This is a genomic window from Rhodococcus sp. IEGM 1307, from assembly GCF_030056915.1.
In the GTDB taxonomy this organism is placed as follows: domain Bacteria; phylum Actinomycetota; class Actinomycetes; order Mycobacteriales; family Mycobacteriaceae; genus Rhodococcus_F; species Rhodococcus_F opacus_D.
This window is the reverse complement of record NZ_JASHKW010000036.1, coordinates 1-52,082: the sequence shown is the minus strand read 5'-3', so window position 1 is coordinate 52,082 and position 52,082 is coordinate 1. Positions and strand designations below refer to the sequence as shown.

40 protein-coding genes and 6 pseudogenes are annotated in these 52,082 nt (G+C 63.4%); 29 read left to right on the top strand and 17 right to left on the bottom strand.

The genetic code is table 11. From position 1 onward, the window contains the following. Positions 1–916 precede the first annotated feature (916 nt). The 3 genes from QM841_RS40815 to QM841_RS40805 all read right to left on the bottom strand — a co-directional run bounded on the left by QM841_RS40815 (position 917) and on the right by QM841_RS40805 (position 3,497). Entirely contained in the window at positions 917–1,336 is a 420-nt protein-coding gene (locus QM841_RS40815; protein WP_283336474.1) for a hypothetical protein, read from the bottom strand. A 345-nt stretch (positions 1,337–1,681) separates the two neighbouring features. Further along, the gene (locus tag QM841_RS40810) at positions 1,682–2,311 is read right to left on the bottom strand and encodes a hypothetical protein (protein WP_283336473.1); all 630 of its coding nucleotides are present in this window, start codon (positions 2,309–2,311) and stop codon (positions 1,682–1,684) included. Then, positions 2,292–3,497, bottom strand: coding sequence for a hypothetical protein (locus QM841_RS40805; protein WP_283336472.1), 1,206 nt, complete (start codon positions 3,495–3,497; stop codon positions 2,292–2,294). The genes QM841_RS40810 and QM841_RS40805 overlap by 20 nt, the downstream gene beginning before the upstream one ends. A gap of 327 nt (positions 3,498–3,824) precedes the next feature. Between QM841_RS40805 and QM841_RS40800 the strand changes: the two genes are divergently transcribed. Further along, positions 3,825–4,010, top strand: coding sequence for a hypothetical protein (locus QM841_RS40800; protein WP_283336471.1), 186 nt, complete (start codon positions 3,825–3,827; stop codon positions 4,008–4,010). 203 nt (positions 4,011–4,213) lie between these two features. Here QM841_RS40800 and QM841_RS40795 read toward each other — a convergent pair whose 3' ends face one another. Beyond that, a complete protein-coding gene (locus QM841_RS40795) occupies positions 4,214–5,416 on the bottom strand; it encodes a tyrosine-type recombinase/integrase (protein ID WP_283336469.1) in 1,203 nt (400 codons plus the stop codon). A gap of 349 nt (positions 5,417–5,765) precedes the next feature. Between QM841_RS40795 and QM841_RS40790 the strand changes: the two genes are divergently transcribed. Further along, positions 5,766–7,496 carry a hypothetical protein gene (locus QM841_RS40790; protein ID WP_283336468.1) on the top strand — a complete coding sequence of 577 codons (1,731 nt, stop codon included), beginning with the start codon at positions 5,766–5,768 and terminating at the stop codon, positions 7,494–7,496. Continuing rightward, positions 7,493–7,729, top strand: a complete 237-nt coding sequence (locus tag QM841_RS40785; RefSeq protein ID WP_283336467.1) for a hypothetical protein — start codon at positions 7,493–7,495, stop codon at positions 7,727–7,729. Before QM841_RS40790 ends, QM841_RS40785 begins: the two co-directional genes overlap by 4 nt. A gap of 259 nt (positions 7,730–7,988) precedes the next feature. Here QM841_RS40785 and QM841_RS40780 read toward each other — a convergent pair. The 5 genes and pseudogenes from QM841_RS40780 to QM841_RS40760 form a co-directional block, all read right to left on the bottom strand. Then, positions 7,989–9,238, bottom strand: a pseudogene (locus QM841_RS40780) (IS110 family RNA-guided transposase). Between the two features lie 901 nt (positions 9,239–10,139). After that, positions 10,140–13,745, bottom strand: a complete 3,606-nt coding sequence (locus tag QM841_RS40775; protein WP_283336466.1) for an anti-phage protein Upx-like protein — start codon at positions 13,743–13,745, stop codon at positions 10,140–10,142. 216 nt (positions 13,746–13,961) lie between these two features. Then, positions 13,962–16,457: a hypothetical protein gene (locus tag QM841_RS40770; protein ID WP_283336465.1), complete on the bottom strand. Its 2,496-nt coding sequence runs from the start codon at positions 16,455–16,457 to the stop codon at positions 13,962–13,964. A 271-nt stretch (positions 16,458–16,728) separates the two neighbouring features. Continuing rightward, positions 16,729–18,546, bottom strand: a complete 1,818-nt coding sequence (locus QM841_RS40765) for a hypothetical protein (RefSeq protein WP_283336464.1) — start codon at positions 18,544–18,546, stop codon at positions 16,729–16,731. 487 nt (positions 18,547–19,033) lie between these two features. Continuing rightward, on the bottom strand, positions 19,034–19,579 hold the full coding sequence (locus QM841_RS40760) for a hypothetical protein (RefSeq protein ID WP_283336463.1): 546 nt from the start codon (positions 19,577–19,579) through the stop codon (positions 19,034–19,036). Positions 19,580–19,611: 32 nt separating this feature from the next. Here QM841_RS40760 and QM841_RS40755 point away from each other — a divergent pair, with 32 nt between their 5' ends. The 6 genes from QM841_RS40755 to QM841_RS40730 all read left to right on the top strand — a co-directional run bounded on the left by QM841_RS40755 (position 19,612) and on the right by QM841_RS40730 (position 24,731). Then, entirely contained in the window at positions 19,612–21,024 is a 1,413-nt protein-coding gene (locus QM841_RS40755; protein WP_283336462.1) for a COX15/CtaA family protein, read from the top strand. Positions 21,025–21,459: 435 nt separating this feature from the next. Further along, positions 21,460–21,693 carry a hypothetical protein gene (locus QM841_RS40750; RefSeq protein WP_283336461.1) on the top strand — a complete coding sequence of 78 codons (234 nt, stop codon included), beginning with the start codon at positions 21,460–21,462 and terminating at the stop codon, positions 21,691–21,693. An 879-nt stretch (positions 21,694–22,572) separates the two neighbouring features. After that, on the top strand, positions 22,573–22,830 hold the full coding sequence (locus QM841_RS40745) for a hypothetical protein (RefSeq protein WP_283336460.1): 258 nt from the start codon (positions 22,573–22,575) through the stop codon (positions 22,828–22,830). Between the two features lie 273 nt (positions 22,831–23,103). Next, positions 23,104–23,331, top strand: coding sequence for a DUF2510 domain-containing protein (locus QM841_RS40740; protein ID WP_283336458.1), 228 nt, complete (start codon positions 23,104–23,106; stop codon positions 23,329–23,331). 117 nt (positions 23,332–23,448) lie between these two features. Beyond that, the gene (locus tag QM841_RS40735) at positions 23,449–24,087 is read left to right on the top strand and encodes a hypothetical protein (RefSeq protein WP_283336457.1); all 639 of its coding nucleotides are present in this window, start codon (positions 23,449–23,451) and stop codon (positions 24,085–24,087) included. 254 nt (positions 24,088–24,341) lie between these two features. Next, positions 24,342–24,731 carry a hypothetical protein gene (locus QM841_RS40730; protein ID WP_283336456.1) on the top strand — a complete coding sequence of 130 codons (390 nt, stop codon included), beginning with the start codon at positions 24,342–24,344 and terminating at the stop codon, positions 24,729–24,731. 556 nt (positions 24,732–25,287) lie between these two features. On the opposite strand, the gene QM841_RS40725 is transcribed toward QM841_RS40730, so the two are convergent. After that, positions 25,288–25,866, bottom strand: coding sequence for a DUF2510 domain-containing protein (locus QM841_RS40725; protein ID WP_283336455.1), 579 nt, complete (start codon positions 25,864–25,866; stop codon positions 25,288–25,290). Between the two features lie 249 nt (positions 25,867–26,115). After that, the gene (locus QM841_RS40720) at positions 26,116–26,691 is read right to left on the bottom strand and encodes a TerD family protein (protein WP_283336454.1); all 576 of its coding nucleotides are present in this window, start codon (positions 26,689–26,691) and stop codon (positions 26,116–26,118) included. A gap of 353 nt (positions 26,692–27,044) precedes the next feature. On the opposite strand from QM841_RS40720, the gene QM841_RS40715 reads away from it, so the two are divergent. Together QM841_RS40715 and QM841_RS40710 are read left to right on the top strand one after the other, a co-directional pair. Further along, positions 27,045–28,460: a TerD family protein gene (locus QM841_RS40715; protein ID WP_283336453.1), complete on the top strand. Its 1,416-nt coding sequence runs from the start codon at positions 27,045–27,047 to the stop codon at positions 28,458–28,460. 2 nt (positions 28,461–28,462) lie between these two features. Then, entirely contained in the window at positions 28,463–28,960 is a 498-nt protein-coding gene (locus tag QM841_RS40710) for a hypothetical protein (protein ID WP_283336451.1), read from the top strand. Positions 28,961–28,983: 23 nt separating this feature from the next. Here QM841_RS40710 and QM841_RS40705 read toward each other — a convergent pair whose 3' ends face one another. Then, a complete protein-coding gene (locus QM841_RS40705; RefSeq protein ID WP_283336450.1) occupies positions 28,984–30,048 on the bottom strand; it encodes a hypothetical protein in 1,065 nt (354 codons plus the stop codon). Positions 30,049–30,295: 247 nt separating this feature from the next. Between QM841_RS40705 and QM841_RS40700 the strand changes: the two genes are divergently transcribed. Beyond that, complete coding sequence (locus QM841_RS40700; protein ID WP_283336449.1) at positions 30,296–30,763, top strand: hypothetical protein; 468 nt, start codon at positions 30,296–30,298, stop codon at positions 30,761–30,763. Positions 30,764–30,803: 40 nt separating this feature from the next. On the opposite strand, the gene QM841_RS40695 is transcribed toward QM841_RS40700, so the two are convergent. Both QM841_RS40695 and QM841_RS43290 read right to left on the bottom strand, forming a co-directional pair. Then, a complete protein-coding gene (locus QM841_RS40695) occupies positions 30,804–31,241 on the bottom strand; it encodes a hypothetical protein (protein WP_283336448.1) in 438 nt (145 codons plus the stop codon). A 742-nt stretch (positions 31,242–31,983) separates the two neighbouring features. Beyond that, positions 31,984–32,265 carry a hypothetical protein gene (locus QM841_RS43290; RefSeq protein ID WP_349307463.1) on the bottom strand — a complete coding sequence of 94 codons (282 nt, stop codon included), beginning with the start codon at positions 32,263–32,265 and terminating at the stop codon, positions 31,984–31,986. Positions 32,266–32,490: 225 nt separating this feature from the next. On the opposite strand from QM841_RS43290, the gene QM841_RS40685 reads away from it, so the two are divergent. The 12 genes and pseudogenes from QM841_RS40685 to QM841_RS40625 all read left to right on the top strand — a co-directional run bounded on the left by QM841_RS40685 (position 32,491) and on the right by QM841_RS40625 (position 46,162). Then, on the top strand, positions 32,491–33,210 hold the full coding sequence (locus QM841_RS40685; protein WP_283336447.1) for a helix-turn-helix transcriptional regulator: 720 nt from the start codon (positions 32,491–32,493) through the stop codon (positions 33,208–33,210). 64 nt (positions 33,211–33,274) lie between these two features. Next, entirely contained in the window at positions 33,275–33,658 is a 384-nt protein-coding gene (locus QM841_RS40680; RefSeq protein WP_283336446.1) for a VOC family protein, read from the top strand. 283 nt (positions 33,659–33,941) lie between these two features. Continuing rightward, positions 33,942–34,061, top strand: a pseudogene (locus QM841_RS40675) (acyl-CoA dehydrogenase C-terminal domain-containing protein); the annotation flags it as partial. Positions 34,062–34,079: 18 nt separating this feature from the next. Next, positions 34,080–34,759 (top strand): annotated as a pseudogene (locus QM841_RS40670) (SDR family NAD(P)-dependent oxidoreductase). A 145-nt stretch (positions 34,760–34,904) separates the two neighbouring features. After that, positions 34,905–35,326, top strand: a pseudogene (locus QM841_RS43280) (MaoC family dehydratase). Between the two features lie 424 nt (positions 35,327–35,750). After that, a pseudogene (locus QM841_RS40660) lies at positions 35,751–35,918 on the top strand (ADP-ribosylglycohydrolase family protein); the annotation flags it as partial. Between the two features lie 980 nt (positions 35,919–36,898). Then, positions 36,899–37,441: a TetR/AcrR family transcriptional regulator gene (locus QM841_RS40650; protein ID WP_283336445.1), complete on the top strand. Its 543-nt coding sequence runs from the start codon at positions 36,899–36,901 to the stop codon at positions 37,439–37,441. A gap of 46 nt (positions 37,442–37,487) precedes the next feature. Next, a complete protein-coding gene (gene gap / locus QM841_RS40645) occupies positions 37,488–38,483 on the top strand; it encodes a type I glyceraldehyde-3-phosphate dehydrogenase (RefSeq protein ID WP_283336444.1) in 996 nt (331 codons plus the stop codon). A gap of 1,054 nt (positions 38,484–39,537) precedes the next feature. Continuing rightward, positions 39,538–40,755, top strand: a complete 1,218-nt coding sequence (fdhA, locus tag QM841_RS40640) for a formaldehyde dehydrogenase, glutathione-independent (protein WP_283336443.1) — start codon at positions 39,538–39,540, stop codon at positions 40,753–40,755. 390 nt (positions 40,756–41,145) lie between these two features. Continuing rightward, positions 41,146–44,412, top strand: coding sequence for a protein kinase domain-containing protein (locus QM841_RS40635; RefSeq protein WP_283336442.1), 3,267 nt, complete (start codon positions 41,146–41,148; stop codon positions 44,410–44,412). 174 nt (positions 44,413–44,586) lie between these two features. After that, positions 44,587–45,426: an SDR family NAD(P)-dependent oxidoreductase gene (locus QM841_RS40630; protein ID WP_283336441.1), complete on the top strand. Its 840-nt coding sequence runs from the start codon at positions 44,587–44,589 to the stop codon at positions 45,424–45,426. Positions 45,427–45,511: 85 nt separating this feature from the next. Continuing rightward, positions 45,512–46,162 (top strand): TetR family transcriptional regulator, encoded by a 651-nt coding sequence (locus tag QM841_RS40625; RefSeq protein WP_283336440.1) that lies wholly within the window; start codon positions 45,512–45,514, stop codon positions 46,160–46,162. A 123-nt stretch (positions 46,163–46,285) separates the two neighbouring features. On the opposite strand, the gene QM841_RS40620 is transcribed toward QM841_RS40625, so the two are convergent. The 3 genes from QM841_RS40620 to QM841_RS40610 are packed head-to-tail and all read right to left on the bottom strand — an operon-like array spanning position 46,286 to position 47,570. After that, positions 46,286–46,507 carry a hypothetical protein gene (locus QM841_RS40620; RefSeq protein WP_283336439.1) on the bottom strand — a complete coding sequence of 74 codons (222 nt, stop codon included), beginning with the start codon at positions 46,505–46,507 and terminating at the stop codon, positions 46,286–46,288. A 59-nt stretch (positions 46,508–46,566) separates the two neighbouring features. Next, positions 46,567–46,911 carry a hypothetical protein gene (locus QM841_RS40615; RefSeq protein WP_283336438.1) on the bottom strand — a complete coding sequence of 115 codons (345 nt, stop codon included), beginning with the start codon at positions 46,909–46,911 and terminating at the stop codon, positions 46,567–46,569. A 23-nt stretch (positions 46,912–46,934) separates the two neighbouring features. Beyond that, positions 46,935–47,570, bottom strand: coding sequence for a carboxymuconolactone decarboxylase family protein (locus QM841_RS40610; protein ID WP_283336436.1), 636 nt, complete (start codon positions 47,568–47,570; stop codon positions 46,935–46,937). A 216-nt stretch (positions 47,571–47,786) separates the two neighbouring features. Here QM841_RS40610 and QM841_RS40605 point away from each other — a divergent pair, with 216 nt between their 5' ends. From QM841_RS40605 to QM841_RS40585, 5 genes and pseudogenes are all read left to right on the top strand, one after another. Continuing rightward, positions 47,787–48,266, top strand: a complete 480-nt coding sequence (locus tag QM841_RS40605) for an FAS1-like dehydratase domain-containing protein (protein WP_283336435.1) — start codon at positions 47,787–47,789, stop codon at positions 48,264–48,266. Positions 48,267–48,275: 9 nt separating this feature from the next. Continuing rightward, positions 48,276–48,698 carry a MaoC/PaaZ C-terminal domain-containing protein gene (locus QM841_RS40600; protein ID WP_283336434.1) on the top strand — a complete coding sequence of 141 codons (423 nt, stop codon included), beginning with the start codon at positions 48,276–48,278 and terminating at the stop codon, positions 48,696–48,698. 65 nt (positions 48,699–48,763) lie between these two features. Then, positions 48,764–49,645 carry an LLM class F420-dependent oxidoreductase gene (locus QM841_RS40595; protein ID WP_283336433.1) on the top strand — a complete coding sequence of 294 codons (882 nt, stop codon included), beginning with the start codon at positions 48,764–48,766 and terminating at the stop codon, positions 49,643–49,645. Between the two features lie 90 nt (positions 49,646–49,735). Beyond that, entirely contained in the window at positions 49,736–50,911 is a 1,176-nt protein-coding gene (locus tag QM841_RS40590) for an epoxide hydrolase family protein (RefSeq protein ID WP_283336432.1), read from the top strand. Between the two features lie 840 nt (positions 50,912–51,751). Further along, a pseudogene (locus QM841_RS40585) lies at positions 51,752–52,082 on the top strand (transposase); the annotation flags it as partial.

Here is a 52,082-nt window from a genome sequence, read left to right as displayed (position 1 = left end):
GCGCTGCTCCCGGTGCTCCGCACCGGGAGACGGGGGCGAGTCGCTTCGCTCCCCGCCAGGGAGCCGCTGCGCGGCTCGCAGTGGCCCGATTCCCGTTGCCGCCGATCGAGTCGCTTCGCTCCTCTGAGTTTCCGAGATTAGGTTCTCACCTACATCTTTGATCGAAACGTTCGATCCGGTCCCCCACACCCCAACGAAGCTGGGGACGCGGGCGGGTGCTCCCGACCCGCCGCCCACTCGCTTTCCCGTGCCGCTCCATGCCATACCCACAGCATACCACCCCACTCTCACTCAACCCAAACAGTCGAAACCCTTAAAACATCCAAACATATTGTTCTACAACAGATTACAAACCTGACAATCTCGTATTTGTGCACAATGCGTGTAAAGCGTAATCAACCAATTGATTACTCAATCATATTGCAAATCAACAACTTTCAAAATCGACTCCAAAACGGATGAAACAGACACCCGCGCGCCCTCCACACCCCGGCGCCGGCACTCCCCACACAGGTCGCCGGCGGATCCACATCACAAACCGGGGACATGTCATCACACCAGGTCACAACACCATCACACCCCCACACAGCACACGGCCCGCACCCCGAAAATCGGGTGCGGGCCGCGCCGCCGGGTGAGACGGGCTAGGCCGCGGGGTCCAGCCAGGGCCGATCCTCGCGGCCCTCCACATAGACCCCCCACCGGGCGGACCATCGAGCACCTCGAGCAGCAACTCACGGGCCGCCGGGGAGGCACCGGCGAGCATCTCGTCCCGGTGCTCGCACCAGTCCTCCCACTCCCAACCCGCACCGGCATCGACGCAACTCTCCACCGCCTCCACCGGCGCACCATCCACGAACACCCACGCTCGTCGGCCCATCCGGATCACGGACCACTACGGCCTCCACCAGCGCCGTCACCACTGAGCTGCCCGAGTGAGCGTGTAGCCGAGCGATTCCGCGAGCAGGTGCAGCAGATCATCCGCCGACGGCAACGGCAACCGATCGATGCCGTCCCAGTCCCGCATCAGATACACCCCAAATCGATTCCTCGATGTATGGCAGTTGCGATCTCGGGCACGCTCGCGCTGCGACATGTAAACCTCGGCAGGGGTCGGAATGTTCGCCGTCGTGGTTGTCATCGTGGAGTGTCCTTCCTCGCTCAGTGGTTGACCATCGGGGCGAACACCGCGCCAGTCAGCAGGGCATCCATCGGGCGTCATACAGACCCACCGCCGCACCGTTCCCCGTCGTGAGCCGACGAACACCACTATCCCGCAGAACGGCAGCCAGATCGCCCCACGGGCCAACGCAATCGCCGTCGCCACCAGATTCACCCCCGCGTCCACGCGCTGACGCAGCGACAACGTGCTGCGTCAGCCGCGACAACGACAACCTCGCCCTCGTCGTCGATCCACATATTTCTTGCCGCGATGCCACGATCAGGTGGATCGGTGCTGGTTGGAATGTGGCGAACGTGTTCGCGACATTCCCCTCGTTGTCACCGAGGAGGAAGGCGAAACGTCCGAGGTCGTCGGGGGATCGTCGATGGTACGGGCGGGGTTGCCGACGAAAGTGGTGAGTGATGCGGCGTGTAGGGCGGTGTCGGCGGCGAACCATCATCGAGGAACTTCGGAATTCCGGTGAGTCCGATCGCGTCGGTCAGAGTCGGACGGTCGGCATCAGGGGTCCGTTCGGTCGCTACGGTTGTCGTTGCTCGGGACGCGGTAAGGCGTGGTTATCAGGGTCACGTTGCGTTCTCGTTCGCGTTTGACGTTGGCGCGTGCGCCGTCGAGGGATCGTCGTAGCTGGGCGTTCTCGGCTTCGACGCGACTGAGGTTCCGGTTCAGGGTCTGTACGAGTTGTCGGAGCTCGGCGTTCTGGTCCGCGAGGAAGTTGCCGTCGGGGTCGTACAGCTGCCCGGTGAGGTCGGCGATTCGCTCGTCACGTTGTTTGATGGTTGCACGCAGGGTCTTGGCGAGAGTTTCGGCGTTCAGCGCGCGGTCACGCCAGGACGACGCTTCGGCGTCGCGCGCTTCCTCTGACCGGCCGGGCAGCGCCGCTTGGGACTGATCTCGTGCGGTCAGGACGGCTTTGGTGAGTTCGGGGCGTCTCTTGTCGTAGACGAAAGTCTTGCCGACGCCCGCGAGCGCGCAGATGTCTTCGACGGTGAACGGCGCGTTCGTTTTCGCGAGCTTGGTCAGGGCCTTCCGAACTCGTTGCTCGCACTCGGCGCTCTTGTTCTGCCGGTGCCGGATCGCTTCGTCGGGCCGGCGCCCTGCCGGTGTGGTGCTAGTCGGTCGAGGTGTCATCCGGGGCCTCGTTGTCGTCGTCGGTGCGATACAGATGTGAGACGGGCCAGCCAGTGGCGAATATCGGTTGGAAGTAGTCGTGAACTGGTGCCCTGAGGTCAAGGTTCTGGGCTTCTTCGAGCAGCCCGAGTTCGTCGAGTTCTGCACTGAGTGAGCCGAGCACAGTTTCCCATGGTTGCCATTCGCCGGGCATTCCGTAGTCGATGAGGTCGACTTTGCTGATGTCACGCCAGATATAGGGTTGGGCTGCTCCGATCAGGCCGACGCAGCCGAGTCTCAGCTTGAGGGTCTCACTGATCCGGCCGCCCTGAAATGCCTGGGTGAGCCAGATATCGGCGAGTCCGACATCGTCGTCGTCCATGTCGCTCAGGGTCGCGACGCTTTCTGCACTGACGAGCATCTGGAAGTCGGCATAGGTCAATGGGCGGGGGCGGGGGCTCTCGTGGGGTCGTGGATACTGCGGCAACCCGAGGATGAAGGAGTCCATAGACGGTGGCGTTCGACGGTGTTCACGACTGTGCCGCAGCACTATCCGCATGTTCGCCATATAGACGTGGCGATTGCGATGGTTGAGCGGAGCCCAGTCGTTCTCGGAAGCGTCGACGCGGCGAGGGATCGGTATTTGCTCGCGGAACCACAGGTCCCACATGTCTTTGACCGCACGAGCGTCTGCGTTCGTCAGCTGTCCGGGGTCCTCACCACGATCGGCGCGGATGTGGCGCAGGATGCGCGAGAGCAGCACGATCCCCACGATCCGATTGAAGATCGTATTTGCCGAGCCTTTCCGTCCGACAGGCTGAAGCGCTTCGTCGTGCAGGTAGTCCCAGAGCAGGTCACGCAGCCAGGGCTGGGTCACGGCGGTCAGGTTCCATTCCTTGCGGCGGTTTTCCTGGCCCTGCGACCCTGGGAATGGTCCGGCACCGACGATGGCGGGGTCGAACCAGCCCGCGGCTCGCGACGCTTCCGGAGTTACGGTCGCGGCACGGACCACGGGCGCGAGGTCGAGCCATACGCGTCGTTCGGCGGACCAGCGTCCGCTGCGCTCGGTGAGCATCGCGACAACGGGGTCGTCGAAGGATTGGACGTCGTGCTCGGCGAGCGCATCAACGACCGCCTGTAGCGCCGCCGGCCGCCACTGGGTGCGCGAGGCGGTGTTTGCATATCGGTGCAGCGCGTAGCGGATCACTTGCCGAAGCGATGGTGGTAGATGCGCCGTCGCGAGGTGGCCGCGAGTGTCCGGGGACCTGACCGATTCGAGGACGGACCGTTTCGCGGTCCAGCGCGACCAATCGTCCGGTGTCGGCGCGCCGGTCAGTGCCTGGCGGTGCGACCGCCAGCTCTGGCGGTGACCTCGGCACAGTCGATGACGATCGGCTCCGACTGCGGCAGAGAGCTCTCCGTCGTGGACGCAGCCGGGCAGCGCGCACGGTGGAAAGGGATCTCCCGCGGATTGCGCACTTGCCCAGTCTGATTCGTCAATCGGGCTTCTTCGGGCGCGACGCAGTTTGTTCGCGTGGACCATGCAGTACTGGTGTTGCTGCGCTTCGCGGTTGTCGCCGCAGATCCGGCAGCCCGCACGTCGGACGAGCCCCCAGCCGGTCGTCAGGGCTGCGAGCGGTTCAGCGGCGTCGGCGAACTCTTGGAGACCGGCATCGTCGGTGCGCCTGCTGTAGATCGTGGCGTGGCCGACACACAGTAATCGAGGATCGGTGTCGGGAACGACGGCGTTGCAGCCGTTCACTCGACACGCCCACCCGAACGTGGGATGCAGTCGAGGAAATCTGATCGGTTCGTCGACCAGCCATCCAGGAAACTGCTGGCTGACGGCGGCATAGCGTTCTGCGAACGTGATTCCCGGGCTTTCGGCGGGGACGACGTGTCGGGCCGTTGTCGCGATTCTGGTCATTCCGCGGCCTCGGCAGGGACGAGGTGGGGTTCGGTGGGAGGCCGCGCGGTGGCGTCCCATGCCTGTTGGAGATATCGGACGGCGTCGCGGTTGGCTGACCTGCCATAGAGATTGATCACCATCTCTGGTGCGGCCCAGCCGAATTCCTGCGCGACCATTTCAGCGTTGAAGTCGGAGGCCGCGTATAACGCCGAGGCTGCCTTGTGCCTGAAGGCGTGTGGGGTGATCCTGACGGGCAAGTCCGCCCGGGCGCATGCTCGGCGCAGCATCTTGCGCACTCCGCTGGTGGACAGAGCGGCGCCCGGGGTGGTTCCCCGCACATGGATGAGCACCTGCTGATGATCGACAGCGTGCTGGAGTGGATGGTACTCGTCGAGCAGGTAGGCGTAGAACGTGCTGATCATGTCGGGACTGACCGCGCGGATGCCTCCATCGACGACGTAGCCGTCCTTGCTCATGTTGGCCGCACGGTGGTCGGTATAGGACTTCGCGCGCGCACCGTTGGGGTTGTCGTCTCGCCCGACTATATGAACGTGCGGCTCGGCACGTTGCCCGCACGGGTGATGCCGAATCAGGTGGAGATCGGCGAATCGCAGGCCGCACAGACCGCCAACCCGCAAGCCGCCATCGTGGAGCCAGGTGACGATCATGATGTCGCGGGCCGTGGTCAGATTGCCTGGACGATAAAGCGTTTCAACGACCTCGTCTGGAAGGAAGCGTGGCCGCCGAGTTCCCTTCGTCGGCGCGAGCGGATTCGCTTCACGGACCCGCCTGGACCGACCGGGGCGGGTCAGTGCCTCGACGAGGGCCGGATCGATGCTCTGCGTGACACTGAGGCGCAGGTAGTAGGCCTTGACGATCGTTGCCGTGGTCGCCGCCGCCGACGCGGCCACCGTCGGTTGCTGTTCAGGCCTGCGCCACACAGCACCGTGGATGCCGGCCTCGCCGCCGATCAGACCGTTCATGTAGCGGAGCAGATCCTTGAGCGTGATACTGCCTGGCGATTTCCCATTGGCGTTCGCCCAGTTCAGGTGGTCGGCAAGGGCATATGCGTACGTTCGCTGCGACGAAGTGCCGTAGGCAGCTAGGACGTTCAGCGATGCTCGATCCACCTCGGCATCTGGCGTGAAGATCCAAGAGGAATGGGTGCCGTCGGAGTGAGGCACTTTTCGAACCGTGAACCGCCCATCACCGTCCACGTGCGCACCTCCAACCCGAGGATCAACTGTGCCGGACACAGGTCTATCACGCGTTCGTCACATTGCAGATGAGGCGCACCGCGAACGTCGCGAACGTACTTCCGGGTGGGAGGTAATCCACATATCCAACTCCGCCGTCAGCGGCACAATATCGAACCAACGGCCCCGATCGAACTCGCCGCACAAACTGTTCTCGATCACTCGTACGCCGACTCGGTGATCGTCTCAACCCACTTCACATGATCGCCGTGCGCGCCTTGCAGGCGCTGGCGTCAGCAAACACTCGCGGCGGTAAGACGCACGTCGCAAGGACTGACAGAAAGTATCGGCCCTGCCGTACGGTGCGGATATGAGCATTCCGCAGATCCCCGGCTACATGACTGGAGAAGGTGCCACAAACCTGTCGACCATATGGAGCCGACCCGTCGGCAACTATCCATTGGCGCTGTGGCCCAGTGATCGACTTACCGATATCGACTCCAACCCGTCCGGCTGGGTAGTCGTCGAGGAGCACTTCTTCAATTCGAACGAGCATGGAGGTCGCGGCTGCGTGCTGGTTAAAGCCGGCAACGAGGAGGACGCGCTCAGCGATACAACCTGGATCGGACGAGAACTCGGCGGATTCAGCGTCTGGAGTTCGCCGAGCGGAGATAGCGGACACGACAGCGGCCTCGCCGAAGATCGGGGCGGTGTCACCACCGAGTTTTTCATTCAGGCGCGCAACGCCGCCGGCACTTCCCTACCGCAGATCGACGTATCCCATCCGTTCCTTTGGTTTTGGGATGCCTTTGAGGTCCCCAACGGTTGGCACTACGTCAGCGCTGCCGGTCGCGAGCACGAGCTCATCCGCTACGAGCGAAGTGAAGAAGCATGGAAAGTCGAAGTCCGCGTCCAAGAACTCCGAACGTTCCTCAACACCTCCGAAAAGTCGGCGATTATTCAGGTTGAGTACGTGACGAAGATCGAGGAAGGCAGCTTCGAACGGGCCGACAGCGACTTCCACAACGGCTGGGCCCACGTCGACTTCCATGCCGTCGCGGACTTCCTGACCGGTAGTGACCGACCTTCGATGTCGCGCCTGTTCGGCCAATATGTCCTGTCGGGGCAGCATACGGCTCGACGACCGAGGTGGGAGGAGTTCCACTCCGCAACCGAGCATCCGAGCTTCATTTACGGAATTGACTCGGAGACCGGGAAGCACCTCACACATTCGTGCAACCCTGAGGAACTCGGGACATACTTCGACCAGGACAACTCGCGCCTCCACTACCTCACCCCCATCTACTTCAAACGGGAGGTGCTCCAGGACTACGTCGCAGAACCTGGCAGGTATGAGGTGACTCCCTTCCGGGTGTCCTGCTTCAACCTCTGGGGCGTCGACATCTCCATCAACAGCGCCGGGCTGGTGGAGGTGTACCTCGGCGACATTGGGAGCAAGATCCCGCACGAGGAGTGGGGACACTGGCGCAGTTACAACGTCCCGCCCGAAGGAAAGATGGAAGAGGGACGGTTCCGTCGGGACTTCCTGAACCAGTCGGCATCGTCACCCGATCCGATCGGCGAGATGCGTCGGGCGCGCGAGGAGGCGAACAACGCTGCTCGCCGGAAGCTCGGTGGTGAGTTGTGGCGTCCTTTGCCCTCTGACCTCGAGCTTCAATACCGGTCGCTCATGGGCCCACTCACCGACGATCCCTCCGCGCTGATCGGCCCTCTTCTCATCATCGCGAAGGTGTTCGTAGACGGGCTTGACTCAAAGCTTCTGAAGAAGGTGGTCGGCGGGTCAGAGAAGGACGAGAAATCGCTGTCGTTGCTGAGGAAACTGCTTACCTCGCTCGGCGACACGGCCGACTCTTCCAAGGTCCTGCGAGACCTCTACGCGATGCGTTCGCGCGGAGGGGTGGCGCACCTCAGCAACTCGGGCTCCCGGGCCGCGCTCGCTGATCTGGGTATCGCCGAGGTGGCGTCCATCATCGCGTTCGAGAGGGTCGTTCGGCAGGTCGGAGAATCAGTCTCAAAGATTGCCGACCTTCTAGCCGATTCGGTCGAGGTCGATTTGGACAAATCCAACGTGGAGCGATGACCAAATCGAACCCCCTCGTGCTGCATCGAAGCCCCCCAAAGCGGTTGAGCTCGCGGCTGAATACGTCGACCATGTCACTCACCCAACTGAATCGGGTTGCCCTGCACTCCATCAGCATTGCCCGGAGTTCGCATTCCGCCCGGGTCTACCTTTCAAGGTTCTTCTCAGAGCACAGCCACGCGGCCAAACGCTTCGCCGTTCAGCGCACGATCCTGCTGGCGATTTCTGGCTAGAGTCAGCAACGTACCGAGGTATTGGCGGAAGAGGTTGGATTCGAGCCCTGGGCCATCGGGGCACCACGCTCGTCTTGGGACAAAGGCCAAGCGATGATCCCCGTTACCGTTTAGGCGGCCCCGACGCACGGGGCCGTCGGTCGCCAAGTTCGGTATGACTTCTTGCCCCTGTCTTTCGAATGATCCGGGGGGGGGGGTGGTGTCGCCGGGTGTGGTGGCGTCGACGGACCGCTGATAGACCTCCGATCAACGTAAGTCGTCAAGTAGCTGCCGGTTCCGCCCCATGGACGGAGCCGGGAAAAGCCTTCGATTCGTCGTAGGTTTGGTTGGCTTGAAGACAGTGGTAGAGCTGGCCCAGGAGTCGGTTGAAGACGTTACGGAGTGCGGCGGCGTGCCGGTCGCCGTGTGTTCGGCGCCGGTCATAGTGGTCCTTGATCGGGCCCGGTCGCGGGATGGCGGCGAAGGCCCAGACGAAGCCGACTGCGGCAAGTCGATTGTTCTTCACGTGACGGTGGGTAACGCAGGTGCTGCGCCCGGATGCTCTCGTGACGGGTGCGGAGCCGGCGAATGCCTTGAGCCCGCGAGCGTCGGCAAACCGGCCGCGGTCGTCGCCGATCTCTGCCAAGACCCTGGCGCCGGTGGCCTCGCCCAGGCCGGGAAAGCTGGTGATGATTCGGTGGTCGGGGTGCTGCCGGAATGCCTCGGTGGCTGCCTCATTGAGGTCGTCGGCATTGACGCACTCGATGTTCAGGGTTGCCAGCAACGCGCTTGTCTGACGGCTCAACGCCGTCTCCACCAGCAGCGGTTGTCGCAGTTGGGGGCGGCGAAGTACGTCCTGAATTCGGGCCGCGGTGTCCTCGAGCCGACGTTGGCGACCACCCTTGCGTAATGCGGAGATGATGCGGGCCTTGAACAATCGTGCACCCAGTGCCGGTGTCGGCGCGATCGCGAGTATCGCGCGGGCGTCTGGCATGGCAAGGTTTGTGTGGCCGGCGCCGGCGAATGCGTCGAGGAATCCCGGGTGATACTCGCGCAGCTGTGCCCGCAGCTCCTGGGTGGCCTTGGTGCGCCGCCAGATCGCGTCCTGCGCGGCGCGGGCGAGCACCGTGATTGCCCGTGCGAGGTCGCTGTCGGCAGGCAACGTCCGGTGCGCGTGCGCATCGGTGCGCAGAATGTTCGCCAGCGTCATCGCGTCCACGTGATCGGACTTTTTCCTGGCCATCGAGTGGCGATCGCGGTAGCGGGCCACCGCCATGGGGTTGATGGCATAGACGTTTCTCCCCGATCCGCGCAGTGCAGTGCAGCGACCAGCAGGCCGCGTGAGGTCTCGATCGCCACGGGAATCGGCTCGTCGGGCGTGTCGCCGGACTCCGCGAGTAGTCCGAGTAGCTTGCCGAATCCTTCAGCGCTGTCATCGATCCGGAGTTTGGCGACCAATAGTCCGTCACCGTCAACGACTGCCACATCATGGTGGCTTTCGGCCCAATCAATCCCACAGAATAGTTTCACCAGTCCCTGCCTTCCGACGTCTCATCTCCTTCGCGTGGCTTCACCCAACGAGAACGCGCGGCACTCTAATGACGAGGCTCTGTTGGCCTTCCCTCCGATGAGCCGTTCGCGATCCCAGCGATCCGCGCGGTTCCGGTCTCGTCTGAGAGCTCCTGGCTCGCGATCTACGAGGTGTCGACCGTGCGGACGGGCTTGGACCACAACAGCAACTGTGACGATCAGTACGCAGGTGGTGGCCCCGACACGCCGTCGGCACCGATCTATCAGGAGGGATCGCATGTCCCCTGGGACAGGGCAGGCATCCATCGGTCGGGCGGGACCACCACTCCGAGCAGTCCACACCCCAAGTCCCCACCCGAACGGCCTTAGTCCTGCTGCCTGGGCAGTACGAGAGGCGTGAACCAGTGAACAACCACAGCGGACCGGCATCGTTCCGCAGCGACCGTTCGGATGTCATTAGGGACACGGCCAACCGAAATTGGGTAGGTCTCTTTGCAGGCGTGGGTGCCGGGCGTCGATGCCGGATCGGCGACCGGCCGACCGAGACACACACGATGGCGCCGAAGTTGAATCCGCCGTCGTCGTGCGAGACCTGGTGGAAGACTCACACACGGCGAGCGTCACGCAACTGGACGTGGGAAATCACCTGACAACGACTGGCCGAGTTGCTGGTTGCTGACTGACCAACCATCGGCGCCCTTGCACCTGTTCGGTGACCGCGGCAAATGGCCGGGAAGTGCTTACATGAGGTGTCAGTCGCGAGTTGCGCCCAGTACCATCTGGTCGGCGCGTCCCACCAATACTGCCGCGCGGCTGTCGGGCATTCGCAGGCGACGCCAGGATCAGCCGACCAACTAGTCGATCACAAGAAACGAACCCGGCCCTAGTCGCAACGCCCTACCTAACTTTTGCGGTTCGCATTGCTACCTCTCTTCCGTCGTTTTCGGGACTGAGATCCTCCGCTGCCTTTCAGGGTGGTCACGAATGTATGCAACTGATCGATTGCGACAATCTGGAACGGACTATTCTCGAACTGGCGGGCCATCAGATCTTCGTCGATTACAACGATCGGGAGGACATTGAGACTTCCTCCAGGCAGATCAAACTCGTTGCGGACTGACGGCAAATGGGTCTGCACCCACTCAAACCGTCCCCGTAGCCGTTCCATGGCAGAGTGCTCGCCATCGAGCACATTAGCGATCTCGTTGCGCAGTTCTGCTGGCGTACGTGCCACCACCAACGCCTTGGCTTCAACCAGCAACAGCGTTCGAGAGGCCTCATGGAAAGCGACTATGTCGATATCGCCTAGATCCTTACCGTTGACCTTGCGCAGGTCATGGTCCGCGATCTTCTGAACTCGGCGGCGAACCCCTCGACAGGAGTCGGCTAGGACGGATGCAACTGATACCTCAAACCGGTCCCCTTTGAGTTCACGCGCCCTACTCAAAGCGGCATTCATCTCTGGAGTCTTCGCCTGCAGACGCCCCGAGTCGAACTGGCCGTGCCAATACATCGCTGCAAGGAGAATGTTGCGGTGCCCAAAATAGATCAGTCGGTCGTCTCCGCTCACGCGAAGCACCAGCGGTCTCCGCAGATACGAACGCGCGCGGCCATACCTCCAAGGTCGAACGTCGTTGCCCTGGCCCCAGAAGTTCTTCTGCCTACTGAGCGTCAGTTCAGATATCAGGGATGCAATTCGGTCCTCCTCCCAACTGAACTTCTCACGCATCCGTTGAAGGACTGCAGATTCGCAGAGTTCTCCAACGTCGTGCTGGGCCAACTCCACGGATAGGTTGACCAATTCACTGACGAACTCGGCCAGCTGGGTATAGGTGAATCCGTACTCGACCTGTGCAAGCTGGTCGGCCTGAGCGAAGTCGTTATCATCAACGTCGTCCGTCGAAGCCGATTTCTCCGCCGTTCCGTATTCGGCTGCTTCCGTGAGGGCCTCGGATGCCAGCGAGTTGAGAAACCCTTGCAGCGCGGACATGTACTGATCATCTTCCCGGGCGATCCCCAGTCGGCCGGAAGCCAGCAGGGACAGCTGAGAATTTGATATCCGTGCGTTGAGTGCATCCGACAAGAATCCCTTGTTCACGACTTCGGATGACGCCGCAAGCATCCGGTCGTAGCGCTCGGTCGTGATCAGTTGATTCCCCGGAGCGGGGTGCGCAGAGAGGTACTCGATGAGAAATCGTGATCCAAGTGCTGCAGCGGCTGACTCTCGGATCTTCTCCTCGATTTTCTCGACCTCGTCGGAGCTCGAGCCGAAGCACGCGAGCCTTGCAGGGTACCGTCGTTCCTCGACATGGGCGTCGCGCAGGAGTGCCTCGTTAGCGCGGATCAAGTAGTGAAGCGCCGCATGATCATCGTAGGTTTTGAGATCATGGCGGAGCATCTCTCCGAAGAATGGTACAACTTCGGTGTTCAGTACACGATTTCTCTCGTCTTCATCGAAGGCACCTGCGGTATGGCCACCGACGGTTGATAAGTGCGCTCCCAGTTCATCCAGCAGCAATGCCAGTACCGAGGGAACCACTCGGCGGGCGTCCGGCAGCTCGCCCGGCCAACTGATCGGGTCGTCGTGAGCACCTACTATGTGCAGCATGCGGCGCTCCCCCGGCGGAGCGATCTGCTCAATCAGGGCATCGACGTCCACTACCGACTCAATATGCGTCAAGGTCACGAGTGCGCCGATGAGAACCTCCAGAATGCGCCGATCAAGCCAGTTAACTGGATCGCCCACAGCTCGATCCGGTGGAGTACTCACCGAGATCGCAATGGTGCCGTCATCTACCGACTCCTGCTGTATCCACTCAGATCCGTCCGCTACTGGCGAATCCGTCTTCCAATCAGCAATTTTGAGAGTCACACGGACTTCCCACGAGTCGAGCTCGTTGAAGATTCTCGGGGCCGCTGTATAGATCTCAGATATCCAGAAACAGACTGTCTCTGCTAAGCGATCGAGAGGTGCTTCCGTTACCTGGTTGTCGGGGGTTACCTGAACCCAGGCTACGTAGTCACCGAGTTCGGCAAAGTACAGACATTCATCGACGAACACGCGCCGCACCGGGGACGAATTGCCGTGCACGAGAATGGCCTCGTGAGTGTGTTTTCCGATAGTCACGTACGTAAGACCCAGACGCTCGGCATTGGCCTGCCGAAGGGCGTCACCACGTCCCGGTTCGACAAACACCGCGACTGCAGGCTCATCATCTGAGAAGTAGAAGCTCTCGTGATGCTCGATGTATGTGTCGTAGAGGTCAACGAGCGAGAAGTGCATTACTTGCGACTTGGCGAGCAATCGGTGCTTAGCTTGGGCGAAGTACCACAGTGACAGTTGGTCCGTTCGCGGCGATGAAAGGATCGTCTCGAAGTCGGAGTACGTTCCCGATAGCGTCGGCCCATCGTTCGTGCCAAGTGTCACCCCGACGTCGCGGCCCTGTGACCACAGGACATTGACTACTAGTGTCCGGTTGTCCGGGTGCCCTGTTTCCGCGTATTCGGGTTCCTCGGCCCGCTCCCACGTTTGAAAGACGGAATTCAGGTCATAGTTGTCGAATGTGTCCACGTGCACGCGAAGGTCAAGGCACTTGTCGGCATCGAACACGCCCGTGAAACGGACTACACGTGAGGAAGATTCGTCGGCGAGCTGTGGCTCATGGTCGTACAGAGTGGAGAAGAGGCGGAGAGTCCGCAACGTCGCCAGGTCAGCCATCGCGTCGCCGAGGACGTCCACACACGAGTTACTGACTGCCTCCGATACCACTAGGTGGCGGAGAGTTGCCATCAGTTCGAATGGAGATGCCACAACGACACCGCGGTGGGTCCGGAGCAACGGTTTCGTGATAATTGCCGAGTCGAGTCCGTCGCCAGTCCAGGGCTTGTGATCACCCAGGTCGGCAATCAACGTCGTGCGCAAGTACTCAGTGGCTTCTTGACTGAATCCTCGTAGTAGTTGGTCTTCCTCGTAAGTGACACGGTCTGCTAGTTCTGCCAGGCGCTGCCTGCTCGGAACTGCGATGTCCGCCGTATGAGTCGGGGCCGCGGAGTTTCGGCGAAGACCTGCGCGTTGGCAGAGTTCCGCACTAGTGCGAAGCAACAGCCTGGCAGCCCAAACTACCCGGCGTTGGTATGGGACCGGAAATGAATGAGTGCTGGCGAATACCGCGCCCAGCAGGTCACGGGCCACCACGGCACTATTGGTCGCTTGCCCTTGTAGCACCAGGTAGGTGTTTGCGAAGAACGGGACTTCAGCGGAGACGAACCCTTCGAATGGATCCTCCTGACTCCGAACGGATGGCCCGCCGATTTCGGGGCAATCCAGCAACCCACGGATCGCCGACGATGACAAACGTGAAGAACCAGTGTCGGTGTTACGTGCAGCGTAGGCAACGAGGCGCTCGAGCCGGTAAAGATGATGAATATTGGAAGGCAGCAGTTGCAGGCCGGCAATCGACGCGATCACATCGGCCGGATCCAGAACGTCGAGTCGACTCCTCAGCATTCCGGCAACATTACAGTTATCCCAGCAGGGAGGGCTCCGCGAGGTGCCCCGACGCACCTGATTGGTGGCGCAGAGGGGCGTGAAGTCACTCGTTCCCCATCAGCGAAACCGTGTTCCTCTCGGGACGACACAGGCTTCTGGTCACAAGCCACCACGCCGGGCCTTTCCTCCGGGTCCACAGTGCATGCGGACGATGCCAAGTTGGTTGACGAATCCTCATTCGATGTCGACATACCGATCATTCACCGTTCCCGTGCCCAGACCGAGAACTTCTCGAATGCGTGGACGAGGCATTGCTTTCCAGACATGCTCCTTCACGGCTGTCCGCACAGCAGTGATGCTCGCTTCCTTCCAGCCTTCCTGTGTTGTTGCGAGGATGATCTCCTCCGCACCAAAGGTTTCTGCAAGCAGAACTCGCTTCTTGGCAGCTTTCTTCTGGTTGTTCCCTGTGTCGAGTTCGTCTGTCGACTTTGCCTCCGCCACTACAACCTTGTCATCGACGAGAGCCAGTAAGTCTGCTTCGGCGAGCTTCTTCCCTGCCGGGTCGGACACTTCCAGTTCGGCGCAGTCGGCGTAGCGGCTGCTGTGACTGGCCGTTGTTTGCAGATGTGCAGCGAGAAGTATTGGAACATCGCCATTTTGGTCCATGAGCGCGGTGGCGACGGGGTGCAGGTCGTAGAACCATTGCGGCTCGTCCGCGGGCATCTTCCATCGAGCTTGGGAGAGGTCGTTAGGTTGGCCGCACCGAAGGCACTCATTGTTCTGACGGAGCCGATCGATCACCACGAAGTCGACATTGCCGCAGGCCGAGCAATCGAGGAGAAGGCCTCTCGACAGTATCTTCTCGGCGAGAAGCTGGTCGCATTGCGACCGTGCCGACTCGGTGGACACGCCGGAGATGGACACGATGCCTGGGAAGTTGAGATACACCGTCCCTCGCACGACGCATCCCTCATTGTTTGGGAACTGCCCCTTGGACGTCTTGGACTGCGGGACGAAACTGCGGAATACTGGAAGGAGGTCACCGGAAACAGCTTCTAGGAGGCGCGTCCTCGACCCGAACATGGTCTGGAGGACGTCCCCGTGCCGTCCTGCAGGTGACGTGGTGGCGGCTCGCCCCATCAACGCGGCACGTGCATGGGCCCACGTCCGCATGCCCGGCTTTCTGATCCGCGGTTTCGCCAACCGAAAGTCGGCCGATGCTCCTGCGGGGACGAATCCGTACGCGAGAGCTTCATACGACAAACCGGCCCTGCCGACGCGCACCCATGTGTTGTGCGGCGATTCGTCAGGATGGAGGATCGCTTCTGCGGGGACGTGCCGGGAAGGTGGAATTGGCGTGTCGGGGACATCGATGTCAATCTGCCAAGATAGATCCGGCACCGACTTGAGGAGCTCGTGCTGAACGATTGGCGGTGCGGGCGTGGCGGCTAGCGTGGTAGCGCCGTCCGGATCACGGAGTACGGGCATGGTTGTTGTGGAGCTGAATTGATCGTCAATTCCAAAGTGCGATTTTCCGCGGTCAGGGAACTGGAGTTCGTCATTGAGTCCGATGACCGGTAGGTCATTCGCGGGATCGGCTGTTTTCGGATCGCTGACCATGAAGGTCGACGGGGAGCCGAGGACGTCGTCCCGGAACCTTGCGACTATCTCGGTGTCGTGTGAGACGGAGGTTATGACCCACGCTCGCTCATCACGGGCGTAGAACGGGGTGAGTGTGTCTCGGAGGAGTTGGAGGACGTGTGCGCGGTCCTCGCCGTCGGTCCAAGAATCGGGGATCCACAGCCCGTTCCCGTACAGTCGATCCCAGATCAAGGCGAGTGCGAAGTCGTTTGCTGCGCTGCCGATGACACAGAGCTTCCGATTGTGGCGGCGGGAGACACTGGTCACGGAGCTCAACCCGAGAGTTGTCGCGTCCCAGGCGGATGGCAATCCGTGAGCTGTGCCGTAATCGGGGTCGATAACAACCTGGGGTGTTGCGCTCTGGAACCGTGTGGGGACACCGAGAAGCCAGCGCTGCACCTCGGACCGTTGTGTTTGGTCGAGTGTCGCCCCTTCGGCTGTCGGGGTGCTGAGGAGGCCGAGCCGCATCACAGCGGCTACACCGATATCACCCGTCAGCTCAGGCGAGACGCTGACCGGTGTGGGATCGGATGGGCGCCGGATCTTGTCGATCGGGGTGAGAGCTCCAATGTGACTACCCGGCCCTGCCAGTACCGGGACGGACAGGCTGAGCTCCCGCTCGTGCCAGCTGTAGTCATCTCCTGGTTCGGAGCTGTTGTCCATCCGGTACGAGGAACACGCTGCCACCACCGCATCACGTGTTCGAGCCAGAACGTCATCATCGACATTCGTTGAACGCAGATCGTCTCGTAGCCGGGACCGGCTGTCTTGGTCGTCGATGTTCTGCGCGTCAAGCATCTGCTCGATGGTTCCCGGGGTGACTTTATCGAGGTCCCCAACGGTGTAGCTGTAAGACACAACATAGTCAGGGTCGTAGGCGACAACGGCATCCCGCACCTGTGGGTCGATACTTCCGTCGGTCGCAGGCACAAGCACGAAGCCGGCGCCACCCCAGGTGTTGCTGGCGGCGTACATCACTGCCCGAGCGAAGTAGTCCCAGTTCGCGTGGGCGGGGAAGACCACCGCGACGCGGGGTGCGCGGAGTCCGGTAGTGACGGTGGCGTACTCGATGTGCTGGTTGGCGCTCATGGTCTTCCTCTTGTGATCATCGACCGTCCACTCGGACAGCCAGTAAATTTGCGGGAAAGCCTATGTCCTGGGCGTATCCGACCTAGAATTTTCCTCGCTCCGCTTCCCGGTTGCGCAGTTGATAATTAGGCAAACTCGCGCCAACAGCTCTCTCACCTCACAGCGATCCGACAATCGCGAAAGGCTGCTGCGGTGTGCCTGCGGTGCTGACGCCAGTGCGCGCGCCCGGATCGTGCGCTGTCCTTTCCCTGACATGGAGTATCGACGACCTCTACGCATGAGGGGCAAGCCGCAACCGCAGCTCAGCGCTGAGCCGACGCATCCGACCCACGGCCCGCCGGGGCATCGGACGGGCCGGCAGGCCGAACAGGTCGAGCATGTTCTGCAGCCGAATCGGGATCCCGCGACCGGCGAGGGCTCGCCAGTCGGCGAGAATCTTCACCGGGTCACCGCCCATGTGGTCGGCGAGCCCCTCGAGGATCATCAGATCCGTCACCGTGATCAGTGCGGGTGGAGCCACATACCGGGCTGCCGGGCTCAGGATTGCATGCGCGCGTTCGCTGATCTGGAAGTCGACGAACTCCGAGTACGGCAACCCGGCGTCCGGAGTGACCACCAACGGGACGAAGATCGTGTCGGCGGTGATCCGTGAGCCGTCTCCGGGCCAGCCGTTGTCAGCGAGCAATTTGATGGTCGACGCCAACTGTGTGAACTTGTGCTCGAGGAGGTTGCGCTCGATGTCGCCGTCGAGCAGATTCGGATCTCCCTGCCCCTCGGACAACGGTGCGATCAGGCGACGGTTGCTCGCGTCGACCACGACGCAGTACCGGCCGCGGACCATGACGAAGTCGCACACGGACGGCGGCCCGGAAGCCCCCGGAGTGGTCCACGCCTTCTGCATCACCGGTTCGGTGGCCACCGCGACGTCGTGCAGATGCGGCTGCGCGGCGATGCGGCGGATCCCCTCGCCCACCCGGGCCTCGAAGATATCGTTCATCGCCTGCTCGAACTGCCTACCTGCTCGCGGGCTACTGGTGCGCAGTTCTTCGCGGAGGTCGAAGAAGGGCAGGTCGCCGAAGATCCGCTGGGCGCCCATCTGGGCGCGGAGCAGCAACAACGCGCCGTCGGGCAACCGGACTAGCGGGTAGCGCTGCACGGTGAACCGGGACCATGCCGTGACCAGTCCCTGCTCCTCCTCGTCTCGGAAGCTCTGACGCAGATCCGTCAGGGAGATGACCATGTGTTTCTCGACGTGGGTGAGGACGCGGTCCGGAACACCGGCGGCGCGGAGCTCGTCAGTGGTGAAGCGCACGTGACCGGTCGTTGCACGGTCGATGATCAGACGGCCGAACGCGAGCACGTCGTCGAACGGCACCCCGAACGCGGCCTCGAACACCATCGCGGGTGACTCTCCGGTGAGCCGGTCCACCTTCGTGCCCTGCGGCCACGGACGCCGCCATACATCGTGCAGATGCGGGAGCAATGTTTCGATCGTTTCCGGCTTCTCGTACGCGAGAGTGGCGACCTCGTCAACGGCGAACGTCCGCATGAGCTCGCGCAGACCCTCCTCGCTCAACCCGTCGAGGACGGACTTGATCTGGGCCACGGACTCGGCGTCGAATCCCCTGATCTCGGGCATTTCGAGCTGGCCGGAGACGTGATCGTGCTCTGTATTTGTCCCGAGAAGGCAACGCGTGAGGTCATCCGAACTCACAGGGTCGAGCGTGTCGTCGTCCGGTGCCGACAAGATGACCTCGCGCGCGCACTGCATCAGACCCCTCGGAGAGATCAGGCCCCGGTGGTCGGCGGCGATCAACGGTTCGAGCGCCTCGCGCAGTTCCGGACCGAGGGCACCGACCCAGGCACGCTCCACATCCATCCGGGTGTCGCTGATGATCGCGGAATCCAACCGGGCCAGCAGTTCGGCCACCACCTGCAGCGAACCGTAGACGTTCACCCCGCGCCAGACACCCTCACGGTCATCGCGATCAAACGCGCTCCCCAGAACCTCCCGCGCCGCGATCGCCGCCTTCATGCCGAAGGCACCGCTCGCGACGGCGGGATTCATCAGACTGCGGTTCGACGACATACCGACAAGTCTGCTCTACGACGCCGACAACCTCGAGCACCCGGCACCAGATTTCCCCGGAACATCATTCACGTGAATGACACTGCATATGTGAGCATTTCAGTACCGAAGGATGCGGTGTCGAGGACCGCGAGGCCTGGATCTGAGGGACGAACGGGAGCCTCCGTCCCTTCGGCATGGTGTCGACGTTGCGCGGGATCGACTGAGGGTCGGCAGTCATGATCTCGGGGATCGCATGCCATGGCTCTTTGCATCGATCCACGCCCTGGATGCGGGTAGATACGCCTTCCGTCGCAAGGGATCGTGGGATGGGGATGTCGCGGAGGGCCTTCAGCGACTGCTCCGGCGAGGGACAGCGCCATGTGCACCTATCCACGCCGACTTCACCCAGGCCCCGATCCTGGATGCTTCCGATCAAACCTGGGCCACCAGCGACGCTCCATGACTAGGACCGGCCCGCGTCGTCGGGTACACCGCGACCAGTGGGTCACACCGTACGGCCCATCTCGTCGAGATGCGACCTGATCACGGTCAAGGCCAGCACTTCTCGGTTCAGCGTGCCCAGCGCGCTGGACAACGTCCGACCACTGCTCTGCCCGTACCCGACGTCTGCGGCAGCGAGCAAAAGCGGTGCACTCGCCTCGTTCAGATCGAACCGCACCGCCTCCACCTCCGACTCGAGCACCTTCATCATCTTCTCGACCCGGCGGAGCTGCCGGTGATACATCTCGAGGAACAGCGACTCGATCTGCGACCAGCTCGGCACATGCTCGCGATGCAGATAGGCATGGCCGCTCTTGGTACGCGCCACCCCCTCGACGAGTCGGCGATCCTTCCGGAGCACGCCGACGCTCACCCCGCATTCCTTCCCTGCCGCCGACAATGTCAGGTACTCCGGGTCATCCTTCGGGTCGATTGCACGGTCCCTGGCCTCGTCCATGCGCACGAGCAGACCACACCACCACGACATCCGCGCCGACACCACGGCTGACTCCGTACCCCAACCGGCGGACATGCCATCACCCCAGTTCACACCGCGGATCCCTACGGCCGATACTTCTCGACATGACGCAGCAGAACCCGCAGGGCCCTCCACCTCAGTGGCGTCCTTCCCAGCCGCCGCAAGGGCAGTACCCGCGGCCGCCGCAGCCGCAACCGCATCGGGAACTCCAGACAGCGCTATGGCTCACGCTCCGGATCATCGGCGGCGCCGTCGGAGTGCTCTTCCTGATCATGGCCCTCAGCTTTCTGTTCGCGGAGCCGATCTGGCTGCCCGCGGCGCTGCTGTTCGCCATCTCGTGGACATTGCTCTACTTCTCCGCCGTCGTTCCATTGCTCAAGCGCCGCAAGCGCGCCCCTGCCCCGTCCCAACCTGGTGACCGGGTCGGTTCCGCGATGGCGAAGATCGCGATTGGCATCGCCACCCCCTTCGCGTTCGTCATCCTCGTCGGGGCCCTCGACGTCTCCGTCAACTACGACGAACTCGCGGCCTACGGAACTGATCCCTCTGAGCAGGAAACTCCCGCGTCTTCCACGCCTGGTTCTACGTCGGAGCTGGCCACCGATACGGCAGCGCCACTCGCCTTCTCGGAAGGCATGGTTCGGGCGCACGGGGTGACGAAAGACGACGAGGGCGGCCAATCGAACGTGCGGTTCGTCGCCGGCACCGACGACCCGGCCCGGATCGATGACCTTCAGCGGCAGTGCGTGCAGCACTACCTCCGAGACACGAAGGCCGCGTACTGCTACGGCTACGCCAACGACGCGGACTACGCCCTGACCACGGTGGAGTGGACCCCGGAGTTCGACGAAAGCCCTTACGGCGGCGGCCGTCCCTGCTGGATCATCTACGGCGGCCAGCCAGTCGCCGGGCCACCGGGCACCGAAACAGCGAAGTCGGCGATCGAATACCGAACCCTGGGATGCCCAGGCGGTGTCGGCTTCCCGGACGACACACCGCCCGCGCTCACGCCGGAGGGGGCGCCTCCGCCGGCCACCGTTCCCACTCACGACGCCTGCGCACTCCTCGCCCCAGCCGCCCTCGTGGCCGGCGGATTCAGCGACCGGACCAGCCAGGCCCCCGGCGCCCCGGGATCTACCGCGCACGGCGACATCCTCGCCACCTACGCGTGCGGCAACGCCGACAGCAGCGTCGTCCTCGAGATCGACATGCACAACAGCCCGGAGTCGGCGCGCGAGGCCGCTGACGACAACACCAGCGCCGATCAGACCTTCCTCATCGATGGAGGCACCCGAGTACCCTTCGACGCCAACCGCGGCGGCGCGAAGATCATCAACACCGAGTTCGGGATCTCGCGCGTGAGCTGGTCCAGCGGCCCCTACGCGGTCATGCTCGAAGTCATGTCGGACCCGGCCGTCCCCGGACTCACCGCCGTCCATCCGCACGAGCGCATCGACGCCATGATTACCACCACCGTCGACCACGCCGACGCGCGCCTTGCCGGCGGCGGTTGGTGAACTGTCCAGCACCCGGCGACGCAGAAGGCGCCGTGACCTGCGATGGCGACACGTCCCCTCGACCGTCCGGCCACGCACCACCCACTCCGGGTCGACTCGTCGGGGTAGTTCCCGAAATGTACGCCACCCTTTATTGCCCACACCAATACTTCCGGAATCAGTTTTGGGCGCCATAATGACAGGAAAAGTCTTTGTTCTCGGCGGAGAAACAACCAAAATACATCTCGGCCGGGAGGATGCGTCAGCGCGCACGACGGATCTGTGTCATTGTTTTGCTTGACCTACAGCGACGTATTCAGCTGCTGCACTCCAGGTCCGCCCGCCGATGCGGGCAGCTCGGCCGCTCATCCAATCCTCCGACGGCCCGCAGCCTGCCCAAATCGCGGATTGTTAAGAAAGTGATAGTTAAGCGCTTATATAATAAGGAGATTAATAATGAGCGATATTTCCGATAGTAAAGTTTTTTCTGCAAATAATAGATACGGTCGTTGGTTCAGTCACTTCGGGCGACTGTCACGATGTTGCCTGCGCGCGCTCTGGCTACTGCTGCAGATCCTTCGAGTCATCGACACCATGCGCTGGCTGGTCAGCCAGGCGCAGGGCTGCATCGAGGTCCTCCGTGCACGTAACTGGCCGGATGGGATCAGCTTCGGCGCCATGCCGATCTAGTTCCCCCTGGGTTCCGGCCAGAGTGAAACCGAGCAATAGCTTCACTCCGGCCGGCGCCCGGCCGTGACCAATAATTGAGGAGGTCGACTAATTCAGGTAGGTCGACATCACACGGGTCAGGCGCGCGCCTGCCCTCGCAAGCACCTCAACCGCTATGGGCCAGCCCACCATGGCTATCGGTGAGAGGCCGACGTGGGTACCGCCGCCTTTCCTGCCCGGTGCGCAGAACGTGACGTATCCAGCCTCTTCCTCCTCTAGGCGAACGACGAACAGCCACCCGCCGTGCCCGATCTGCGGGGCGCGGCAGCTCGACACCCGCCGCACGCCGTTCGCGGCCTGCGCACGCGCAACACCATTGACGATCAGACCGGCCCCTACCCACCCGGCCGCCCACCACCACGACCCCGCCAGAACGCACACTATTCCGGCGACCAACGCCGCCACCGCCAGCACTCGCGTTCGGAATGCATAGCAGCAAACCCCAGCAAACACACGATCCCGCCGCATGACTGCCCCGACGGTTTGACACAATCGACGGCACATCGCGCAGAGCAACAAGCGAAACGGGAACGATGAAACCACTGATCACCCCAGCCAACGTCGTCGTCACAGCGACCGGCGCTTACTGCCTCCACCTAGCAGCAACTACCTGGTCACCAGAGATGTCCGTCGTCGGTCTCGGTGCATGGGCGGTCAGTGCCACCGCCCTCGTCCGCCTCGAGCACCGGAGACACGCACCAACCACGGCACGGTGAACACTCCCTCTGCTGCGACTCCAGCGCCAAGTGCAGCGCATGACACTGTGACCGGTTGCGCCGAGGGCTCAATGGTCCGACCCGGGCCGCGCCCGGTGCACGAATGAATGAGAGGAATTTACCCATGGTGGCATTCGACGAGACCGACCTCGGTATCGAGGTGGCGGAGCGCACCAACGTCTGCGCGATTGTGGGACTGTTCTGCGCCCTGATAGGGCTTGTCGTCCCGGCGCTGGTATTCGGAGCGATCGGTTACGTCGAGACGGGCGGACGCGAACACGAAACCGGCTCCGGCCTCGCCGTTGCCGCACTGATCCTCGGGGCCATCGAACTAATCGTCGCCGTGCTGACCGCGGTCATCGTCCTCGTGACGATGCGCTGACCGAGCAGTCCAGGGTCGGCGTTCGTCAGCAGCCGACACCCACCCACCGAGACAATTGCGTACCGTCACGGTCATCGGTCCGCGAGGGTGAACCACGCGATCCCAGCCGCCACTTCCCCTCTACCACCGAATCACCCAAGGCCGGCCCCCTGACCCTTCCGTGCACTGGTGAGGCCACAGGCGACGCCGCAACTGTCGTTCGCATGAATGAACTTCGGCCCACCTCTGTCGTGTCGAGGTCCGCCACCGACTCCGGGGCCCATACTCACGGCTATGGGAGCAATGAGTCCGTGGCACTGGATGATCGTGTGCGCCGCGTTGGCCGTGATGCTGGCGATCATCATCGGCGTCATCCTGCTCATCGTGCGGATAGTCAAGTCCGGTAGCAAGGCGGCGCCCGCTCACCCGGTGCCACCGGGCTGGTATCCCGACACCGTAGATGCACGGTTGATTCGCTGGCACGACGGTCACCACTGGACCGACCACGTGCAAAACCGGTAACCCGCACTGAGCGCCCCGCCGCGGACAGGCCGGTACGGGCGATGTGACCGACTGAAACCGAGAGGCAATCGCATCCGGACGACGAACGAGATGCCGTCGCCATCGGAAGGAACTCCAATGAAACGAAATCTGGCGGTCTGGGTGTTCGCTGTCGCCCTGATATTGACGGGATGTGGAAGCGGCGACCAGACGAGCCAGACGGCGACGTCCTCCATCACGACGCCGCCGGCGACGACCACCGCGGTCCCGGCGTCCACCACACTCAACGCACCACCCCCGCCGGAGACGCCCGTCGCCGTGCGGGCCACCACCGACGCACCCGTCGAACCGGTGAACGAGGAGCCGTACATCGTCGAATGCCTCGAAGGCACACCCGGACCGGCACGATTCAGCGACGGCACCCTCGCCTTCTCACAATGGTGCTTCGACCAGCTCGGCGGCGACGAATACCTCCGCCAAGAACGCGAAGCCAACACCTTCGAATGCGACGGCGTGACCTGCCGCAACCCCTACACCGGCGGCAGCTACCCCGACCCCGACGCCGTCACCCGCACACCCGTGGGCACCACCTCCGATCGCGGATACTCCTGCTACGACAGCGGCTGCTACTGGCCCGACGGAACCCCAGTCATCGGCGCCGACCGATGCGGCACCCGATGCGGCGAAGAACCCACCTCAGAGGAGATACAAACCCGCAACGGCTGCGAAGCCGGCTACATCACCGACCCGAAACTCTGCGCCGGCGTCGGCTACTGAAAGCCTGCGCACCGGATGAGATCTGTGCGTCGCCCCGGTGTGCGGAAGGCCTGCCAAGACGAAGCGTCGAAACAACAGCACCCTCAGCCTATTTGCGATACCTGCGGATACAGTCATTTGATCTATACCGCCGCTCCGGATCGAGTGGTGTAATCCGGGGTGACGACTCTCGATCGCCGACCCAGCCGCACAGAAGAATTCACACCGTGGCCGCTTCGGGCGCTCTGGAAGAACTTCACATCGAGGGGGAAACTGTGACCACTGTTCAACCGCCGTCGGCGATTCGCAAACAAGGGGCCTGGGGGCTGTGGTGGCTCACCGTCATCACCTTCGGCATCTACTACCTGGTCTGGTACGACCGCATCGGCGGGGAACTGGCCGCCACCGCAGGCGTCAGCCGCGAAGCCTGGACCCGGTGGTGGTCCCAGCTGATCCCCATCTACGGGCTCATCGGCCTGTCCCGGACCGCCAAGCGCCTCAACCAGGCCCACACCCAGGTCGGGTCCTCGACGCGGGTGTCCCCGGTCGTCACCTGGCTGTGGGCGCCGTTCTGGTTCGGCTCACACACCCGGTACCTGCAGCGCCGCATCAATATTCTCGTCGATATCTACTCCAGCCGCGCCACCCAGCACGCACCCGCGTAGCCCCGGAAAGCAACCCCGGCCTTCCCCTGCGAGTCGAACCAGGCCTCCGCATCATTCCGCGTGATGCGGAGGCTCCTGGATACGTCTCGGGCTACCTTCGATGGCCTCGCACGATGCCACCTCAAGGCTTCGTTCGCGGTCCAGGCGACGGCCCACCAGCATGACGCAGCGCTCCGCGGATCGGCATTGGGACCACCCGTCATGTATATCGAGTGAATGACACTGCCGCGTGGTGCATTCGCCCTATATATGGCAGACGCAAGCCCGTGGCCGTCGTGCCCAGCCTCGGGCGGGACTACCGGTTGCCTCCGGTGGTGCATCCGGACTCGGACGCCGGTGAAATGCCCACTGGCCCACGCATGGCCCTCGGGTACGTCAACGACGACAACCGACCACCCCCGATTCCTCGGCATCGTCACGGACATCGACCCTCCTGTTGCCCAGTGTTGGCCGCACGTCGCGATTATGGGAAGTCACATGTAGCCACGCGAGACAGCCGATATGCAGCTTTCACGGCCGACCGTGACGCCGACGGCCAACTTTCTGCGCCCGGGAACTACTCGATGTAGCCGACTTCAACGCCCACGATGGTCCCGTCACCAACGATGGCGCTGCAGTTGAACTCACTGCGGACGGTGGCACCGAACGAGTTGCTGGCGTCAACATCGCCGGTGACTACCCAGCGGCTCAGTTTGCCGTAGTTGCTGTACCTGTCCAACTGCGCGTAGTCCTCGTCGATGGTCTTGAGGCTGTCCGTCTCGTGCGCGGACACGTCACTGAACTCGGCAGTGCTCGGCGACTTCATCCGATCGGCCACGGCGCTTGTGCATCGGTCGATGGCTTCATCCTCTGTGCTGTTGCCGAATACGGTGAATCCGACGATGACGGCAACGATGACCAGAGTGCCCGCTGCAATCCACATGCCCTTGCGGCTGCGCTTGGGCGGCGCTGCTGACGCAGGTGTGGCCGTAGATGCAACGTGGGAGGTAGGCGCATCGAGTTGTCGCGTATCCGTCCAAGTCTGGCCGTCCCAGTACCGGACCGAGTTGGGTTCCCCCGATGGGTTGGGATACCAGCCGGGGGATGCGGAGTCAGGCATGCGGGTCCGTTCGTGGTTCGGGAAGTGGTCGGTCAAAGGGGTAGCAAATTCAGATGCCCCGAAGGAACGAATCAATAGTCCCGTTCGATGATTTCGAACGGGACCACCGAAACCCGTGTTGGTGGGGAGATCCAGGTCGAGAACCACCCAACAGTTCAGGACCGCCACTAGCTCGCCGCGGTGAACGAGCGAGCCCAGGAACGCGAAGTGGCTGAGGGCCGCTCTTCGTGTCTACGTGGATGACACTGTGCGCCGCCGAACGCATCACTCACCTGTTGCGATGGGCTAGATGTTGACGCCGTAGTCTCGGGCGATCCCGGCCAGGCCGGAGGCGTAGCCCTGCCCGATCGCGCGGAACTTCCACTCGCCGCCATGCCGATACAGCTCACCGAACACCATTGCCGTCTCGATGGAGGCGTCCTCGGTCAGGTCGTAGCGCACCAGTTCGTTTCCGGTGCTGCGGTCGACGACGCGGATGAACGCGTTGGTGACCTGCCCGAAGCTCTGCCCCCGCTGCTGCGCGTCGTGGATGGAGACGGGGAAGAAGATGTTGGTGACGTTCGGCGGCACCGCTTTCAGGTCGACGTTGATGACCTCGTCGTCGCCATCACCGTCGCCGGTGAGGTTGTCGCCGGTGTGCTCGATGGACCCGTCGGGTGAGCGCAGGTTGTTGTAGAACACGAAGTGCTGATCGGACAGGACCCGCTTGCTCTCACCGGTCACCAATGCACTCGCGTCGAGGTCGAAGTCGTGACCGGTGGTCGAGCGCGCGTCCCATCCCAACCCCACCGCGACCGCGGTCAGGTTCGGTGCCTGCTTGTCGAGGGAAACGTTGCCGCCTTTGGCCAGGGTGACGCCCATGAAGATCCTTCCGCCCACAGCGTGTGGATGCGCACTGTTTGCCCACCCCATTCGACGCTCAGGCTACCCACCTTAGAACGTGATGTTTCGGACACGCCATTGCAGGGTGAATCCGTGTGATGCCCGTACTATCAGCGCGTGATCGGTTGCCAGACAGCACACACCGGAGATCGAAGATGATGCTTGCAGGATCGCTCGGTGCGATGCTGCCCGGCGGGGGTGTCTGGTGGCTGAGCGTTTGCCTTGTCCGTCGACGGTCGCATGAGTCGACCACCTCCCCCTGCGGGCGGTACGCGCGACACCCATTTCTGACCTCACCAGCACCTGGAAAGGACCGGCTCCGGCCGCACCTCATGACCGATCTCGCCCGCGGCCAGAACACCCCCATCGACGACGGCTCGCTCACTGTGGCCGTTTCCGGCGTCGGCCAGGGCGCCATCGACCTGATGGCCTTCCAGCTCGGTAGTGATCACCGGGTGCGCTCCGATGCCGACTTCATCTTCTTCAACCAACCCACCTCCCCCGAGGGTGCGGTCCGACTGGTCGCCGCCGACCGCATCACGGTCGACCTCCGCGCTGTTCCGGCCGGCATCGAGAAACTGTCCATCGCCGTGGCGCTCGACGAGCAGGTCGCCGGGAGCCTCGCGCACACCGGCAATCTCGGTGTCGTCCTCGAACAACCGACCGGGATGCGGGTCACCGCACGGGCGCTCGGCCTGACCACCGAACGGGCCGCGGTCCTGCTCGAGGTTTACCGCCGCCAGGGCACCTGGAAGGTCCGCAATGTCTCGGCGGGCTGGGACACCGGGCTGGCAGCCCTGGTCACCCACCACGGTGTCGACGTCTCCCACCAACCCGCCCCGGCGCCGGCGGCAGCGGCACCGCCCGCACCGGCGGCGGCGCCCCAGTACACGCCCGTGCACCCACCGGTCGTGGCCGCGGCGGCATCCGCCCCTCCCGCTCCCCTTCACACCCCACCACAACCGCCGGCGTCGGTCTCGGTGTCGCCGATCAGCTTCGAGAAGGTCAAGGTCACCCTGTCGAAGGACTCGGCCACCAAGACCGCCCGCATCGACCTCCGCAAGAGCCAGGGCGACCCCAACTGGGTGCTGACCGTCGGACTCGAATGGGACGGCCGCGGCGCCCACTACGACCCCTATGGCCGGGTCACCCGCTACGGGACCGGGGACCTCGACGTGTACTTCTTCTGCCGCGACGAGGTCACCAACAAGTTCGTCGTCATCAGCGGCGAACCCCGCCACCGCGGCACCCTCGACAAGTGGCCGTTCATCCACCACGACGGCGACAGCAAAGGCCCCGGCAACGGCAACCGCCCCGCCGTCGAACAGGTCCGCGTCCTGCCCACCGAGAACGGAGACCTCCTGGTCAACGTCTACCAAAGCGTCGACAACGGAACCGGCGCGATCGACGCCTTCGGCCGCCCCCGCGTCGCCATCCGATACGGTCGCGCCGCACCCGGCGGGCTCCCCGGCGACGACGCCGACGAAATCCTCGTCTACGTCGGCAACGGACAAGACTCCTACTGGGCCACCATCGCCCACATCGACGTGCAAGACGGCATCCTCACCGTCGACGGCGAAACCCGATACAGCCACCCCGGCAGCGAACACATGCCCGGACTCGACACCACCGGCACCTGGGTCCGCGAACCCCAGGGCGGACCCGTCGGCCGCAGCAAGAAAGCAAACCGCGGAATCGGACTCACCAAATACACCGGCCGCTGCCCCACCCCCACAGGAAAGTACTGACAATGCACCCACACACCCCGAAACGCCATGCCCGTGCCGCCGGCGTGCTCACCGCCCTCACCGGGACGCTTCTCCTCGGTGCTGGTCCCTCCAGTGCCGCGGAACCGGTTCTGGCGCCGACCATCACCGTCGACGCGGACGGGCTCGTCGTCCGCGCCACCGTCACCAACCCGAACCCCGGCCCGCTCACCTACCCGGGGGTCGAATGCTTCCCGCAACTGACCGACCACCAGAACACCGGCGGCGACATGCCATGGATGTGGCCGACCCTGCCGCAAGCCCGCGTTCCCGGCTTCGGCGCATCCATCGGTGAGACGAAACAATTCCTCATCACCGTGCCCCACCCCGGGGACTACACCGTCGAGGCGTACTGCTGGCTCCAAGGCGACGTGCAATCCGCCGCCGGCAGCGACAAAGTCACCCTCACCGTCGACGGGAGAACCAAACCGCAACCAGAACCCGAACCCACCCGACCGGGACTGCCCTTCTTCGGTAGCTGACAACCTTGCCCCATGCTCAGGTCTCAGCGCTGACAGACGCGGCTCAGCCATCGACGGGTCTGATGGATGCGGCGGACCGGTATCTCCTCGCCGCTAGCGTGCGAAGCCGTGGCATCGGCGGTCTCACGGTGCTCGGCTGCGTTTCTCGCCGCGTCGCGGGCGCGCTGGCGCTGTTCGTTGTATGCGGTGAGTTCGGCACGCAGGCCGGCGCGGAGTTCCGGGATCGTCTCGGTGGCGCCGAGCAGTTCGAAGAAACTGGTTAGCGGGAACGTGCGCTTGATTCCGTGGCGTGTCCAGTAGATCCCGACGTGATCGATGTGGTGTTCGTCGTCGAAGTCCAGGAGTGCGTAACCGGCAAGTTGATAGACATCGGACTTGGTGATCGTCGTCGCGGCGTGCGTGGATTTGAAGTCGAGAAGCAACCCGTCGACCAGCAGGTCCGCGTCGGCACCGTCGACGGCGTCAGACCCGGAAAAGCTTATCCCCGAGCGCGCCGCGCTCGCACGGGCACGTAGCTCGCCCAGTCCGGTGTTCGCGAGGCAGACCTGGTCGTGGAGTTGGTCGATGACGAACCACGGCACCTGGGCGCGTGCCTGATCGAACGTGACCGCCCTCCCGCCGTCCAGTAGTGGAGTCTTGTCGATGACGTGCAGGTACGAGCGGTAGAGCTGATCCAGCTGGCCGGCGACCACGCAGAGGCGGAGCAGGTCGTTCTCAATGGATTCGGGCAGGTCGATACGGTCGGCGGGCTGTGGGGGCGCTTCGGCGAGCGTGGCGGCGATCGCGGCCGTCAACTCACCCAGCAAGGCGGCGGCTTCCGGATGGTTTCTGGCCAGCGCTGCATGGCCCCTCCGCGCCGATACCGGGACGAGGTCGTCCGTGGTGAACGCCAGTCTCAGGCGAAAATCGATGGCTGTTCCGATCAACCCCCAGTCCGGCCGCTTCCCGGTATGACTGGATTTCGTCCGGAGAGCCGGCTTGCGAATACCGTCGTGGACCGCAGTCACCGCACCAGGGTTGGGAATAGATTTCTGCGCGAACCGCATGAACGGCGATCCGGCCCACTCGATCTGAGATGTCAAGGACACCGGCAGAACAATACTGCGCCACCCCTGGGCACCCTGCGCAGGTACGACAAGCGATCCCATGTGCCCGGCGACTACCTTCAGCGACCCCCAGTTATCTTCCACCTGCGGCACGTCTGGTAGTTACTCCCATGGAGCCGCTCCCCACCAATCCACAGCTCCCACTATTCACAATGCTCCCCCTGGACAACACTTCAGACAGGCGACACACAATATGCGAATCCGCCGCATCTTCTCGATCGCTACATGCATGAGCGCGGTCACGCTGATTTTCACCGCCTGCAGCGACGACTCAGCCACCACGGCGAGCAACGCCGCTTCGGCGTCAGCGACCACCTCGACGCAGGACGCCGACTCCACCATCAAACGGATCACCGCCCCACCCACGACCACCGCGGCGGCGGAGACCACGAGTGAGAAGGACCTGCACGGAGCTGCGCTCTACCTTCAGACGTGCCACGACACGCTGGAGTACTTCGACGCGGTCCGCGAACTCGCCGACCTGGTCGGCGAACCCTTCGACTCGAAGGAGGCCGCCGACGGCCTGCTCGAACTCGCACGCACCGGCGGCGAAGAGCTTCTTCAAGACCTCGAAGCGTCCGGTGACCTCGACGTCCCGGCCCCTGATCCGAACGAACCGACGTGGGAAGAAATCCCGAAGGCCGACCGCACCGAAATCGAGCGCGCCATCTACGCCGCCGCCGACGGCCACTGCTGACCCCACCGAAGAGGAACCAGCAAGACGGACATCATCTGGATCAGCCGAACAGCTCCCTCAAGATCGGCCCGATGACGGGAATGCCGTCGGCGCTGCCCGTACCTGTCGGCGCTGCCGTTACGTCGACACTCAGCGACGCGGTCGGCGGTCGATAATCCGGCCATCCCACACCACTGGCGCAGCCATACGCATACAGGGTGTGCGTTCCGATGCTCGTGGGCGTCCACTGCACGGTCGCCAGCAAGTCCTCATTCGGCGCAACCGGAATACCCCCGAGCAGGTCGCTCTGCTCAGCACCGTACGGATCGACATCCACCGCAACGCCGACGGTGCTGTGCTCCTGGCAATGCACCGTGACCGTGTAGGTTTCGCCTACATAGAGGTTGTCGCTGGAGACGGTGATCGTAGTCGGTGCAGGTTCGGCCCACGCGGGACCGGCGGTCAAACCCATCACCCCCGCGATGGCCGCCGCGAACATGATTCCCCGGCCGGTCCGCCGGTGCTGCGTTGCTGTCCTCATATGTCTCCTGCCTCAGGCACGCCGTCCTTGTTAGCGCACGGCGTGGTACGGCGGGGTCCGCGATGGCGCGTCTACGTGCCGGCGGCGCTCGCACCCCCTTGTGCGTATCAAAGCAGACCGCGCCGACATGGTTCACACGGCGTTCCCGATTCTGAATATGGGTGTGTAGATCGCGTGAATGACACCCCGCTAGGTTTCTCGTGATGTCGCGTGCCGTCGCATTTTTCGAGGATTCAGGTAACCGTGCGATCGGATGGCGCCGCCGACGACAACCGTGGTGCGGGTACCGCGGTGTGCCGAATTTCCTGACTCACACCCACACCCACCCGACGCGTGACCTGGCGAGGACTTCGCCCTCGAGCGTCGGCCGGGAAGTCCGCGACTACTCGCCGACGTAAGGAGCCCTCAGCTTGTTATTTAACCTGGTTGGGTTTCACTTTCTGGCTCCGTGAGTCGATTTTGGTGCGTTTCCCGACGTGATGGTGATGGGCGGGGCGGCGGTTCCTCGCGCCGGGTGGGCGTCCGGGACCGGGACGACTGGGTTTCGGTGCGCCGGCCGGATTGGGCATGGTCGCGCGGATGCGCGGAAACCCTCGACGGACCCGGGCCGGCGTCAACCGTCGCGGTGGCGCGGGTCGTTCCCACGGTCGGCGTAGGTCTTCGGCGAGCGGCCGGGCGTGTCGGAGTTGGGTGTGCGCAATCAGGACGATCCAGGTCCATGGTCGGCCGCCTCGGGGTTGCGGATCTTCGGGGCGGTCCAACCTAACGTCTGCTTGAAGAGCCGGAACGTGTGCTCGATGTCGAAGCGCCTCAGAAACATCTGCCACAATCGGTCGATATCGGTGGTGCCCGCACCCGGACTTGAGTACCAGAGCCACACCGGTTTGGGATGCCGGTCGCCGGGCAGGTGATCGACCGTCAGCCGGATCACCGTGCCTTCGCACGATCGGCGGGGGTCCCGGGTGGTCCGCCCACGATCCACGGTGAGTGATTCTCGGGTGCAGCCGATTCCACGCCGCAGTGATGGCTGTTCCGTAGCGGTCGGTGTCGGCCTCGCCCGGGCGCACCACTCCCTCACCGCCGAGCACCCCGCCGGCCCCAAATTCGCCGACGCCCCACACACCGACAACAACCACCCAGGGACGTGTCATCACGGGATCAGCTGTGCATCTCGCACCACCTTTTCGTCCACGAGTAGGGTCGACGCATGAACCGCACCGACCGGCTGTACGCGCTGGTCGAGGAGCTTCGCGCCGTTGCCCCACGGCCGCGCAGCACCCGACGACTCGCGGAACAGTTCGAAGTCAGCACCCGCACGATCGAACGGGACCTGTCGGCGTTGCAACAAGCCGGCGTGCCCATCTGGGCGGAACCCGGGCGGACAGGCGGCTACTGCATCGACACCTCGCACACACTCGCCCCGCTCGGGTTCACCGTCGACGAAGCGCTCGCCGTCACCATCGCACTAGGCATGCTCTCTACGAGCCCCTTCCGCACCGCAGCAACCTCCGCACTGCGCAAAGTCGTCGCAGTGATGGATCAGGGCACGCTCCACGAAACGGCGGACCTCGCATCACGCATCCACCTGCTCGACGACGGTCCCGCCTTGAATGCCCCGACTGAACTCGCAGACGCCCTCCGCTTGGGGAACGTGCTGCGATTCGCGTATCGAGATCGGGACGGCGCCGACACGCTTCGCACCGTCGAACCCCTCGGCTATGTCGGGAAAGGACAGGACTGGTACCTGATCGGCTGGTGCCGACTTCGCGACGGCATTCGCGCGTTCCGCGGCGATCGCGTGACGTCGGCGGAAGCCACCGGCGAGCGGGCGCCTCGCCGATCACTGCGAGCAGAAGACCTCGACATCACCTACGGCACCCTCCGCTCCGTCAGGACCGGTCAGAGAGTTTCTCAAACACCGACATAACGTTGTCGCTGAGGCGGCGCACCATGGCGGCATCGGGTCGAACGCCCCGTACGAAAGGATCATCATGGACTTCGCATCTATCCGCATCATCACCGACGACGTCGAACGCCTCGCCGGATTCTACGAGCTCGTGACAGGAACGCCCGCGATCCGTCCTGCTCCCGTGTTCGCCGAGTTCCGCACCGCCGCAGTATCGCTCGCGATCGGCAGCACGGCAACCGTCGCAATGCTCGGCGAACACGCCCCGCAGCCCGGCCGCAACGACTCGGTCATCATCGAGTTCCTCGTCGCGGACGTCGACGCGGAGTTCGCTCGCCTGCAAGCGGCGCTGGACGTCATCGTCCTCGAGCCGACCACGATGCCCTGGGGCAACCGGTCCGCGATGTTCCACGACCCTGACGGAAACCTGGTCAACCTGTTCACCCGCCCCACCGTCGAACACCGCTAACGAGGCTCGCGCTCCGCCTCGGCGAGCAAAAAACGACCGTGACTACGAAACCGTGCCGTGAGTGTAAAACAGAGTGGCGGTTGATCCACTGAGTTCGATCGAGCACAGGATCTTTGAAATGCGTGATGGGGGGTTGCGGCGACATCGGTTAACAGATTCCCCACAAATTCGCGCTCTGCATCGTCAGGACGGAGATTCTCTCGTAACCACCGCATTACTCCTAGTCTCCGTACCAGCGGGACACTGGCCACGCCGGCGCGACGCCCGGGTCAGGGCAGCGAGCGGCAAGCGCCACGCCGCCCGCTACTTCTACCGCCATGAGCTGCCCAAAGTCACACCGCAACTCGATCTGCTGGCAAGCCTGGACCGAACCACCCTCGACATGAACCCCAGCTGGTTCTGACCCAGGAGGCCTTTGCGCATGAGTGTGCTCGACAAATTCCGTCTCGACGACCGCGTCGCCATCGTCACCGGCACGTCGTCCGGCCTCGGCGTCGCGTTCGCCAAGGCCTTCGCCGAGGCCGGCGCGGACGTCGTGCTCGCGGCGCGACGCGTCGACAAGCTGCATGACACGGCCGCGATGGTTCGGGCCAGCGGACGCCGCGCTCTCGCTGTGGCAACAACGCCGGAATCGCGACCGCCTTCCCGGCCACCCGCGAGACCCCCGATCAGTTTCGTTCGGTCATCGACATCAACCTGGCCGGCTCGTACTGGGCCGCCCAGGCCTGTGGAAGGGTGATGCAACCGGGCAGCTCCATCATCAACATATCCAGCATCCTCGGACTCACGACCGCCGGCCTGCCCCAGGCCGCATACAGTGCCAGCAAAGCCGGCATCGTCGGTCTGACCCGGGACCTCGCCCAACAGTGGGGTTCGCGCAAGGGAATTCGCGTCAACGCGATCGCACCGGGCTTCTTCGCCACCGAGATGACCGACCAGTATCACGACGGCTACCTCGACGGCCTGGCCTCACGAATCGTTCTCGGCCGGACCGGTGACCCAGAGGAACTCGCCGCAACACTGGTGTGGCTGGCCTCCGATGCCGCCGGGTACGTCACCGGACAGACTCTCGCGGTCGACGGCGGCGTCACCATCACCTGACCGAAGGCGTCCGCCCGACACCCCAAACCACCCGCCGACCGCTTCACTCCTCCATGAGCAGGTAACCATGCCCACCACGATCGACGACGTCGACGACCTCCACCGACTTCTCGGACATCAACTCGAATGCAGCAACTAGTTCGACATCACCCAAGACCGGGTGAACACCTTCGCCGACGCCACCGACGACCACCAATGGATCCACGTGGACGTCGAGCGCGCCAATACCGAAAGCCCCTACGGCGGGCCCATCGCCCACGGTTGCCTCACGCTTCATTGCTTTCCGCCATGGTTCTTCAAGTTCTGACCGTCCGGCAGGCCTCGATGGCCGTGAACTACGGCCTGAACAAGGTCCGATTCCCCGCACCGGTTCCCGTCGGATCCAAGGTCCGACTTGCCGCCGAAGTGGCGTCCGTCGAAGACATCGCCGGCGGTGTCCAGATAGCGCTTCGAGCAATGGTGCACTGCACAGAGGTGGACAAGCCGATCTGCGTCGCCGAACCGGTCTCCGCTTCTACCGATGACAGCTCGAACCGGCCGTTGGCCAATCGGCGGACTGACCAGTAATCGGTGAAGCAGCAAAGCCAGATGCTGTCAGCTAGGAAGAGTCGGCGCAGCATCCCGTTTGCCGCGTGCGCCTGCATTCTCTGGAACGACAGCGCTGGCCACGCCAGAACGATCCCAATTCCGAGTCGTTCGGGTTTCACTGCACCACGCCGATCTGCATCATCACCAGAGGAATTCTGGGGGAAGCCCGCAGACATCACCGACTGGCAGAGAAAGCCGAAATCGTATCCACTCTCTCGCGGAGCCGCTTCATTACCGAAGCCTCCAATGGGCGCATGATCGGGCCCTGAACAGCGGACAACCCCAGGGCTTGGCGGCATCGGGGGTTGTCCGTCTATGCAATTTCAAGGAGCTTCCGGCTACCTGACCACCACTACTTGAAGCAAGGAGGCGCGACAAGTGCGTGTCGGCGAGGATGAGATCGACCGGTCCAGCGGCGCTTTCCTGGGCCTCGACCAGCAATAGGCACTCCGACTCCATCGCCTGCATCGCCGGCGGACTCATCGGCTCCGCCCACCCCGAGATTAGTTACTGGGCCAGCGCGGGCCTGACACCCACCTTCGAGCCCTTCTACGCCGCGGAGATCGCAGCCACGGGGCGATCCAGATTTCGACCTACGCAACAACCGACTGACGAGCATCCGCAGCGCCCGGCTCCGTTCCGCGGAGCGATCGCAACACGCCGCCCCATGGAACGCCAGTCGATCGCGCTACGGCCGGCGTTGTCGACGACGACGCTGTAGTTGGTGTGGGCACCGGAGGTGAAAAGCACACGGCCTTCAGCCCCTCGCTGACCAGAGCGGTCAGGTCTCGGCGCTCTGCGACTGGGCCATGGTCGTCAGCGAGCCGGTCAGCGACGGCAGACCAAGGTACGGCTCCCGGGCGCTGACGCTGGTCGTCGGGTCGCTCACGCGGTTGTTCGCTCGAGAGCGAACTTACGTCCTTCCACGGCCGGGCGGCCCGTCAGGGGTGGTGTCTCAGTAGATCTGGAGGGTGAACTCTCGGCGGGCCAATTCGCGGTCGGCGCACTCGTCGGAGCAGTAGTGGTCGGCGGCTATCGGGATGGTGAACAGGTCACGTCCACAGTAGTTGCAGAATAGACTTCGCGCGGCGCGCCTGGCCTGTAGCACTGCTATCGCGCGAGTGAAATGGCGACGAAGTAGAGGACCCGCTGTGGTGCGCATTTCAGTCGTTTCTTCGTCTGGGGTTGGTAGCCACCTCACCGGCCCTCCTCCACTTTGTCTCAGCGCAGGAGTCCAACGGTGTCCGGAAAACTGTGTCGTCAACTTGTGATTTGCACGGACTAGGACGCGTATGTGGCGAGAACTTGCATTTCACTGTAGCGGATCCTGTTCACCGGATATGGTGCGTATCCCATTCGACTGCAACGTATTCGGAGCTGCCCATCCAAGCGGCTCTCAGAGAATCGTAGAAGTGCATCGCCGTTCCCGGAGAGTGTGTGGGCGTTGACGGCATATCTCGCGATAGTGGTGCCGTTATGACAGGGCACCGTTCTGTACATACTTGTTGGTACACTCGCCGCATGAGTTCTCGCGAACGATTGACAGACGCGATGGCCGAGCTGTTGTGGGAGCGTGGCTATGCGGCGACGAGTCCGAGAGATGTGCTCGCACGGGCTGAGGTGGGCCAGGGCAGTATGTACCACCACTTCACCGGGAAGCATGATCTGGCCGTGCAGACATTGACGTCGGTGACTGCAGAGGTGGCGGCGGAGTCCGAGTTGCTCGACGGCGCCGGCGCTCCCCTGGAGCGCATGATGCGGTATCTGACCCGTCCTAGAGAGGGCATACGCGGATGCCGGGTGGGCCGGATGACGCAGGACCCACAGGTGGTCGAGGACGCGGAGATGATTGCGGTCGTCGCGGGCGCCTTCGATACGATCATCGATCGCTGGCGGCGTGTGATCGTCGAGGCGATCGCGGCCGGCGAGCTACCCGAGACCGTCGTGCCGAATGATCTTGCCCACGCATTGGTCGCGGTCATCCAGGGCGGTTATGTACTCGCGCGCGCTCGCGGCGCCCAGGAGCCGATGGACGCCGCGATTCGCGGCGTGCTCGCCCTGCTCGACGCCGCTCGCGGCGATACTGCCGCGTAGAAAAATTACGAACCCCACGAAGTAGAACATGCAGAGGAGTCCGTTCATGACCGTTCGCATCGGAATCAACGGCTTCGGCCGAATTGGCCGAAGCTATCTACGAGCCGCGTTGCGCAGCGCAGCCGACGTCGAGGTTGTCGCCATCAATGACATCACCGACCCGGCAACCCTTGCCGCTCTACTCGAATGGGACTCGATCTCCGGGCATCTTGATGGCGTGCACGTCGATGGAGACACGATCAGCGTCGGCGAACGCAAAATCCGGGTATTCGCCGAGCGTGAGCCCGTACGCATTCCATGGGGGGAAACTGGAGTCGATGTTGTCATCGAGTCGACGGGCCGATTCACCGACGTCGACAGTGCCCAGCAGCATCTGGCCGCAGGCGCACGGAAAGTCGTCATCTCCGCACCGGCACAGGGTGACATCCCGACGATCGTTCTCGGTGTGAACGGCGACACCATCGCCACGACCGCCGTCGTGTTCTCAAACGGTTCGTGCACCACCAACTGCCTCGCCCCCATCGCAAAGGTCCTCAACGACTCGTTCGGCATCGAATCTGGCCTCATGACGACAGTCCACGCCTACACCAGCGACCAGCGGCTCCACGACGCCCCGCACAGCGACCTCAGGCGCGCACGAGCCGCCACCTTGTCGACCATCCCCACCTCGTCGGGCGCTGCCCGCACGATCGGCAAGATCATCCCCGAACTCGATGGCAAACTCACCGGACTCGCCCTGCGTGTTCCCGTCCCCGTCGGATCGATCACTGACTTCACCGCATTGCTGTCGCGACCCGCGACCGCCGAGGAGGTGAACGCGGCGTTCCGTACCGCCGCCGCGAGCCCCGCGCTCTCTCCTTACCTGGAGTACTCCGAGGCACCCATCGTTTCTTCCGACATTGTCGGGAATCCCCACTCCGCGATCTTCGATGCGCCCCTGACCGAAGGGATCGGTAATCAGGTCAAGATCTTCGCTTGGTACGACAATGAGTGGGGGTTCTCCAACCGCTTGGTTGAACTCTCACAACTCATCGCAGGCTGACCGCAAACCTCGGCGCCACGGTCAGTCTCGATCTCGAACGCTACATCCAGCTCCCGACCATATGGTCGAGTTCGTGCAGGGTATGGGTGGCCATCGTGTGCCGGTCGACGTCCAGCCGGTATCAGGGTCGAGGGCAGGTTCGCCCTTCCCCTGACACCTGGCGTGGTAGGGAACCAACGACACGGGAAGGCAGCAATCTGCACGATCATCGCTACTCTCCGCCCCTGCGGTCGGTACGGCAGCACTCGCCACACTCGTGACAGGGTGGGTGGACTCATCGCGGTCGCTCGCCGCATCTCGTAATCAGATTTGTCTGAAGCCAAAGGACTTCGACCCGAGGGCCGTATCGATCGTCCACGCCGGGCGCCGTGGCGGTGTTGAGACGAAGCCGCATCGTCGTCCGGGTGGTCGACGTGCCCAGACACTACTTGAGCGCGTCAGGTTGACCCGCCAGCAGCCGGCGGGACTGAGTCTATTCTGGTAACCCCATCACACACGCGAGCGACAGTGCGTAAGCGGGCAGGTGGGTCCGACGACACTCTGCCCTGCAACCCGCCGACCGGCAGGTTCACGGGTGGTCCCATTGCCGCAGTTCATGATTCGCCGGGCCAGCCCAACACGGGCAACTTCTCCTCCCACCCCACCGTGTCACTCAAGCCATCTCTAGTTCCGTGGTCAACACCGAGGAGACATGATCATCCTCATGGGCAAGATTTCACGTTCGCATCAAGGATGCTTCAACGGCAGGCGTACGGCGCCGGATGCGACCTACCGCAAACGAATACTCCTCAGCCACTGAGGCCGTCGTGAGAAGTCACGATTTGGGCGGGAACCTTCATGGCATTGCCCTGGAACCTGAGCAGTGTTACAAAGTCAGTTCGATGACCAGCAACACTGATCCGTCGGCGAGTCGCCTCCACCCTGCGCCGACGCCACATCCTCGGGCAAGACACAGGGTGCGCGAATACGGGTGACCACTGCCCTCTCCACTGGCCCTGGATCCGTGATGCCCGGCCATTCGACTTCGAACCCCACAGAGAAGGACCAGATGACAATGAGCGCAAACCGCGCGGTGACTTATACCGGCCCCGGCAAGGTCGAAGTACGCGAGATCGAGTTCCCGAAGCTCGAACTTCGGGACGGCCCGGGAGTTAACCCCGCGAATGTCGGACGAAAGTGCGAACACGGAGTCATCCTCAAGGTTGTCTCCACCAACATCTGTGGTAGCGACCAGCACATGGTTCGGGGTCGCACCACCGCCCCCGCAGGGCTGGTCCTTGGACACGAGATCACCGGCGAGGTCGTCGAAGTCGGCCGGGACGTCGAATTCATCGAGGTCGGCGACCTGTGCTCGGTGCCGTTTAACATCGCCTGTGGCCGGTGCCGCAACTGCAAGGAACGCAAGACAGGTATCTGTCTCAACGTCAACCCCGACCGGCCAGGATCGGCGTTCGGGTACGTCGACATGGGCGGCTGGGTAGGCGGTCAGGCCGAATACGTCATGGCACCCTACGCCGACTTCAACCTGCTGAAGTTTCCCGACAAGGACCAGGCGTTGGAAAAAATCCGCGACCTGACCATGCTCTCCGACATCTTCCCCACCGGCTATCACGGCGCTCTCACAGCCGGGGTCCGCGCTGGATCAACGGTCTACGTCGCCGGCGCCGGCCCAGTCGGACTCGCTGCCGCTGCCGGTGCGCAGCTCCTCGGCGCCGCGGTCGTGATCGTCGGCGACCTGAATGCCGAGCGTCTTGCCCAGGCTCGCTCGTTCGGCTGCGAGACCATCGACGTCTCCCAGGGCGCTCCGCAGGACCAGATCGAGCAGCTGCTCGGCGTCCCCGAGGTCGACGCAGCAATCGATGCCGTCGGTTTCGAAGCACGTGGTCACGGCGGCGACGCCGGGCACGAACAGCCCGCCGCGGTCCTCAACTCGTTGATGGAGCTGACCACCGCCGGAGGCGGCATTGGCATCCCCGGACTATATGTCACAGGCGACCCCGGCGCCGCCGACGACGCCGCCAAGGCCGGGTCACTGTCATTGAGCCTGGGTACCGGCTGGGCAAAATCGTTGTCGTTCGCCACGGGACAGTGTCCGGTCATGAGCTACCACCGGGAACTGATGAACGCGATCCTCGCGGACCGGGTGCAGATCGCCAAGGCCGTCAACGCGACCGTCATCGCGCTCGATGACGCACCGCGTGGTTACAGCGCCTTCGACAGCGGAGTGGCACAGAAGTTCGTCATTGACCCTCACGGGATGATCGCCGCCTAACCGGAAGTTCCTCCGAGCGCACCGGTAGTCGTTCGCCACAGTCCATCCATCCACCCCCGACTGTCGCCACGCAACCTCCGCCGCGGGTGGGGCGGGTCGCTATCCGCGCCCCGCCCCACTCCAACCGCCCAGCGACGACCCACGCGGTGAGCTCGACTCGTAGAACAGTAGAGCCGGTGACATATTGATCCCCAACACTCGACGCGTCAGGAATATCCGTCAGTAGGTGGCAGACCGCGGTTAGTGGACAACCTCCCGTCACATCAGATGGCGGCGATATCCTTGAGGGCACGCCATCGAGAGGTGAGTTGAGGGTTGGATGTGCGTTGATCGTGCCGTCGGGATCAGCGCGCCGGAATCACGAGCCGACGGAGTGAGTAGATCGTTCCGATGGGTGAAGGTGACCCGCTCGACACTCAGCGGTACCCGCCGTCCCCGGCCGCGGAGCTGGCAGGCATCGGCTTCGGCGATGTCCAGGAGATCGGACGTGGCGGTTTCGGTGTGGTTTACCGCTGCACGCAGGCGGAGCTGGATCGCACGGTGGCGGTGAAGGTACTGACCGTCGAACTCGACGAAGAGAACCGGGCCCGATTCTTTCGGGAGCAGCGGGCGATGGGGCGGTTGACCGGGCATCCGAACATCGTCAGCATTCTGCAGGTCGGCGCCACCGGCAGCGGGCTTCCCTACATCGTGATGCCTTACCACCCGCAGGATTCCCTCGACGTGCGGATCCGCCAACGCGGTCCGCTGCCGTTGGAGGAGGCACTGCGGCTCGGGGTGAAGATCGCGGGTGCGGTGGAGTCTGCGCACCGGCTCGGCATCCTGCATCGCGACGTCAAACCCGCGAACATCCTGCTCACCGACTACGGCGAGTCGGAATTGGCCGATTTCGGTATCGCGCACATCAGCGGCGGCTTCGAGACCGCCACCGGCACCGTGCCGGGATCGCCGGCCTACACCGCGCCGGAAGTGCTCGGCGGTGATCCACCCACGCCGCCTGCCGACGTGTACGGTCTCGGCGCCACCCTGTTCAGTGCCCTGACCGGCCATGCCGCGTTCGAGCGCCGCAGCGGAGAGCAGGTCGTCGCCCAGTTCCTGCGGATCACGACGCAGGAGGTGCCCGATCTGCGTGAGCACGGGATCCCCGAGGATGTCTCCGACGCGATCGCCCGCGCGATGTCTCGCGAGCCCGGTCAGCGCCCGGCCACCGCCGCAGACTTCGGGGAACTACTGCGAGGGCTGCAACGCGACCACGGCTTCCCCGTCGACGAGATGGCCCTCCGGTTTGAACCTGATGCAGAGGCCAGTGACCGGGGACCAGCGTCAGGCGGTCGGCGCCATTCCATAGAACCCGCCCCTCGGAGCACTACCGGGAACCTTCCCCTCGAACTGACCAGTTTTGTCGGCCGCCGACACGAGCTCACCGAGGCGAAGAACCTGCTGGCCGGGTCCCGGCTCGTGATGTTGACCGGGATCGGGGGTGTCGGCAAGACGCGGCTCGCGATGCGAGTCGCAGCGGCGGTGCAACGCGAATACCCCGACGGTGTGCGCCTCGTCGAGTTGGGTGAACTGCGCGACGAGTCGTCACTGGTCGACGCCGTCGCCGGCGCCGTAGGGATACGAGACCACTCGGCGAGACCGCTGCGTGAGGTTCTGATCGAATTCCTCGCGCCGCGAGAACTGCTGTTGGTCCTCGACAACTGCGAGCACGTGGTGGACGCGATCGCCGAGCTCGCTGGCCTCCTGTTGCGGGCGTGTCCGCGGGTGCGGATTCTGGCCACCAGTCGTGAGCCTCTGGGCATCGGTGGGGAGGCGGTGCTGCGGGTTCCCCCGCTGGCCGTCCCGGATCCGGAGCGGCAGACCTCGTTGCGCGGGTTGCCCAAATACGATGCCGTGTCGTTGTTCGTCGAGCGCGGCACTGCCGCGGTTCCCGGTTTCGCGCTCACCGAGGACAACGCGGTGACGGTGGTGGGGATCTGTCACCGCCTCGACGGGTTGCCGTTGCCGATCGAGTTGGCGGCGGCCCGGTTGCGGGCGATGTCGCTCGAGCAGATCCTTGGGCGGCTGACCGACCGCTTCACCCTGCTGACCCGCGGCAACCGGGGTGCGCCGACGCGGCAACAGACGCTGCGGTTGTGCATCGACTGGAGTTTCGAGTTGTGCACCGCACGTGAACAACTGGTGTGGGGGCGGGTGGCGGTGTTCGCCGGGACCTTCGAACTCGATGCCGCGGAGCAGGTGTGCGGCGCCGATCTGGCCTCGGGCGAGTTGTTGGACACGCTGACGTCCCTGGTAGAGAAGTCGATCCTGATCCGGGAGGAATCCGGGTCGGTGGTGCGCTTCCGGATGCTCGAGACCCTCCGCGAATACGGCTACGAGAAACTCGAGCAGACCGGCGAATCCCTGCCCATGCGCCGCAGGCACCTGGCCTGGTACGAGGCGTTGGCGGTCGACTCGGACGCCGAGTGGATCAGCGCCAGCCAACTCCACTGGATCGCCCGCCTGAAACGGGAACAACCGAACCTGCGGGAAGCCCTCGAATTCAGCGTCGACGACGATCCCGCTGCTGGCCTGCGCACCGCCGCCGCGCTGTCCTCGTTCTGGGGCTCCCAGGGCCTCTTCGGCGAGGGGCGGCGCTGGCTCGACCATTTGCTCGCCCGCCAGAGCGGCCCACCCACACTCGAGTGGGTCAAGGCACTCTACTGCGCCAGCGTGATGGCCTTCGCTCAGGGTGACCTCCAAACCGGGACAACACTCGTCGACGGCATGCAGGCCCTCACCGCGCACACCAGCGACCCCATCATGCGCGCTTACGTCGCCTTCGCCGACGGCATGCAGGCGCTCTCCAGAGGTGATCTCGCGCGAGCATGCTCGCGACTGGAAACCGCCCTCGCCGAGTTCACTGAACGGAAGGATCGCACACTCGAAGTAGGCGCTTTGTACGCGTTGGGTCTGGCCTATGGACTTAGCGGGTTGATGGACCAGGCGATCGACTGCCACGAACGTGCACTCTCGATCACCGAACGGTACGGCGAGAAGATGTACCGGTCACACTCGTTGTGGGCCCTGGCCATCGTAGTATGGCGACAGGGCGATGCCGATCGCGCAGTCAGGCTCCTCGAGCAATCGTTGGAGCTGACCAGGCAGGTCCACAGTCCCCGCATCGCCACCTCTTGCCTCGTGGCGCTGGCCTGGATCACCTGCGAATTGCCCGACGCACACCGGGCTGCGATTCTGCTGGGCGCTGCTGATGGGTTAGGGAATTCGATGGGCAGTGCTGTGGTAATTCACTCCAATTTAATTGTTTACCAGCATAATTGCGAACAGACGGCCCGTCGGGAACTCGGGGACAAAGCATTCGCAGCGGCCCACCGCAAGGGCGAACAGCTCGGCTTCGACGCGGCCATCGCCTACGCCCTCCACGAGCAACAGCCCAGCGTCTCCACGCCCGCCACCGACGCGTCGACGCGACTGACCAAGAGGGAACGTCAAGTCGCCGATCTGATCGCCGAAGGCTTGACCAACCAGGCCATCGCCGACCGCCTGGTGATCTCACCCCGCACCGCACAAGGACATGTGGAGCACATCCTGACGAAACTGGGCTTCACCTCTCGCACACAGGTCGCGGCCTGGGTCGTGGAGCAGACGCACCATTAGCATTGACACATCCGCCCGACTCGGTACGCATACCCTCGACACGCCCCACAGATGGGCCCCGTGCTGCGATCTGACGCACACCTACTCACAAATCCACCACTGTTCGATTACACTGCAACGTATGCGAGTCCCACACGTCCCGATCCCTTTGCTCAAAAGTAGACAGGCGCTGCGGTGACCGTGCCGGAAGTAGCGGCCTCAGCGCTGGTCACCGGCGGCGGAACTGGAATCGGCCGCCGCATCACCGAACGGCTCATTCGGGACGGCTACCAGGTCACGATCATGGGTCGCCGCGAGGGCCCCCTTCGTTCGACGCAAGCCGCGTTGGGCGAGAGAGTGTCAATCGCCGTTGGGAATGTGACGAGCGAGTCTGAGGTGGCGCTCGCAGTCCAGCAAGCGGACGAACGTGCACCGCTCACAGTTGCCGTCCTTGCAGCAGGCACTGGCGGCGCTCATTCTGAGATCGTATCCACTCCACTTCGCTCGTGGCGGCGCGTGCTGTCCACTAATCTCGACGGTGCGTTCATCACACTTCGGAGCAGTGCCGAAACGATTGCTCGGAACGGCGGGGGGTCGATTGTCGCTGTATCTTCAATCGCCGCGGCGAAACCCCACCAAGGGATGTCGCCTTACGCAGTCAGCAAGGCCGCACTAGAAGCACTCATCACCAACGGGGCGAATGAACTCGGGCGAGACGGTGTGCGTGTCAACGCCATCCGGGCAGGCATTGTCGATACTGACATGACGTCTGGGCTCTACCGCGATAATGCCTTCGTTGTGAGGCAACTCGATGAAACGCCACTCGGGCGGCTAGGAACCGCGGCGGATCTTGCCGAGGCGGTCTCGTTCCTGGTCAGCCCCCAGGCCTCGTGGATCACTGGGGTGTGCTTGGCCGTCGACGGAGGAAACCACCTCCGCGGTATGATCTCGACGGGGCAGCCTGGACTCGATAAGAGCATCGATGACACTGCTCTCTTCAGGAGAGATACGGACGGAGGGTCATTGCTGGCCTGATGACCCCCGGTAGGCAGCCCAGTGCGGCCATCCGTCCTGCAGTTGCCACGACATTGTTCAGCCGCCTCAAGAAGGAGATCCCGCCGTGGGCCGCCCCAAAGTGCCCCTCATCTCGAAGCGCGCCACGCTTGAGGCCGCGCTTCGGATCATCGATGAGGAGGGCCTCGAGGAGTTGAGCATCCGTCGGCTCGCACGTGAGCTTGACATCAATGGAGCGTCGCTGTATCACCACTTCCGCAACAAGGAAGACATTCTTCTTGGATCTGCGCAGCTGGCGCTCGAAGAAGCACGCTTGCTCGACTCTCCAGACGTAAGTTGGCGAGACTGGTTCATCGATCAGGCTCGTCTCTACCGTCGAGCCCTTCTCGACCATCCAGCCCTTGTGACTGTCATCCTGAAGCAGCATCCCCACCGAATCGCTTTGGAGTTCTACGACAAGGCGGTACGCATCCTGCTCCAGAGCGGCGTGCCCCGTCCCGCAATCATCCCGCTCATCGAAAGCATGGAGTCGTTCACTTTCGGGTCAGTGCTCTACACAACCGCAGCACAGAACGACACCGAAGACCTCGACGAGTCGTTCGAGGCACTCAACGAGGCGCGACACGCCGCCGCGGCGCACGTCGACGACGAGCAGCTATGGGAGTGCATAGCCCGGTCGATAACTGACGCGGTCCTCGCTGCCGGGTGGACGAGAGCGGCAGCCCACGAGAACATACCGACGTCGAGCCACAAGTGACGGGCAGTCACCCGCGCTGAGTCGCACGCTCTGTTCCGTTGGATCCGTAGACCATCAGGTGGGTACGCAAGCGAGTTCTTGAGAATCGAGGAACCGCTCAGTGCCGAGTCCTGCACGGGCGAACTACTGTTCGTCGGTCAGCCTGCACTCGGCCGCAGGTATAGAGCATGCCGCGAGAGTGGCACGATCCGTCTCACCGCGGCGCCACTCGACCACGCCCAGCGACGGCACTTCGATGAGCACACAGTGGCTGAAGTCGGGTTTGTCGTTCGGCACCGCCACGTGCTGCTGGCCTGCGAGATCGACGACGAGCGGCGCCTCCATCCGCGCTGACGGCCAGATCAAGGTCGTCCTCGCGGTGCAGGATCGTTTCGTCGGGAGCGGGCGAGCAGGGACGGCGTTACTCAGCGCCCCCACTCGATCATCTTGCGGGCCACCAAGGTCTGACAACCATCGATGATCATGGGCATCGCCTCGGAACTCAGCAGAGCGGGGCCGATGCCGCCGTCCACGATGTGATGAGCTTGTGTGCCATATCTACCAAGCACGAGCACCAGCGGGTCCGCCCCAGACTGGGCATGACGTTCTTCAGGCTCCGGGAAGCACCATTTCCATGGGCCCGCCTCCGTTGTGAAGCACAGCTCGATGAAGTCAGCTCGGGCTGGGCAACGACGAACGGCCTCCAGAGTAGCTTGGACGTACGACCCCTTTTCAGGGATAGCGGTCCCCGAAGTAAATGGCTTTGCCATAGTTGTCACTTTCTCTTCACGAACTATTGTCCGTCGATCACGTCGCCGCCCCGCTCCGCGAGATCGGGTAGCAACCGCTCCGAAGCCGGCACGGGGTACCTGTCGACGTTCAAGACCATTGCGAGCATCGAGTAGAAGCCGACCACCGCGATGAGCTCGACCGAGCCCTGCTGTCCCCATCGTTCGTTCACCGAGGCGAAAGCAGCGTCGCCGACGTCGCCGACGCGCAGGAGTTGCACGACGAACTCGTAGGTGTCGGCAAGGTCGCTGGTCATCTCCGGACGGACACCATTCGCGATCGCCTCGATGGCCGCTACGTCTATCCCGTGCTGTTCTGCATACCGACGGTGCGTATCGAATTCGAAGTGGCAGTTCCAGTGTCGTGCGGTCAGCAGGATCGCCAGTTCGGTCGCCTTACGTGGAATTGACAAGCCGTCGAACATGAGCGGCACCATGCGGCCGACGGCCTCGGCTAGCTTCGGGCTGCGTAGCAGGGCGGCCATCGGACCACCGATTTCCACGCCTGTTCCGGCTCTATCCGGGTAGAGGTACTCGACCAGCCAGTCATTGACGCTACGCTGAGCAACGTCCATCTCCCCGGTCGTCAGGTCGCCGAATCGGCGCGCTCCTGCGGCTGTGGGACGCTCGTCGACAGACATTGAGCCTCCTGATTTCATGGTCAGCTCGGCGGTGAGTTGTCAAACCGAACGTTGGTTGGTTAGTGTCTATCACACGGCGCCCTTTGTCCTCAACACCCCAGGACGGGATCCAGTCGAGGGACTCAGCCTTGAGGCGTCGCCACGGGAATAATCCCTCGTGCATCCCGCCGCCCAGGGTAGCCGGGCGGCCTCCCACTTTTGGCTCTGGAGAGAAAGATGTCTGTACATAGATTTCCTGTGGAGGCGGGGCACATTCTCATGTTCGCCCGCGCGATCGGGGACGAGAATCCGATCTACACCGAGCCAGGCTCACAAACAGTTTCGACGTTCGGTGGCGTCCTCGCTCCACCAACGTTCGTAATGGCTTCTGCCCAGTTCGCCCCGGAGAACGAGCTGAGACCGAAAAGGGGGCGTGCCTGGTTCGGCTCGGCGAGAGAATCGAGCGGCGCCATCCCCGCGGATACCGGCTGGCTGCACGCCGAACAGCATTTCGAGTACCGTCGTCCGCTTGTTGCCGGCGAGACACTGGATGTCATTGAACGAGAGGGGAAAGCGTGGGAGAAGAAGTCGCGGCGCGGCGGCACACTGAAGTTCGAGGAACGGCTTGTCGAGTACCGAGCCACCTCCACGGGCGAGTTGGTGACTATCGCACGTTTTGTTTACGTCCTCCCCGTGCCGTCCGTCGCAACAAAATGAGGGGGCGGGATGCCTGAGCGCACACAGATCCGAGTCGGTGACAGCCGTGCCGAGAAGGTCGTTGACAACCTCACTCGCAGTCAGATCGTCATGTACGCCGGGGCATCCGGTGACTACAATCCGGTTCACACAGACGAGGTGTATGTCACCCAGGTAGCCGGCCATCCAACGGTCTTCGCCCACGGGATGCTCACCATGGGGGCGACCGGCAAAGTCCTCACGGACTGGGTCGGCAACGGCCGCCTGACACACTTTGGCGTGCGATTTGTGAACCTCGTCCGCCCCGGTGACACGTTGACGGCGACGGCGACCGTCGAGGCGTTGCGCCTCGACGAGACCGGTCGACACCTGGCCGATTTCTCAGTCGTAACAACCAATCAACACGGCCTCCCGGTTGTCGTCGGGCAGGCGACTGCCGAGGTCGACCCATGAAAGTAGCGTTCACCCGCAAGCCCTAAACCAAACATTGTTGGCTTATTCATGTAAGGTGTTACGACATGGAACTCGGACGAGTCGGAATATGGACCACGGCGTTCGACCGCCATCCGTCAAGAGAGGCGCAAGCTGCTGCCCACGAACTTGAGGAACTGGGCTACCCCGCGATCTGGCTGAATGAGGCGATCGGACGCGATCCGCTCGTGATGGCCGCGCTGCTGCTGGCTGTAACTTCTCGAATCACCGTTGCGACAGGCATAGCCAACATCTACGCACGCGACGCAATGACGGCCGCAGCCGCGCAGAAGACCCTTGCCGAGGCATATCCCGACCGGTTTCTCCTTGGCCTTGGAGTGAGCAGCCCGGCTCTCGTTGCGAAGTTACGCGGCCACGACTACAGCCGGCCTCTGAGCTACATGCGGTCCTACCTGGACGCGATGGACCGCGCGCCCTTCAACGCCGTCGGACCGACAAAGCCCCCAGCTAGGGTGCTCGGGGCGCTCGGGCCGAAAATGCTCAAGCTCGCAGCGAGCCACGCGAATGGCGCGCACCCGTACCTGACGACGCCTGAACACACACATATGAGCCGCGAGATTCTCGGCTCCGAAGCCTGGCTAGCGCCGGAACAGAAGGTGCTCCTCGAGACCGATCCTTCGGTGGCCAGAGCGATTGGGCGTTCCGCGATCAGTTACTACCTACGTGCTCCCGGCTACCTGGCAAATCTTCGCCGCCTCGGTTTCGACGACGACGACTGGGCTGACCCGACAGCCGCATCGGACCGTCTGGTCGACGCCATGGTCGCATGGGGCGGGGTAGACGAAATCGTGAACCGTGTCAGGGAGCATCACGATGCCGGCGCAGATCACGTTGCCGTGCAGGTTCTACGTGGCGACCAGGAAATCCCGCTGGCCGAATGGCGGGAATTGGCTCCAGCGCTGCTCTAGGCTCGGTATCCGAACGCCCTCTTTCTGTCGTCCGTTCGGGTAGATACAGACGATCATCCGAAGGCCTTCATAGGCAGGAGGGCACCAATCATGTGGGACAACACAATTCATCCGGAGCCGTACGCACCGCGCGCTGCGCAGGCAGACCTCATGGATCTTCGTTCGCGGCTGCGTGCGACGCGCTGGCCCCAGGACGCGGGTGACGCTGGCTGGGCGCTAGGAACCGATCTCGCCTATCTTCGCGAATTGGTCGAGTACTGGGCCGAAGAGTTCGACTGGACCGCTCAGGAGTCGGCGCTCGCCGCGTTACCTCGCTTCCAAGTCCGGCTCTCCGGCATGCGCATCCATTTTGTACACGTCCGTGCCGCTAAGTCTTCGGTTCGCGCTCTGCCTCTCGTCCTCAGCCACGGTTGGCCCGATTCGTTTTGGCGCTATGCGAAGGTCATCCCGCTGCTAGTCGATCCGAGTACGCACGGTGCCGATCCAGACGACGCCTTCGATGTCGTCGTTCCCGATCTACCGGGATTCGGCTACTCGGATGGACCCGTCGGGCCTCCACTCAATTCATTGGACGTTGCGGGCCTGTGGGCTCAGCTCATGACCATTTTGGGTTATGAGACGTTTGGCGCAGCGGGAGGGGACGTCGGCTCGCAGGTGAGCCGCTACCTAGCGCTTGACTATCCGGAGCGGGTTGTCGGCGTCCACCGCATGGATGCCGGACTACCGGTCCAGGTCGCCGACGGGACTTCTCTCACACACGAGGAACGCGAATGGTTCAAGACCGCCGCAGCTTGGGGAGCGTCGGAGGGAGCCTATGGCGCAATGCACCGGACCAAGCCCAATACCGCCGCCGTCGGACTGACGGACTCACCAGCCGGCCTTGCCGCGTGGATGGTTGAGAAACTCCGAGCATGGAGCGACTGCGGCGGCGACATCGAACAGTCCTTTACCAAGGACGAGATGCTCACCAACATCACGCTCTACTGGCTGACCGAATCGATCGGCTCATCAATGCGCATGTACCGGGCCAACGCCGAAATCCCACTCGAGCAGCAACGCCGTCGGGTCGAGGTGCCGAGTGGGTTCTCCCTATTCCGGGGGGACATCGTCCTGCCACCGAGGTCATGGCTCGAGCGCACAGCAAACGTCGTGCGTGTAAGCGAGCCCGCGCGTGGCGGCCATTTCGCGCCTTTCGAGGAGCCCGAACTTTACGCCCAGGAACTCCGCGACTTCTTCCGCCCCTACCGCACAGCCCGGGGTAGGTGAGCCCTCCTCCGGCTCCTTCGTCCATCCCGAAGATCATCATGCAGGAGTCGGAAGCGAACGGTGCTGCCCTTCGGACAGTATCCGGTTAGAGCATGTGGCCGACGCCGTGTGCGGTGAAGCACAGCCGGGCGAGGTGCATACACCCTATCGCCTTGGCCGACTTACAATTCGGTGGTGTTCAGCCCTGACGCGACGCGGGAAGACCCATCAGCGGCGGAGTGCAGGTACACGGTAGCCAGCGTGGGCGCCGGCGATCTTGGCGCGTTCGATCGCCGGGTGTAATCGGACCATGCCACCACCGCCGTATGGATTCGGCAGGCTTCTTCACATCCAAGTGCACCTTGTGCCCGTGTCAGCAGGCAATGATCCTGCGCGGTGCTCGGTTGGACTCGCCGGTTGGATCGAGGAACCGGCGCCGGTTCAATCCGAGGTCGGCTGCGCACCAGACCCTCACGCCCTCGGTGCCCAGTTCGTGGGTGTGGCGGACCGCCCACTTTAGTTCACGACGCAGCTGTTCGATCCTTTCTATCAACACGGGGGTCGCCTGCTCATCGCCTGTTGGCCGTCGTTGCCATCTGCGGCCAGTACGAGGTGCTCTGGTCGTCGAGAAACTCAGTTTCCCGAACTCACGGTACCGGTCCACCCGCTTGCTCTCGACCGCGAGAAATGCTCGGCGGCGACATAGGGTATGGGACGAAACTGGCAGCGCTGCACGAGTCGGCGGCGTCCCTCGACGGACAGCGGCATTATTGGTGTGGGTTAGGGGCGTTTCTTCCGGCCGGCGGGATGAACTGTCCTGGGTCGGGTGGAGACTCCTGATTGAACCAGGAGAATGAAGTCATGCCAGCACCGAGGAAGTACGACACCGAGACCCGTGAGCGGGCGGTGCGGATGTATCGGGACCGGATCAACGAGCACGGCGACACGAAGGTCGCAGCCCGCCGACACGTCGGAGCGCTGATCGACGTCAACCCCGATACGCTCCGGAACTGGATCGACCGTGAGGGTTCCGACACCGGCACCGCCACCGAGTCCTCGGCCGCCGCCAGCGCCGCCGAGCTGAAGGCACTGCGGAAAGAAAACGCCGAATTACGTAGGGCCAACGAGATTCTCAAAACCGCGAGCGCGTTTTTCGCGGCGGCGGAGGTCGACCGCCGACTGCGGTGATCGT

What these genes read in the sequence shown, in the direction of transcription:
- QM841_RS40810 (WP_283336473.1), bottom strand. Translation starts at nt 2,311, where the DNA reads ATGACACCTCGACCGACTAGCACCACACCGGCAGGGCGCCGGCCCGAC.
- QM841_RS40790 (WP_283336468.1), top strand. Translation starts at nt 5,766, where the DNA reads ATGAGCATTCCGCAGATCCCCGGCTACATGACTGGAGAAGGTGCCACA.
- QM841_RS40785 (WP_283336467.1), top strand. Translation starts at nt 7,493, where the DNA reads ATGACCAAATCGAACCCCCTCGTGCTGCATCGAAGCCCCCCAAAGCGG.
- QM841_RS40775 (WP_283336466.1), bottom strand. Translation starts at nt 13,745, where the DNA reads ATGCTGAGGAGTCGACTCGACGTTCTGGATCCGGCCGATGTGATCGCG.
- QM841_RS40770 (WP_283336465.1), bottom strand. Translation starts at nt 16,457, where the DNA reads ATGAGCGCCAACCAGCACATCGAGTACGCCACCGTCACTACCGGACTC.
- QM841_RS40765 (WP_283336464.1), bottom strand. Translation starts at nt 18,546, where the DNA reads ATGTCGTCGAACCGCAGTCTGATGAATCCCGCCGTCGCGAGCGGTGCC.
- QM841_RS40755 (WP_283336462.1), top strand. Translation starts at nt 19,612, where the DNA reads ATGACGCAGCAGAACCCGCAGGGCCCTCCACCTCAGTGGCGTCCTTCC.
- QM841_RS40750 (WP_283336461.1), top strand. Translation starts at nt 21,460, where the DNA reads ATGAGCGATATTTCCGATAGTAAAGTTTTTTCTGCAAATAATAGATAC.
- QM841_RS40745 (WP_283336460.1), top strand. Translation starts at nt 22,573, where the DNA reads ATGGTGGCATTCGACGAGACCGACCTCGGTATCGAGGTGGCGGAGCGC.
- QM841_RS40740 (WP_283336458.1), top strand. Translation starts at nt 23,104, where the DNA reads ATGGGAGCAATGAGTCCGTGGCACTGGATGATCGTGTGCGCCGCGTTG.
- QM841_RS40735 (WP_283336457.1), top strand. Translation starts at nt 23,449, where the DNA reads ATGAAACGAAATCTGGCGGTCTGGGTGTTCGCTGTCGCCCTGATATTG.
- QM841_RS40720 (WP_283336454.1), bottom strand. Translation starts at nt 26,691, where the DNA reads ATGGGCGTCACCCTGGCCAAAGGCGGCAACGTTTCCCTCGACAAGCAG.
- QM841_RS40715 (WP_283336453.1), top strand. Translation starts at nt 27,045, where the DNA reads ATGACCGATCTCGCCCGCGGCCAGAACACCCCCATCGACGACGGCTCG.
- QM841_RS40710 (WP_283336451.1), top strand. Translation starts at nt 28,463, where the DNA reads ATGCACCCACACACCCCGAAACGCCATGCCCGTGCCGCCGGCGTGCTC.
- QM841_RS40700 (WP_283336449.1), top strand. Translation starts at nt 30,296, where the DNA reads ATGAGCGCGGTCACGCTGATTTTCACCGCCTGCAGCGACGACTCAGCC.
- QM841_RS40695 (WP_283336448.1), bottom strand. Translation starts at nt 31,241, where the DNA reads ATGTTCGCGGCGGCCATCGCGGGGGTGATGGGTTTGACCGCCGGTCCC.
- QM841_RS40685 (WP_283336447.1), top strand. Translation starts at nt 32,491, where the DNA reads ATGAACCGCACCGACCGGCTGTACGCGCTGGTCGAGGAGCTTCGCGCC.
- QM841_RS40680 (WP_283336446.1), top strand. Translation starts at nt 33,275, where the DNA reads ATGGACTTCGCATCTATCCGCATCATCACCGACGACGTCGAACGCCTC.
- QM841_RS40650 (WP_283336445.1), top strand. Translation starts at nt 36,899, where the DNA reads ATGGCCGAGCTGTTGTGGGAGCGTGGCTATGCGGCGACGAGTCCGAGA.
- gap (WP_283336444.1), top strand. Translation starts at nt 37,488, where the DNA reads ATGACCGTTCGCATCGGAATCAACGGCTTCGGCCGAATTGGCCGAAGC.
- fdhA (WP_283336443.1), top strand. Translation starts at nt 39,538, where the DNA reads ATGAGCGCAAACCGCGCGGTGACTTATACCGGCCCCGGCAAGGTCGAA.
- QM841_RS40635 (WP_283336442.1), top strand. Translation starts at nt 41,146, where the DNA reads ATGGGTGAAGGTGACCCGCTCGACACTCAGCGGTACCCGCCGTCCCCG.
- QM841_RS40615 (WP_283336438.1), bottom strand. Translation starts at nt 46,911, where the DNA reads ATGGCAAAGCCATTTACTTCGGGGACCGCTATCCCTGAAAAGGGGTCG.
- QM841_RS40610 (WP_283336436.1), bottom strand. Translation starts at nt 47,570, where the DNA reads ATGTCTGTCGACGAGCGTCCCACAGCCGCAGGAGCGCGCCGATTCGGC.
- QM841_RS40605 (WP_283336435.1), top strand. Translation starts at nt 47,787, where the DNA reads ATGTCTGTACATAGATTTCCTGTGGAGGCGGGGCACATTCTCATGTTC.
- QM841_RS40600 (WP_283336434.1), top strand. Translation starts at nt 48,276, where the DNA reads ATGCCTGAGCGCACACAGATCCGAGTCGGTGACAGCCGTGCCGAGAAG.
- QM841_RS40595 (WP_283336433.1), top strand. Translation starts at nt 48,764, where the DNA reads ATGGAACTCGGACGAGTCGGAATATGGACCACGGCGTTCGACCGCCAT.
- QM841_RS40590 (WP_283336432.1), top strand. Translation starts at nt 49,736, where the DNA reads ATGTGGGACAACACAATTCATCCGGAGCCGTACGCACCGCGCGCTGCG.